This is a genomic window from Paraburkholderia sp. SIMBA_053 (assembly GCF_046534895.1).
GTDB lineage: Bacteria > Pseudomonadota > Gammaproteobacteria > Burkholderiales > Burkholderiaceae > Paraburkholderia > Paraburkholderia caledonica.
This window is the reverse complement of the sequence record NZ_JAWRXU010000005.1, coordinates 344,463-394,454: the sequence shown is the minus strand read 5'-3', so window position 1 is coordinate 394,454 and position 49,992 is coordinate 344,463. Positions and strand designations below refer to the sequence as shown.

The following is a 49,992-nucleotide window of genomic DNA, read 5'->3' as shown; positions in this document are numbered from 1 at the left end:
TGTGGGTGGTGTGGGTGGTGTGGGTGGTGTGGGTGGTGTGGGTGGTGTGGGTGGTGTGGGTGGTGTGGGTGGTGTGGGTGGTGTGGACAGTGTGGGCGGCGTGGGCGGCGTGGTCGGTGCGGGTGGTGCGAGCGGCACAAGCGGCACAAGCGGCACAAGCGGCACAAGCGGCACAAGCGGCACAAGCGGCACAAGCGGCACAAGCGGCGCAAGCGGCGCAAGCGGCGCAAGCGGCGCAAGCGGCATTAGCAGTGCAAACGACATTAACGGCGCACATGCCCGGAGCCGCTCGCCGCTGCGTGACGCCCGCATCTGGCGCGTAGCGCTCGGCGCGGGCGCGCTTTGCGTGCCGCAACTCGCCGTGATCACTTTCGGAACTGTGTTCCTCCACGACTTTGGGCGCGCCGGCGTGCTGACCATCAGCGTCGCGATGGCCACGGTCCAGGCAGGCGCCGCCATCGCTCGTGTCTGGAGCGGCCGGTGGACGGATCAGCGCGGCAATCGCCGGGCATACATGCGCGGCTGCAGTCTGCTGACTTCCGCGCTATTCGCGGCGCTCACTCTCATGAGCGGTGTGGCCGCCGTGCAGCACACCCCAACAACAGTCATGACGATGTTTCTCGTGCCGATGATCGTGCTCGGCGGGGTGAGCGCGTCTGCCTGGCACGGCGTCGCCTTCACCGAACTCGCGACGCTCGCCGGAACGAGCCGCGCCGGCACTGCGCTGGCGCTCGGCAATACCTGCGTTTTCCTCTCGCTTTTTCTGACGCCGCTCGCGATTCCGCCGCTGCTATCGCTCGGGTCATGGCCGATGGTGTGGGCTGTGACAAGTCTCTGTGCGTTGATTGCGCTGCCGGTTTTTCCGCGCGCATTGCGCGAAGTCAGCACGAGCGCGCCGCGCGCCTGTGACACGGCTTGACGATTGCCGGCGTGCGCGAGGCAGTTTTGCGCGACGTTTATCGAAATGCCGTGCGGGCCAAGGTTAATTCAGACGTGATTTTCCCGCGAACCTGAGCTCGCCGATTTTCTCAATTTATTCATTTTGAATAATTGGGGGCTTTTGTTGTCCGTGCACCGTAATTGCCGGTGAATTCAACACTTGATTCGGAACACTCCGATTTTCGTTACGCGCACCACGGTGATTTTATGGTCCCGTCGACGCGCGATGGTTAGAAACGATTGCGCGTCGACGCAGGTGCGGAGCGTGTCGATTTGTCCTGCGTATCTGACGACTATTCCTACAACAAACGAGATCAATCTAGTGAACCTCCGAATCATTCTCGCGGATGATCATCCATTCGTTCTGCTTGGCGTTAGAGCTATGCTCGAAACCAGATCCGGTGTCGCCATCGTCGGCCAGGCCGTCAGTCCGACATCGTTAATCAAACTGCTGCGGCGCACGCCATGTGACGTGCTGGTCACCGACCTGTCGATGCCTGACCCCGGCGCCGCTGTGGAAGACGAACTGAACCTGATCCGGCAGATCCATGCCGAGTGGCCGCGACTGCGCATCGTCGTCATGTCGACGACGACCAATTCTGCGTTGCTCCGGGTCCTCGCATCGGAGCGCGCCGTGAGCTTGCTCAGCAAAACCGAATCCATGCACGAGTTGTGGCGTGCGATCGAGCAGCATGTAAGCAACGAGCCCTACATCGGTAACTCAATCGCCGCACTTCTCGCAACGCCGCCCGAAGCCGGGTGCGAGCGGCCGCTCGCGCTCCCTCTGTCGGTAATGCAGAAGACGGTCGTCAGGATGTTCGTCGACGGACACTCTATTGCTGAAATTGCGGCCACTCTCGGATGTCATCGCCGCACCGTTAGTCGGCAAAAGCGTGAAGCAATGGTAAAACTTGGCGTTACTAATGATCCTGGTTTATTCTCGTGCGTTCGAGCTGGTGACATTCTTAAATTTGAATCGCATATCTAAGTAAATTAATTGGCCGAGTTATTGAAGTTATTTCGGAGCGATCTTATGTTTAACACCGCCACGATGTCTGATGATGGGGCAGGGCCGGTCGGGAGTGAGATGGTGATAGGGAGTCAGGATATGGAGGAGAGATAGACGATGGGCGACACCGCTGAAATAAGCACGCCGGTCCGGGCGATCATCGCGGACGATCATCCGCTCGTCCTGTTTGCAATCGAGAACTTGATGGGCGGTTACCAGAATATGGAGGTGGTCGGCCGCGCGACCGATGCAACCGATCTCTTTGCGGAGGTCGACCGGACCGGTTGTGACCTGGTGCTCATGGACCTCTACATGCCAGGCGGCGCAGATGGCAGTGGGATCGACGCGGTGCGGCAGTTCAGGAGCCGTTACCCCGACGTGGCCCTCGTCGTGCTCACCATGGAAACCGAGGCAGCAGCGCTGCAAAGCGTGATCTCGCTCGGCGTTCACGCGCTTATCAGCAAGCGTGACCGCATCGACCTGATTCACGTGGCGATCATCACCGCGCTCGCGGGCGAATGCTATCTCGGGCCCGCCGTGCGCGCGGTCATTGCGGACGCCACGGCGATGCAACGGCTCGACTTTGTTCGTTCGGTGTTGTCGCGGCGCGAGCTTGAAGTGTTCACGCAGTACGCGTCGGGCTTCGGTGTTACCGAAATTGCGGGGCGGCTGGGGCGCAGCGTGAAGACAATTAGCGCGCAAAAGTGCACCGCCATGCGCAAGCTGGCGTTGCATAGCGACGCTGAGCTATTTCGCTTTGCGGTTGAGCACGGCGTGGTAACAGAGGCCCGCGTCGAAGGGCGCTGAAGAACACACGAGGTCGCGCCGGGCCGGCGTGACAAACATAAGATGTGTTGGCGTTGTCCGGGGAAAGTACATCTTGTACTGGACATGCCAATCGATAAGACAACAAAAAAATATGACAGACAAGATACGCGTCATCGTGGCGGACGACCACGACTGCGTTCGCGCCGGCGTGAGGAGGTTGTTGTACGCCACGCCGCATATCGAAGTTGTTGGCGAGGCCTGCAACACGCATGACCTTGCCGAACTGCTTGACGTCTGCGAATGCGACATCGTCATCTCCGACATTGGCATGCCGGGTCTGGACGGAGCGAGCAACGCTGTTCCTTTCCTGCGTCGGGTATTGAGAGGGCATGCGCATCCCGCCGTCGTTGTGCTCACCATGATTTGTCATGCACATATGCTGTCGGGCCTGCTGCATCTTGGCGTCAGCGCAATAGTCGATAAGCGCGACACGACGGCTGCATTGATCGACGCAATCCAGGCAGCGTTGACTGGAGACGTGTATCTGTCGGAGCAGGTGCGCGTTGCGATGGAAACGACTGACACTCCGCCGCAACTGCGCGCCAGCGTTTTGAGTGCGCGCGAATGGGAGATCTTCCAGCTCTATGTGCAGGGTGTCGCGGTACACGAAATCGCGAAACGATTGCAGCGCAGCGGTAAGACGATCAGCACTCAGAAGCGTACCGCAATGCGCAAGCTAGGCCTCGAAACGGAGTCCGATCTTATTGTCTACGCACGGCAGATTGGCTTGATTTAACACTCGGTAACGCTGCGCCTATATACCGGCAACTCACGGTCCCGAAATTAGGACTCTTCCGATTGGTTGGGAGACCTTGCCACTCCATAGTTCTGAATTAGCTTCGGCTTTTGCTGACGTGGGCCTCATTAGAGCAGTTATGTCTTGAGACCACGCCGCGCAAAGCTGGGGAAGTTCAAGCAGATGTTCGCGGAAATTGCGTAGCGCCGTGCGCTTCGCATAGCGACAGGGAGGCGGTATGGCCGTGCTAGGTAAGCGGTTGTTGGTCGAGAGCGTGGGTACGGCATGGCTGGTGTTCATCGGCTGCGGCAGCATCGTATTGAACACCGGCGCCGTTCAGCAAGGCTACGGCGTGCTCGAGGTATCACTCGCGTTCGGTCTCGCGCTTGCCACCGCGAGCTACTGGTTTGGCGAGACGTCGGGCGCTCACTTCAATCCCGCTGTCACGGTAGGTTTCACTGCCGCACAACGGTTCCCGGTCAAAGACCTGCTGCCCTATATTGCCGCGCAGATTGTCGGCGGGGTCGTTGCCGGAGCGCTGCTCGTTTATGTGGCGAGCGGCCGGCCGGGCTTCGAAATCGGCGCGAGCGAATTCGCGGCCAATGGCTTTGGCGATCACTCTCCTTCCGACTATCAGTTGCACTCGGCGTTGGCCATTGAGTTCGTGCTGTCGTTTGCTTTTGTCATGGCGAGCCTTCTCGTAGCCGCACGCTACGAGACAAAGCCGGGCGGACCGATGGTCGTCGGCGGATGTCTCGCGCTCGTCTACCTCGTGTCGATTCCGGTCACCAACGGTTCGGTCAATCCCGCCCGCTCCACGGCGCAAGCGCTGTTCGTGGGTGACTGGGCGCTCGACCAACTGTGGCTCTTCTGGGCGGCGCCAATGTCTGGCGGCGTCGTCGCCGGCTTCGTGTTCTCGTTCCTCAGTGGCAGGTCCGACCAGGCAGCAGCAACGCTTGCCGATGGCCACAGCGAAGCCGCGTGAGTTGTGCCGTGACGTTTTTCTCATTCTTTGCCACACGGTTCCAACGCGCTGCGATAGCGCGCGTGCGGCGGCGCGTGTCGGTGTGCGTGCTGGCAGGGCTCTCCTTATTGGCCGCGGCTCAAGTGGCGGCTGCCGGCCACGCTTTCGTGGAGTCCGGTGCCAACCGGGTCGGTAGTGCCTTCCCAGAGAAGCTGACCGTCGGCGTACTTGCGAATAGCTGGTTGCCGTTCGACGCGCTGCGAAACGGGCAACTCACAGGACTGAGCATCGACTATCTGCGCGCACTGGTCGGGCCGGGCGTTGCGATCGAGGCGAAGCCATATCCCGACATGCTGCAGCTACTTGCCGCCGCCTGCGCGGGCAACGTCGATCTGTTGATGAGTCTCGCGCGCACGCCGGAACGTGAGCGCTGTGTCAGTTTCACCACGCCGTATTTTCGCGCGTCCACCTCAACGGTTGTACGCAGGGACGGCGACATATACGAAGGACCGGCGCGTCTTGCAGGCGCGTCCATTGCAATAGAGAAGGGCTTTGCGCTTGAGCGCTCGTTGCGCGAGCGCTTCCCGCGCGCCCGCATTAGCGTGTTCACATCGACGCACGCGGCGCTCGCTGCCGTCGCCGATGGCGACGCGGACGCATATATGGGTTTCACACCAGTCGTCGAATATGCGCTCGCAACAGAAGAGTTCCACAATCTGCGCGTTGCATTTGAGGAAGGCACTCGCTCCGCTGAACTGCGCTTTGGCGTGCCGCGTAGTCAGGTGGCGTTGCGTGACCGGCTGGACCGCGCGTTAGCATCAATGAACCAGACCGACGACACGGCGATTCGAGTCCGCTGGCTTTCAGGCAGTTTCGATTCGAAGCCGGAGCCCGCCACATCCCGTCTTGAATTGACGCAGCAGGAGCAGGCGTGGCTTCGTTCGCTTCCGCCGTTGCAGGTGGGCTTCGACAACAACTGGCCGCCATTCAGCTATCTCGACACGTCGGGGCGTCCTGCCGGCGTGACCGCCGACTACCTCGCATACCTGAGTCGCACGCTTGGCGTCGTGTTCAACCGCGCGCGGCAGCCCGACTGGCCATCCGCGATCGACGCGTTCCAGCGCGGTGAACTGGCGATTCTCACCACGGGCTCGAGTAACGACCCGCGCCTCCAGAAGGCACGTCATACCCGTGCGTACGAAAGCTATCCACTGGTAATGGTGGGGCGCGACGACGAGCCGGCCGCCCGTTCACTCAACGATTTCGCCCCGCGGCGGGTCGTGGTGTCGTCACACATTGCCGGGGTCGACCCGCTCGCATTCCAGCGCATTCCGAAAGATCACCTGGTCATCGCGCCAAGCCTTGACGACGCGCTGCGCATGGTTGCTTCCGGGGAAGCAGATGTCGTCGTGGAAAACGTGGCAGCCGTCGACATTGTGCTCAAGCGGCAATACGCCGGTGTGCTGAAGGTAATCGGCACAGTGGGTAAATCCGATGCCCTCGACTTCGCTGTGCGTCCGGACCTGGGTGTGCTCGCCGATCTGATCGACCGCGCGTTGCAAGCGATGCCGCCAGCGGAAAAGCAGCACATCCGGCAGAAATGGGTGACCGGCGACACGCCGGCAGGCGGTACTTGGAGCGTTTCCGCGGTGCGCCTGCTACCTGTGCTGATCGGCATCGCCTCGGTCCTGCTCGTTACATTGCGCGCCTATCTGCTTTTGCAACGCGAAGTCAGGCGCCGCAAGGAGACCGAGCGCGAGCTCGCGCTGCAGCTGAATTTCCAGGAAACGATGATGAAGATGGTGCCCTATCCGCTCGTCGCCCAGGATCTGCAAGGCCGCTATATCGCAGTCAATGGCGCGTATGAGCGGGCGTGCGGGTTAAGCCGCGAGGCAGTTATCGGACGCAGCACGATGGAGGTTCACACATGGGGGGAGGCCAACAGCCGTGTACTCGCCGATATGACCCGCGACCTGCTGCGAGGCGGCGACATGGCCCAGGTCGAGCTGCAGTTCGAGTCCCGTGCCGGCGATGTGCGTCACGGGCTTTTCTGGACGAGTATCTGCCGCGGCAACGACGGAGAGCCAGTTTGCGTGCTCGGCACCATGGTCGACATCACCAACATACGGCGTGCGGAGATGCGCGCGCGCGACACCGAGCGGAGGCTCTTCGACGTCACGCGCTCGTTGCCGGCCGTGGTGTTCCAACTGCGCCGCACGTCAGACGGTGCTTATTCGTTTCCTTACATCGGTGGAGACGCGAAGCTTTTGCTCGGACACGGCAACGGGGTGGCGGGAAGCCGCGATCATGTCGACTTCGACCGTATCCACGAGCAAGACCGTCCGTTCGTCATTGCGGAACTCGAGCGCTCGGCTCGTCTTGAAACGCCGGTACTGATCGAATTCCGCATGCGCTGCCATTCGAACGTGAAGTGGGCGCGAGCGGAACTCGTGCCGCGTCGCGAGGCGGACGCAAGTGTCGTTTGGAGCGGCTACTGGGTCGACGCGAGCATCGAGCATGCGCGCGCCGAAGAACTTGCCCGCGCGCGTGATGCGGCTGAAGCGGCGTCGCGTGCGAAAGACGACTTCTTCGCAATGATGAGCCACGAAATCCGCACCCCTATGAACGGTGTACTCGGGCTTGTGGAAGTGCTCGAGCGCACGCCGCTCAACGCGGATCAGGGCGAAATGCTCGGCATGATCCACGAGTCGGCGGGCGCGCTGCTGCAAATTCTCGACGACCTGCTCGATTACTCGAAAATCGACGCGGGACGGTTGACCATCGAAGCAGAGCCTATCGACCTGCGCGAACTGGTCGACAATGCGGTCGGCTTGCTAGCGGGCCGCGCGCATGAGAAGGGCCTGAAAGTGAGGGTGAATATTGCGTCGGACGTGGCGGCCACGCTGCGAGGGGACAGCGTGAGATTGCGTCAGGTCCTGTTCAATCTGCTCGGCAATGCGATCAAATTCACTCCCGAAGGTCAGGTAGACGTGAGCGTGGCGTTGCTCGCGCAAACGGGCGACGTTCAGACAATCGAGATGGTCGTCGAGGACACCGGCATCGGCATAGCGGCGGACGTGCAGGCGAAACTGTTCGAGCCGTTCGTGCAGGCGGAGTCGTCCACCACGCGCCGCTTCGGCGGCACGGGCCTTGGCCTCACCATCTGCCGCAAAGTGATCGAACTGATGAACGGCTCGCTCACGCTCGACAGCGAGCTGAACCGCGGCACGCGCATGACGGTGCGGCTCAGCATGCCCGTCGAGACGCAGCGTTATTCAGTGAGTGGTTTGCGCGGCAAGCGCTGTCTCGTGGCGACTAACGACGCGCGAGTCGGTCAGGCTCTCGTCGACTTCGGAAAAGCGCTGGGATTGGAGCTGCGCCGGGTTCCGTCCGACTTTGCGCAGTTACGTTGCCGCGCCGCGCTAAGCGGCGTGGATCTGCTGTTCGTGAGCGAGGACGTGGTGCTGCCCGCCAACGTCACAGGCAAGGTCCGTGTGATATCCCTCACCGAAAAGCCGAAGCCTACGGGCTACCGCATTCTCGAAGACAATGTTCGCCTGAGCATCAATCCGATATCGTGGCGCGGACTCGGTGCGGCGTGTGCTGCGGCCATGACGGGCCTTCAGTCCGCGCCGTCGCCGTCGGTCAGCGTGCCGCGCACGCATGAAAGCATCACCGCGCCGCCGGACCGGGAACGGGCGATCGCGAGTGGCCGCCTGATTCTCGTCGCCGAAGATCATCCGGTGAATCAGGAACTCATTCGCCATCAACTGGCGCTGCTCGGTTTCGCGTGCGACGTCGCGAACGACGGCGCCGAAGCGCTATCCGCGCTCGAACACACCAGTTACGGATGTCTGATCACGGACTGCCATATGCCCAACGTATCTGGCTATGAACTGACGCGGCGTATCCGTGAGCGCGAGCGCGAGCAAGGCCGCTCAGACCGTCTGCCGATTCTGGGCATCACCGCCAATACGGCGCCTGAAGATCTGAGCCTCTGCCGCGAGGCAGGCATGGACGACAACCTCGTCAAGCCGACGCGCCTCGCAACGTTGCGCGAGTATCTGAGCCGCTGGTTCGGCACTGACAGCGCCTGGCAGGCGGCACCCGCAGATAACGCTGATATCCAGGAGCCGACAGACTCGTCGGCCGCGGGCGCCTCGGCCTTCGTTCCGGTCGACCTGAATCAGATGACCCAATTGTGGGGTAGTGAATCGACGGTCAAGGCGTTGCTCGATTCGTTCGTTTCTTCAGTGCGCGAAGACATTCAGGCACTGTCGTTGTTACTGGAAGACGCGGACACATTGCGCGTGCGCGAGTGGCTTCACCGGGTAGCAGGCGCGGCGAGCGTACTGCAATACCCTCCGCTCATCAGCGTACTCGACGAATATCGCCGCGATATCTCGGGCGCGCCCGAGCGCGTGCGCCATAACGGACTCGCGGTGATCGACAAATGCAACGCGATGCTCGACGGCATCGAACACCAGGCGGCATTGCTCGCCTAAGCGCGGTCATTAGCCGGATCAACGCCCACGGCAGCGTTGGTCCCGACCGCACCGCAATCGACGGACGAAAAAAAACGCGGCCGAAGCCGCGTTAAAGATTTGGAGACATCCCTCGATGAAGGAGTCACTTCTCGCGAGCCCAAAGCATACTCGGGAAAACGCGGATGATTCAGTGCAGAATCTGCAAATAATTGTTTGGAAAATCGTTACAAGCGAAATCGACGGCGCGATTTAGACGCGCAGACCGGCGCGTCGTCCGCCATGAACGTCTTTCGAAGATTTGCACTAGTATGTGATGGCTTCGCTCGTGACCGAGGTGTCAGCGCGGCGGCGCATCTAGTCGGAGAAGACCATGATTACGCTAAAAAAACTCAACCTGGCTGTGGTGTTGTGGGCCGTAACGGCGGGTGTCGCGTTCGCGGACACGGTCGCGCTAAAAGCGGCTCTCGAGCCCTCAAGCGAAGTGCCGCCGCGTGTAAGTCACGGACATGGCACGCTGAACGCAACGTTCGATACGTCGACGAAATCCCTGCAATGGACTGTCAGCTACGAGGGCCTCAGCGGCCCAGTAACTGCCGCGCATTTTCACGGCCCGGCGCCGGTCGGACAAAATGCAAAGGTCCAGGTGCCGATCGACAAAGGCGCGCTCGCAAGTCCGATGAAAGGGTCTGCCGCCCTCACCGAGCAGCAGGTAACCGATCTGATGGCGGGCCAGTGGTACTTCAACATTCATACCGCGCAAAATCCGACGGGTGAAATCCGCGGTCAAGTGATGCCCGCCAACTAGGTCAGAGAATCCCTGAAGCGGCGCGTCGCCAACGCGTCGCCGCAGTCTTCAGCAAAATTAGAAGCCGTCGTCCACCGGCATGGCGGCCACGCACGTACCATGGTGGGACATTTCCCAGGGAGGATGTCCCAATGAGTTGGCAAAGCGTAGTCGCGTGCTGGTTTTTGCGCAGGCAGTTTCGCCCTCAAACCCTGAAGCCGCATATCGATGTCGAGAAAGCGCGCGCATTGACCGCGAAGCGAGCCTGGTCGCCGGACGTGCCGCGTGGCTGGCGTCTTCGGGAACTGGACGGTGCGGACGGCAAACCGCTGCGTGGCGAATGGATCGAGCGCTCGGGTGAGCCGTCGATCGGCGCGCGACCCACGGTGCTCTACCTCCACGGCGGCGGCTATTACTTCTGCTCGCCGCGCACCCATCGCTCGATTGTCTTCGGCCTCGCAACCCGCGCAAACGCGCCGGTCTTTTCGCTCGACTACCGCCTCGCGCCTGAACATCGCTTTCCGGCCGCACTCGACGATGCCACTGCCGCCTATCGTTACCTGATTGCCGAAGGCACGGCACCCGAATCGATTGTGATTGCCGGCGATTCAGCAGGCGGCGGTCTTGCGCTCGCTACGCTGGTCGCACTGCGCGACGCGGGCGATCCGCTGCCCGCAGGCGCCGTGCTGTTCTCACCGTGGACCGACCTTGCGGCAACAGGCGCCAGCATTGTCGACAACGACGGCGCCGATCCCATGTTCAGCGGACCGGCAATTGCGAAAGCAGCGAAAGTCTATCTGGGCGATATGCCTGCCACGCATCCGTATGCGTCGCCGGTTTATGCGGACCTGCGCGGCTTGCCGCCGCTCTTCATGATGGCGGGCAGCACCGAGGTGCTGCTCGACGATTCGGGGCGCGTGGCCGCTAACGCGCGCGCGGCCGGCGTCGATTGTGAGCTCGAGGTGTGGAAGAAGATGCCGCATGTGTGGCCGATCTTCGCGCCGTTCATCCCCGAGGCGAACCGGGCGCTCGATCGCGCAGCGGCCTTCATTGGGCGCGTGACGAGCCGCGCGGCCAATGCGGCTCAGGTATCCAGGGCGACGTCGATAGTCTGATAGGCGGCCTTCACCGTCTGCTCGCCGTACTGCCGTTCGAGCCGCCGCACGGTGAAATGGCCATGCGCGACCTGCTGGAAGTGGTCGATAAACACAGTGTTGACCATCGCGCCGAGCACCGCGCCGATCGCCGGAATGGATTTCGCGGCGATCTGTTCGCTCACCTGCACCGAGAAGCGCGCGGCGATCGAGTGCAGCAGGCGCAGCAAGGCGGCCGAGCCGTGTGCGGTGAACCCTTTCGTTGCCATTTCCGACGACGCTTTCGACACCGCCTGCGCCAGCGCGCCGCGCATGATGAAGTAGCCGAAGTCGGCGTCGTCGTCCGAGGCGGATGTGCCGCCCATACCCAACACGGTCAGGCACTGCAGTTGGGTGTCGACAGCCGTCAGATCCTCGCCCTCGCTGCGCGCAATATCGCAGATCGAGCGGAACATCAGCGTGGTCGTCACGGGCAACTCGACGGGCAGCGCAAAGAGGCCGAACGCGCCGCCGGCTGCGCCGGTCGTGGCCACCGCGAACTTGTGCAGCAAGTTGCTCGGTTTGTCCGGCACAACCAGAGGCGACGCGCTGTCACGCCGGCCGAGCGTGCGCATCGCAATCGACAGACATTTGCGCAACGCCAGTTCGGTCGCGTCCGTGACCTTTTCGTTCGCAAACGCCGGCATGCGCGAAATCAGCTTCTCCAGCGGCGCCCCGACGATGCTTGCCAGTTTCATTGCCAGCGCTGGACTTTCCAGTTCGTGTTTCGCGCGCCGCAGCGCGCGGAGGTCCTCGTCGGACAACGATTGTGTTGCGAGCGAACTCGGCTGCATGTGCCTCCCTGGCGTCGTTTAATGTGCGTTCTTCAGTCGATTCGGGGCGCCGCCTGGCGAGCCGGATCGTCCTGCTTAGAGCGCGAACGCATGGTATGATTCCCAATCGTTTGACGAGTCAACTGTTGCTTCATCAAAAATGGCCGTTCACACCGCAGCCCACCATTCGAGTGGGCAAGTCTTACCGTTCCGCGAATCGCTTCTGGCGATGCTCGGCATCTCGTTCGTCACCATGCTGGTCGCGCTCGACCAGACCGTGGTCGGCACCGCGCTGCCTACAATCGTCGCCGAACTCAAGGGTTTCGAGCTTTACGCGTGGGTCGCGACGTCGTATCTGCTCACGTCGGTGATCACCGTGCCGATTTTCGGGCGCCTCGGCGACTATTACGGACGCAAGCCGTTTGTGATCGCGTCGATCATCGTGTTCACCGGCGCGTCCGTGTTGTGCGGCGTCGCGAACAACATGCTGTTTCTCGTGCTCGCTCGCGGCTTGCAGGGCATCGGCGGCGGCATGCTGGTCGGCACCGCCTTCGCGTGTATCGCCGACCTCTTTCCGGACTCCGTCGTGCGTCTGCGCTGGCAGGTGCTGATGAGTTCGGCATTCGGCATTGCCAATGCAATCGGTCCATCGCTTGGCGGCTTCCTGACGCAGTACTACGGTTGGCGCTCCGTCTTCTACGTAAATCTGCCGGTCGGCCTGCTGTCGCTGTTCTTCGTGTGGCGCTTCCTGCCGCATCTGCGACATGTGGAGCATGAAGGCAAGATGCGGCTCGACTGGCCCGGCGCCGTGCTGATCGCGGTGGCGCTCGGCTCGCTGCAACTGTTCGTCGAATTGCTGCCGAAGCATGGGCTCACATTGAGCGCGTGTGCGTTGCTCGTGCTGAGCATCGCCTCGGCGTATGTACTGTGGCAATGGGAGAAACGCTGCCCGACAGCAATCCTTCCCGTCGACATGTTCCGCAATCCGAGTCTCGCCGCGCTATTTACACTGGCGGTGCTCGGCGGCTTCACGATGTTCTCGCTGCTCTTCTACGCGCCGCTGCTGTTCCAGGGCGGCTTTGGCATGTCGCCCAAGGAAGCTGGCCTCGTCATCACGCCACTCGTCGTGTTCATTACGATCGGCAGCATTACCAACGGGCGCGTCATTTCGCGCGTGCGCAATCCGAACCTGATGCTGTATGTCGGCTTCGCGCTGCTCGCGCTCGCGTGTCTGGGCGTGGTCGTCGCAACCCGTTCCATGCCGCAGTGGCTACTTATGTCGTTCATGGTGCTCGGCGGGCTCGGCCTCGGTTTCGTTATGCCGAACCTGACGATCTTCGCGCAGCAGACGGCCGGTCGCGAGCATCTCGGCATTGCAACGGCGCTACTGCAATCGCTGCGGATGATCGGCGGCATGATCGGTACGGCGCTCACTGGCACGCTGGTCAGCCATATGTACGCGAGCGGCGTGCGCAGCGCACTCGACAGCGAGCGCGCATCGCAATGGTTCACGGACCTGGGCGATCCACAGATTCTGATCAATCACGAAGCACAGGCGCGCTTGCTGAGCGAACTCGCACAAGCCGGGCATAACGGCGCCATGCTTCTGGAAAGCGCGCGCGAAACGCTCGTCGCCGCAATTCATTTAGGTTTGGCGATGGCGGCAATCATCGCCGTGGCGTCGGTATGGCAAAGTCGCCGTGTTCCGCCGATCAAGCTTCAGCGCAAGCTGGAGCCGGTGATTCACGCCGACTGATTTCAGCTTTTGAGTTTCACTGAACCATCATGGAAGAACAGGACCGCATAGCCGTCATGCAGCAATTTGGACGCACGTACCGTACGTTCATGTCTGCGTTCGAGGCGCAAGTCGGCCACCCGCTGCCGCGCTGGCGCATCATGCTCGCGCTGCATGAGCAGGCGGGCGAGTCGTCGCAGAAGAGGCTTGTGGAGCGATTGCGGGTCGATCCTGGCGCATTGACCCGCCAGTTAAAAGCGCTCGAAGGATTGGGCTGGATTGCGCGCAGCATGGACTCGCGCGATAACCGCGTGACCAACGTACGCCTGACTGAAGCGGGCTTGTCCGCAACCGAAGCGAGCCTGCCGCGCCGCAACGCTTTTTTGCACGACACAATGGCCGCGTTGCCGGACGATGCGCTGAACGCGCTGTCCGGCGCGCTGAAAATGCTGGAGGCGAGGATTGGCGAAGTGGTGTCCGCGACGAACGCCGGAGAAACAGCCGGCGACGTCACTGCTGACGACAGCCAACCGCCCGTGAAGCAACGTGCGTGACGGTTGTCGATTGGCGCAGCGAGCAGGGCGCCAAGAGCACAAGCGGCGCGTCCCATCCCAACGCCGCTCGCCGCCCGCGAAACACCAGAACAATCAGAAGAACGTTTCGACCACCTCGGTGACGCGATAAGCCGAGTCGAGCACCAGCACCTGGCGCCACTTATCAAAAGTCAGGCACGGGTGCGAGATGTCGAACGCGATCATGTCACCGACTTTCACATCGGCGCCCGCGGGAATCCGCAAGTACGCGTGCTGATCCATCAGGCCGAAAACCTCCCAGCCTTCGCTCGCCGCTATGTCGCGCGGCGCCGGATTGCCCGGCCGATAATGGCGGGCCGGTTCGGGCAGGCCCGCGTCGAACGCGGAGTCACGCTTGCCTAGACCGATGATTGCGCGATCCGGTTCGGGAATCGACTGCACGTAGGCCCACAATTGCAAAGCAGGCAGCAAGCCTTCGCCCATTTTTTTCGCGACCGGATTGCGCGCGAAGATATCCGTCTGCGCCTTGCGGTAAATGCCGACGTCATGTGTCAGATAGCAGCCGGGACGCAGCACGACCTCGACCTTGCCGGTTTCCGACGCCTTCACGAATTCCTCGGCGACCACGTCGTACCATGCGGAACCCGCGCCCGACAGGATAGCCGGCGTGCGATCGAAACGTCCTTCGTCGAGGAGCGCGCGTGTGACCGCGACCGCGCTTTGCAGAAACTCGCGGACTTCGTGTTCTTCCTTCAGCACGCCTTCGTATAGCTCAACGCCGGCGAGCTTGAGCACGTCGGGATAACGCGCGATTGCTTCGAGCACCGCGTTGCGCTGCGCTTCGTCGCGCACGCCAGTGCGGCCGCCCACGACGCCGAGTTCGAGCAGCACTTGCAATGGCTTTTTCACCGACGTGAAGAACTGCCCCAACTGCTCGACGCCATCAACTGAATCGACAAGGCAAAAGAACTCGAAGTCCGGGTCGCTCAGCAGCTCGGCGACCATCATCATGTTGCGGCGGCCCACCAGCTGATTTGCCATCAGCACGCGCGAGACGCCGCCGTGATAAGCCGCGCGAACCTGATGCGCGGTGGCGAGCGTGATGCCCCACGCGCCGGTTTCCAGCTGACGACGAAACAGTTGCGGCGCCATGGTCGTCTTGCCGTGCGGCGCGAGCTTGACGCCGTATTCGGCAACGAACGCCTGCATCCAGTTCAAATTGTGCTCGACGCGATCGGCGTAGAGCACAGCGGCGGGCAGGCTCACGTCTTCGTTCAGCAGGTTCCACTCGAGACGCGCAGCATCTGTGAGCTGGATGCTGGCGCCCGGAACCATGCCCAAGCCCTTGCTATAAGGATCAATCGTAGCGCCCTGATAGTTTGTAACTTTCATGTCTCCTGCTCCATCGTCCGGTTAAATTGCATCGAAGTTGACTTTAACATGTTACCGAAAGTACGATGGGCGAAGAAATGTTATTTAGTACCAAGCCAGGCCCGCACTCGCGCTGTGATTTACCTGCAGCCATTGCGAGCCTTGGCGCGGTGATCCCCGGGCTGCAATGAACTCAACCGCCGAACCGCTGGCATTCGACATCGTCGCGCGCATCGCCGAATGCGCGCCGGGGTTGCGCTCGGCTGAACGCAAGGTCGCCTCGCTGATCCTCGACGATCTGATGAGCGCATCGCGCGCCAGCATCGGCGCGCTCGCGCAGCAGGCGCAGGTGAGCGTCGCGACAGTCACGCGGTTTGCCAAGGCGGTGGGCTGCCGCGACGTCCGCGAGTTGAAGCTGCGGCTCGCACAGGCGGCCGCGGTGGGTCAGCGCTTCTTGCAGCCGGGCACCGCGAACGACGCGCCCGAGCACATCGCAACCCGCGTGTTCGACGAACTGCAGACTGCGCTCGCGCACAATCATCAACTGTTGCGCCAGGCGCCGCTTGGGGATGCCGCAGCAGCGCTGCGGGCCGCGCGCATGATCTATGTGTTCGGCATGGGCGGCGGCTCGACCGCGCTCGCCGACGAAATGCGTTTTAGACTGGTGCGGTTGGGCCGGCCCGCGGCCACTTATCAGGACGGCTTGTTGCAGCGCATGGTCGCGAGCACTGTGTCGCGCGACAGCGTCGTGATCGCGCTGTCCACCACGGGCCGCGTGCCGGAGATGGTGGAGAACTGCAAAATCGCGCGCAGCTATGGCGCAACGGTGATCGCACTGACCGCCCCGGCATCGCCGTTGGCGAAGCTGGCCGACTGGGTCATCCCGATCGTCGCGTTTGAGACAGACTTCATTTACAAGCCGTCGTCGTCGCGTTACGCAATGATGATGGCACTCGATGTGCTCGTCACCGAACTTGCCGTCAGCCAGGGTGACGAGAGCCGCGAATTGCTACGCCGCATGAAGCACGCGCTCGACACGCACCGCGGCGGCGGCGATCGACAACCGTTAGGAGACTGATTCATGCACTCGCATCCCGAAGCCGCCGACACGCTGATCGTCGGCGCGCAACTGTATGACGGCACAGGCGCGCCGCCTGTCGAGCGCGACGTCGCGGTCCGCGACGGGCGCATCGTCGCGATCGGCAATCTGTCGAACTGGCTCGCCGAAGAAGTGATCGAGGCCGAAGGCCGGGCGCTGGCGCCGGGTTTCATCGACGTTCATACGCACGACGACACGCACGTGATCCGCTCGCCGCAAATGCTGCCGAAGATCACGCAAGGCGTGACGACGGTGATCGTCGGCAATTGCGGTATTAGCGCGTCGCCGGTCGCGCTGAAGGGCGATCCACCCGACCCGATGAATCTGCTCGGCGAGCGCGACGCTTTCCAGTACCCGAGCTTCGCGGACTACGTGAAAGCCGTGAACGCGGCGCGTCCGGCCGTGAATGTCGGCGCGCTGATCGGGCACACCGCGTTGCGCAACAACCAGATGGACCGGCTCGACCGCGCGGCCACGCCGGAAGAGATCGAAGGCATGCGCGCGCAACTCGAAGAAGCGCTGGCCAACGGCGCGCTCGGGCTGAGTTCGGGACTCGCCTACGGCTCCGCGTTCGCCGCGCCGACCGAAGAAGTCATGGCGCTTGCCGAACCGCTCGCCGCCGCCGGCGCGCTGTACACCACGCATATGCGCACGGAGTTCGACGCGATTCTCGACGCGATGGACGAGGCGTATCGCGTGGGCCGTCACGCGCACGTGCCGGTGATCATCTCGCATCTGAAATGCGCGGGGCCGTCGAACTGGGGACGCAGCACCGAAGTGCTGAACTCGCTCGAAGGCGCGCGGCGCATGCAGCCTATCGGTTGCGATTGCTATCCGTACAACCGCAGTTCGTCGACGCTCGACCTGAAGCAGGTCACCGGCGACATCGACATCACGATTACGTGGTCGGAACCGCATCCGGAAATGGCCGGCAAGCTCGTCAAAGAGATTGCGGCCGAGTGGGGCGTCACGCAGCAGGAAGCGGGCAAGCGCCTGCAACCCGCGGGCGCGGTCTATCACAACATGTCCGAGGAAGACGTGCGGCGCATCCTGTCGCATCCCGCGACAATGGTCGGCTCAGACGGCTTGCCGAACGATCCGCTGCCGCATCCGCGCTTGTGGGGCGCGTTTCCGCGCGTGCTCGGCCATTACGCGCGCGACGCTGGTCTGCTGCCGCTCGAAGAAGCGGTGCGCAAGATGACGAGCCTGTCGGCGCGGCGCTTCGGTCTTGCGCAACGTGGCGAGGTGCACATTGGCTATCACGCCGACCTCGTGCTGTTCGACCCGGCGAAAGTGCGCGACGCGGCGACGTTCGAAAAGCCGCAACAGGCGGCCGACGGCATCGACGCAGTATGGGTGAACGGCGTGCTGACTTACCGCAACGGCGAAGTGACGGGCGAGCGCGCCGGACACTTCGTCGCGCGCGGCGCGGCGTCGAAAGGCGATGCGCAGGGCGCATTCTGATTATCCGATCGAACGATCTACCATGGCGCGCGCCGCAACGAGCACGCGCGCCCGACTTTTAAGGAGCATGACGATGAAGCGATATGGCGTTGAAGGCGGGAAGGGAACTGGCGGTCAGCATATGCCGTTTGCGCGTGCAGTGGAGGCGGACGGCTGGCTGTTCGTTTCCGGGCAAACGCCGATGGAAAACGGCGAAGTGATCAACGGCGGAATTGTCGAGCAATCGCACAAGGCGATCCAGAACGTATTCGCGATTCTGAAGGAAGCGGGCTACGGCGCCGAGCATGTGGTCCGCTGTGGCGTGTGGCTCGACGATCCGCGCGACTTCGCGTCGTTCAACAAGGTGTTCCGCGAATACTTCGGCGACAATCCGCCGGCGCGCGCATGTGTCGTTTCGTCGATGGTGATCGACTGCAAGGTCGAAGTGGATTGCGTCGCATACAAGAAGCCGACGGCTTGAAGCATCAGGTTTGCCGCGGGCGCGTGACTGTACGAACCCGCGTGCACGAACCCGCGGCGAAAAGCTACTTGCTTACTGACGCGCGAGCCGCATGTTGTCCGGCATCGGCAGGTTGTAGTTGGTGCGGAACGGGTTGATATCCAGCCCGCCGCGCCGCGTATAACGCGCATAGACCGCGAGCTTGACCGGCTTGCACGCTTTCAGCACATCGATAAAGATTTTCTCGACGCACTGCTCGTGAAAACCCGTGTGATTACGGTACGAGATGATGTAGCGCAGCAAGCCCGCGTGATCGATCTGCGGGCCGACGTAGTGAATCTGCACGCTGCCCCAATCGGGTTGGCCGGTCACCGGACAATTCGACTTCAACAAATTCGAAAACAGCGTCTCCTCGACAGGCGCTTCGTCTAACGCCGCTTTCAGCAGCGAGGCGTCAGGGTGGTAGACGTCCGTGTCGAGGTCCAGCCGGTCGAGCGACATGCCCTCGAACTCTTCCATCTGCAATTTGCCGAAATCGTGCGGCGCAGTCAGATGAACCGAAACGGTCGCGCCGCAAGACGCCGATACGTCGCGCTTGATCGTGTCGCGCACCACGTCGATCGACTCAAACGCAGTCTGCGCGAACGAGCCGAGATAAAGCTTGAACGACTTCGACTCGACGATGTTCGGCGACTCGGCGGGCACGAAGAAGGTCGCCACCGCGATTTGCGGTTTGCCGCGCTGATTCAGCCACGACAACTCATACGCGTTCCAGATGTCCGTGCCGAAGAATGGCAGTTGCGCGCCAATGCCGATCGCGTCGCGTGCGTTGCTGCGCGCAATCGGAAAGAGCAGCGAGGCGTCGTACTGTTCGGTGTAAGTGGAAGCCTTACCCAGCGGTGATTGTTCGGGTGTCATGATGCATTCACGATGCCACTCAGCACGTGCCCGGTCGCCGTCACGACGCGGGCCGATTCGCAATGGCCAATTTGGTCGTCGAAGAAAAAGTCCGGCTCGAACTCGCGCAAAAATGCGCTCTTGTCGAGGCCGCCGAGGAACATCGCTTCGTCGATTTCGATGTTCCAGGCCATCAGGGTTCGGATCGCGCGCTCGTGCGCGGGCGCCGAGCGGGCCGTCACCAATGCCGTACGAATATGCATGGGCGCGGCTTGATCCGCGAGTTTTTGCAGCCGGTGAAGCGCTTCGAGCAAGGGTTTGAGCGGCCCGTCGGCGAGCGGCAAATCCTTGTTGTGCGTCTCATGGCCGACGAACGCCCGCAGGCCGTCCTTCTGAAAGACGCGCTCGGCTTCGTCGGAAAACAGAACCGCGTCGCCGTCGAAAGCAATGCGGATTTCGTCCGGATACTTACTCGCCATTTTCGCCGATTCCGGCAGGACGCGTGCAGCGGGGAAACCGGCGGCCAGCGCGTCGCGCACGTCGTCCTGATTAGCTGAGAGAAACAGCGACGCGTTCAACGGCTTCAGATATCCGAACGGCGCACGGCCGCGCGTGAAGACGCCGCGCTCGATAGCGAGCCCATGTTCGCGGCACGAATGAAATGCGCGCAGTCCGCTGATTGGATCGCTGCGCGACAGGATCACCACTTCCACATGATGACCGCCCGTGTTCAACGCCAGCAATTTGCGGATCAGCGGAAACGCGACGCCAGGTTTGGCGGGCACGGTCAGCCGGTCGCGCTGCAGCGCTTCATACGTCTGTAGGTCGCCTTCTTCGTACACGCGGTTCTCTTCTTCGAAATCGAAGAGTGCGCGCGACGATATCGCCACCACCAGTTTGTCGACAAGCGAGAGAGCCATGTGCGCGTTCTAGTCCAGAACTTCAGGCAAGAAACAGCCGATACACCGGATTGTGCGTCTCTTCCCAATGCGGATAGCCGAGCGTGGCGAGGAAGCGCTCGAACTCCGCGTTGTCCGTCTGCGGCACCTGGATGCCGACGAGAATCGAGCTATAGTCCGCGCCCTGATTACGATAGTGGAAAAGGCTGATGTTCCAGTCCGGCGCCATCGACGAAAGAAACTTCATCAGCGCGCCCGGCCGCTCGGGAAACTCGAAGCGGAATAGCCGTTCGTCGTGCGCGAGCGGCGAGCGGCCGCCGACCATGTAACGGATATGCTGCTTCGAGAGTTCATCGAACGTCAGATCGACGGTGGCAAAGTTGTGCGCCTCGAACGCGCCCGCGATCTGCGCCGATTCGCTGCGGTTCCGGATCTGCACGCCCACGAAAATGTGCGCGGACTCGGCCTGCGCGATCCGGTAATTGAATTCCGTGACGCTGCGCGTGCCCACCAGTTCGCAAAAGCGCCTGAAGCTGCCGCGCTCTTCGGGAATCGTCACCGCGAACACCGCCTCGCGCGCCTCGCCCACTTCCGCGCGCTCGGCCACGAAACGCATGCGGTCGAAGTTCATGTTCGCGCCCGACGTAATCGCGATCAGCGTCTGGTTCTCGATCCCTTCGCGCTCCGCATACTGTTTGGCGCCCGCCACAGCGAGCGAGCCCGCCGGTTCGAGCACGCTGCGGGTGTCCTGAAAGACGTCCTTGATCGCGGCACACAGCGCGTCAGTGTTCACGAGCAGCACGTCGTCGAGATATTCACTGCACAGGCGGAAGGTTTCTTCGCCGACGAGCTTCACCGCGGTGCCGTCGGAGAACAGGCCGACTTCGTTTAGCGTGACGCGCTCGCCGGCTTTCAGCGATGCGGCCATCGCGCACGAGTCGTCGGTCTGCACGCCGATCACCTTGATCTCGGGACGCACCGATTTCACATACGCCGCGACACCCGCCGCGAGCCCGCCGCCGCCGATCGGCACGAAGATCGCGTGAATCGGGCCCTGATGCTGGCTCAGGATTTCCATCGCAACCGTGCCTTGCCCGGCAATCACATACGGGTCGTCGAACGGATGCACGAAGGTCAGCCCGCGCTCTTCCTGCAGTTGCACCGCGTGGCCGTAGGCGTCGCTATACGACTCGCCGAACTGCACGACTTCGACGGTCGGGCCGCCATGCGCGCGCACCGCGTCGACCTTGACCTGCGGCGTGGTGACCGGGACCACGATGATCGCCTTCACGCCCATGCGCGCCGCAGACAGCGCCACGCCCTGCGCATGATTGCCCGCTGACGCGGTGATCACGCCGCGCGTGAGCGCCTCGGCCGGGATATGGGCCATCTTGTTGTACGCGCCGCGCACCTTGAACGAGAACACGGGCTGGTTGTCCTCGCGCTTCAGATAGACCGGATTGCGCAGGCGCGCCGACAGTTGCGGCGCACGTTCGAGTTCGGTCTCGCGCGCTACGTCGTAGACGCGTGCGGTGAGGGTTTTCTTCAGATAGTCGTGGGAGGCCATGCGGGTGGCGCGATGCGCTTTGGAAGGCGGAAAAGCATCAATGATAGCGCCAACGCCGCATGCACTGCCCTCACGGGTCATCGGGCCGCGCCCCGCCGCGCGCGGTCTAGAAGATATGCGGCGGCCTGCCGTCGGTGAGTTCGCGCGGCAGCGGTTCGTCGAGTTGCCATTCGACGTGCGGCAGCGCGAACAGGTCGCCGTGAAATTCGACCGGGCCCTCGCTCGTGAAAAGGCCATCGAGATAATCGAAGTTCAGCTGCGATGAGACGGCGCGCAACGCCGCGTCGACCGAATGCGACGGTTGCAGATCGAGCGGATCGACGTCGAGCCGCACGGTGTAGCGGTCACCTTTCGTTTCCATGGCGCCGACGTCAATCAGCTTGCCGTCGGGATTTTGCGCAATGACGCGCTCGCCGTTGGCAAACAGCCTGAACGTGGCCCGAAGCGCCGCGGACGCGGCGGGTTGCTTGGTTGCCATCGCGATTCTCCTTGTGATTTCGTGTCGCAGATGTGATTCAGCCGGCTTCCCCGACTTCCTTCGGGTCGGGCAGGTTCGCGCCGCCACCGGGCTTAGGCGGCGCGGGTTCGTTCCTGGCCGATTGCTTCTGTTCGTCGGACAGACGCCGGTCGCCGGCAGTCGGGTCGTTCGGCGTTTGGCGCGGCGGCGTCGGGCGGGCGGATTCGCTGGTCATCATGGGCTCCTGGTTGTGTCGATCGGTGAAAGTCGTGCTCAGTCCGGCGAGCGCGTGCGGTCGGCGTCGCTTTGCGTGCCGGGCGGCGTGCCGGGTTTCGTGTCGGGGCCCGCGTCCGGTGCGACGTCTTCCAGGCGTTGAGTCCCGGATTCCCCGTCGCGCCGGTCGTCCGAGCCGTCGCTGGGAATGTTCTCGGTATGGCCGGGCACCGGTTGTTGCTCGATATGCTCGGCGTTCTTCGTGTCGGGGTCGGACATCATGAGCCTCCGTGGATCGCTGGTTTCCTGTAGCCGACCAGCATCCGGCATGCCGCGTTCTTTGCGTTCGTTGGCATCTTCTGGCTGATGGTGACAAAAGTCGCCTGATCGATAGAGGACCGTCGACCCCGCGCGGCCCGCGCCGCAGCGCGGCTTGGGCGCCGTCGAACCCGCCGCGCTCGCATTTCCACCTGCAACGCGTGTCGGGCCGATGCGGTAGAATTCCATTTTGGAATAAGGATCGGAAGATGCACTGGCAGCCTCGGATCGCTCACTTGATGCCCGCCCCGCGTGAGTCTTGTCCCGCGGCGGAGCGTCATGTCCGCCACGCACGATCGTGTAGCAGTATCTGAGCGCCGCGAAGCGACCGACGTGGGCAAGCCGTCGGTGGCGCTTCGCTCCCCAAGAAGATTTCCAAGCATTGCGCCCCACGCGCACCGTCAGCCGGCGCCTCGCCATGAGCGCGCAGGACTGACCCACCGAGTCGTCCAAACATGAACGCACCTCAAGTTTTCGATCCGCACGGAGCCGCCGCTGCGGTGGTCGCCGATCCCGAAGCGCGCCTGCGCGAAATTCCCTACAACTACACGTCGTTCTCCGACCGCGAAATCGTTATCCGCCTGCTAGGCGACGACGCATGGGCGGCGCTCGCGGAACTGCGTGCGGAGCGCCGCACCGGCCGCTCGGCGCGCATGCTGTACGAAGTGCTCGGCGACATCTGGGTGGTGCGCCGCAATCCGTATTTGCAGGACGATCTGCTCGACAACCCGAAACGGCGCGCAATGCTGATCGAGGCGTTGCATCACCGTCTGTCGGAGATCGAGAAGCGCCGCCGCGCCGATCTGACGGAACATGGCGATGAAGCGGGCGTCGACCGTGCCGCGCGTGTCGAAACGCTGGTGCAGGCCGCGCGCCGCGCCGTCGACGAATTCGAAAGCGAGTTTCAGAAGACTTACGATCTGCGCCGCCGCGCAACGAAGGTGCTGGGCCGCGTCACCGAAAAAGACAACATCAAGTTCGACGGTTTGTCCCGCGTTTCGCACGTGACCGACGCGACAGACTGGCGCGTCGAGTATCCGTTCGTCGTTCTCACGCCGGATACCGAAGCCGAGATTGCCGGCATGATCAAGGCGTGTTTCGAGCTTGGGCTGACGGTGATTCCGCGTGGAGGCGGCACCGGTTACACGGGCGGCGCAGTTCCGCTCACGCCGTTCTCCGCCGTCATCAACACCGAAAAGCTCGAACAGCTCGGTGCGGTGGAAATGACCGAACTGCCGGGCGTCGACCGCAAAGTACCGACCATTTTCTCGGGCGCAGGCGTGGTCACGCGGCGCGTGACCGAGGCGGCCGAGCAGGCCGGGTTCGTGTTCGCCGTCGATCCGACCTCGCTCGACGCGTCCTGCGTCGGCGGCAACGTCGCAATGAACGCGGGCGGCAAGAAAGCGGTGTTATGGGGTACGGCGCTCGACAACCTCGCCTGGTGGCGCATGGTCGACCCGGAAGGCAACTGGCTCGAAGTCACGCGTCTGGATCACAACCTGGGCAAGATTCACGATATCGAGGTCGCGCGTTTCGAACTGAAATGGTTCGACGGCAACCATGCGCCGGGCGAGAAGCTGCTGCGTACCGAGTCGCTCGACATCAAAGGCCGGGTGTTCCGTAAGGAAGGGCTCGGCAAGGACGTCACCGACAAGTTCCTCGCCGGCTTGCCCGGCGTGCAGAAAGAAGGCTGCGACGGTCTCATCACGTCCGCACGCTGGGTGCTGCACAAGATGCCCGCGCATACGCGCACCGTCTGCCTTGAATTCTTCGGCCAGGCGCGCGAGGCGATTCCGAGCATCGTCGAAATCAAGGACTACCTGTTCGAAACGTCGAAGCGGGGCGGCGCGATTCTCGCCGGTCTCGAACACCTCGACGAGCGTTATCTGCGCGCGGTCGGCTATGCGACCAAGAGCAAGCGCAACGCGTTTCCGAAGATGGTGCTGATAGGCGACATCGTCGGCAACGACGCGGACGCGGTCGCGCAAGCCACGTCCGAAGTGGTGCGCATGGCCAACGGCAAGAGCGGCGAAGGTTTTGTCGCGGTGAGCGCCGAGGCGCGCAAGCGCTTCTGGCTCGACCGCAGCCGTACTGCCGCAATCGCAAAGCACACGAACGCGTTCAAGATCAACGAAGACGTGGTGATTCCGCTCGACCGCATGGGCGAGTACACGGACGGCATCGAGCGTATCAACATCGAGTTGTCGATCAAGAACAAACTGCAACTGGTCGACGCGCTGGAAGCGTTCTTCCAGGCAGGCAAGCTGCCGCTCGGCAAGAGCGACGACGCCAATGAAATTCCAAGCGCGGAACTGCTGGAAGACCGCGTTCAGCAGGCGCTGGATCTGCTGAAGCGCGTCCGCACGCGTTGGGAATTCCTGCGCGACAAACTCGATCTGTCGTTGCGTGAAGCGCAGCACTATCTGGTCGGTCTGGGCTACGAAGCGCTCGCGGAGAAATTCGCCGACCGTGTCGACGCGCAAACCGGCGCCACGGTGTTCGACGTCACGCAGGACCGCACCATCCGCGTGTCCTGGAAGCAGGAGATTCGCGCCGAGTTGCGGCAAATCTTCAACGGCGGCGAGTTCAAGCCGATCCTCGACGAAGCGCAGGCGATCCACAAGCAGGTGCTGCGCGGTCGCGTGTTCGTCGCGCTGCACATGCACGCGGGCGACGGCAACGTGCACACGAACCTGCCGGTGAACTCGGATAACTACGAGATGCTGCAGGACGCCCACACTGCGGTCGCGCGCATCATGAAGCTCGCCCGCTCGCTCGACGGCGTGATTTCCGGCGAGCACGGCATCGGCATTACCAAGCTCGAATTCCTGACCGACGACGAAATCGGTGAATTCCGCGCGTATAAACAGCGCGTCGATCCGCATGGCCGCTTCAACGCGGGCAAGCTGCTCGAAGGCGCCGATCTGCGCAATGCCTACACGCCGAGCTTCGGCCTGATGGGCTATGAATCGCTGATCATGCAGCAGTCCGACATCGGGGCGATTTCCGAGTCCATCAAGGACTGCCTGCGCTGCGGCAAGTGCAAGCCGGTGTGCGCGACGCACGTGCCGCGCGCGAACCTGCTGTACAGCCCGCGCAACAAGATTCTCGCGACTTCGCTGCTGGTCGAGGCGTTCCTGTACGAGGAGCAGACGCGCCGCGGCGTGTCGATCAAGCACTGGGACGAGTTCAACGACGTCGCCGATCACTGCACCGTGTGTCACAAATGCGTGACGCCGTGTCCGGTGAAGATCGACTTCGGCGACGTGACCATGAACATGCGCAACCTGCTGCGCAAGATGGGCAAGAAGAAGTTCAATCCGGGCAATGCGGCCGGCATGTTCTTCCTCAACGCAACGAATCCGCAGACCATCAACCTCGCACGTACGGCGATGATGGGTATCGGCTACAAGGCGCAGCGCCTCGGCAACGACGTGCTGAAAAAGTTTGCGAAGAAGCAGACGGCGCACCCGCCTGCAACCGTCGGCAAGCCGCCGGTCACGCAGCAGGTGATCCACTTCATGAACAAGAAGATGCCGGGCAATCTGCCGAAGAAAACCGCGCGCGCGTTGCTCGATATCGAGGACAACAAGATTGTCCCGATCATCCGCAATCCGAAGACGACCACGGCCGATACAGAAGCGGTGTTCTACTTCCCCGGCTGCGGTTCCGAGCGGCTCTTCTCGCAAGTCGGCCTCGCGACGCAGGCCATGTTGTGGGAAGCGGGCGTGCAAACGGTGTTGCCGCCGGGCTACCTGTGCTGCGGCTATCCGCAGCGCGGCTCCGGGCAGTACGACAAGGCCGAACAGATCGTCACCGATAACCGCGTGCTGTTTCACCGTGTAGCCAATACGCTGAACTATCTCGACATCAAGACGGTGGTGGTGTCGTGCGGCACGTGTTACGACCAGCTCGCCGGTTATGAATTCGACAAGATTTTCCCGGGCTGCCGGATCATCGACATTCATGAGTTCCTGCTGGAAAAAGGCATGAAGCTCGACGGCGTGAACGGCGTGCGTTACATGTACCACGACCCTTGCCACACGCCGATCAAGACGATGGATCCGGTCAAACTCGTCAACTCGCTGATGGGTTCGGAGAAAGACGGCTACAAGATCGAGAAGAACGATCGCTGCTGTGGTGAGTCGGGCACGCTCGCGGTTACGCGTCCTGACATTTCGACGCAGGTGCGTTTCCGCAAGGAAGAGGAAATCCGCAAGGGCGCTGCGAAGTTGCGCGGCATTCCTCTGCTCGCCGAAGCCGGCGCGAACGCGATCAACCCGGCTAATGCATCGGCCGGCACGGCGGGCGCGGCGAACGGCTCGGTGCTGAAGGCCGGCGACGGTCCGCAGCCCAAGGGCGCCACCGACGTGAAGATCCTGACGAGCTGCCCGTCCTGCCTGCAAGGCTTGTCGCGTTACAACGAAGACGCGGGCATCGAGGCGGATTACATCGTCGTCGAAATGGCGCGTCACGTGCTCGGAGAAGACTGGATGGTCGACTACGTGCAGCGGGCGAACAATGGCGGAATCGAGCGCGTGCTGGTTTAATGGCACGACTGACGATTTTTGCCTGAGGACGACGATGGACTGCGTTTTTTGCCGTGAAGATGGCGGCGATGTGCTGTGGCAGGACGACACCTTGCGCGTCGTCCTTGCCGACGAACACGATTACCCGGGTTTTTGCCGCGTGATCTGGAATGAGCATGTGGCGGAGTTCTCGGACCTCGACGCCGCCGGCCGCGATCGCGTAATGAAGGCTGTGTACGCCGTGGAACGCGCCATGCGGCGCATCCTGCAGCCGGCCAAGGTGAATCTCGCGAGCCTCGGCAACCAGGTGCCGCATGTGCACTGGCACGTCATTCCGCGTTTCTCGAACGACGCGCATTTCCCGCTGCCCATCTGGGCGCCGCGTCAGCGCACGGTGTCCGAGGCAATGCTGTCGTCACGCCGCGCACAAGCCACCCTGTTGCGCGAAGCGGTGCGGCAGGAAATCGAACAGGCTCTTGGCTGAGCGCCACTAACCATTCCTTCGCGCCGCGCCGTTTCAAAGGCGACTTGTGGTGCGGCGGCGCTTTCTAAAGAGGCCATGATGAGCGGATTGACTCCCGATACCCCGGTGCCGACCGGCGTCGTCGTGCATTCCAAGTCGCGCGTGCTGGAACTGCAGTACGCAAGCGGCGATTCGTATCGGCTGCCGTTCGAACTGCTGCGCGTGTATTCGCCGTCGGCGGAAGTGCAGGGCCACGGCCCCGGCCAGGAAACGCTGCAAACCGGCAAGCGCGACGTCACGATCACGATGATCGAGGGCGTGGGCAACTACGCGATCCAGCCGACATTCTCCGACGGGCACTCCACCGGCATCTATTCGTGGGACCTGCTCTACGACATGGCGCGGCGCCAGGACGAACTCTGGCGCGCGTATCTCGACCGACTGGCGGCGGCGGGCGTCGACCGCGACGCGCCAATGCCTTCACCTGGCGCTGCGCACGGCCACCGTCACTGATACGATTCGCCTGACCCGCTGCACTGATGCGGCGCAACATTTCAGAATACGCGAAAGGACAAGCGCGATGAGCAAAACCCACTTCGGCTTTCAATCGGTCGACGAACAGGAAAAGGCGCAGAAGGTGGCGGGCGTGTTCCACTCGGTTGCCGCCAACTACGACTTGATGAACGACCTGATGTCGGGCGGATTGCACCGGGCGTGGAAGATGTTCACGATCGCCCAGGCCAACGTGCGGCCGGGCTACAAGGTGCTCGACATCGCGGGCGGCACGGGCGATCTGTCCAAAGCGTTTGCAAAGCAGGCCGGCGAAACCGGCGAGGTCTGGCACACGGACATCAACGAATCCATGCTGCGCGTCGGTCGCGACCGTTTGCTCGACAAAGGCGTGATCACACCGGCGCTGCTCTGCGACGCCGAGAAGATCCCTTTCCCGGACAATTACTTCGACGTCGTGACCGTGGCATTCGGCTTGCGCAATATGACGCATAAGGACGTTGCGCTGGCGGAAATGCGCCGCGTCCTGAAGCCGGCAGGCCGTCTGCTCGTTCTCGAGTTCTCGAAGGTATGGGATCCGTTGAAAAAAGCCTACGATGTCTATTCGTTCAAGGTTTTGCCGTGGCTCGGCGAGCGCTTTGCGAAGGACGCGGAAAGCTACCGTTACCTCGCGGAATCGATCCGGATGCATCCGGATCAGGAAACCTTAAAAACAATGATGGAACAAGCCGGCCTTGATGGCGTCAAATATTACAATTTGTCAGCTGGCGTGGTAGCTTTACATGTGGGGACCAAATACTAGGGTTCCTAACCCATCGTTTTTAAAGGAAAGTGCCAAAATGTCCGATTCAGCCGTGTTATCTCCCCGTAAGGTGAAGCGGTCGCTGGCGAGACGAATCGGACTGATCGCGATGGTCGGCCTGATCGTGGCCGGCTCCGTCGCCTCGCTCGATGCGGAAGCTCGTCGCATGGGCGGTGGCCGTAGTTTTGGCCGTCAGTCAAACACCGTTCAGCAACAGGCTGCGCCGTCGCAGCCTTCCCCGTCCAATCAGGGCATGCAGCGCGCGCAACCGGCGCCCGCGCCTGCGCCGGCTCCTGCCCCGCAACCTAACCGCTCGCGCTGGCTCGGTCCGATCGCGGGTCTGGCAGCCGGTCTCGGTATCGCGGCACTGCTGTCGCACTTCGGTCTGGGTGGTGCGTTTGCTGGCGCAATGGCCAATATCATCGTCATTGCGTTGCTCGCCATGGTCGGCATCTGGCTGATCCGCCGCTTTATGGGCCGCAAGCGCGATACGTCGCAGCCGGCTTACGCGGGTCAGTCGCCGTCGCTGAATTCGGGCGCCACGGGTTACACGCAGGAGCCGCGCTACAGCGCACCGCCTACCGGCTCGTATCTCGAACCGCAGGGCAATCCGCTGACCACGCCGTCCATCAATACAACGCCGAGCGTGCCGGCGGGCTTCGATTCCGAAGCGTTCCTGCGTAACGCGAAGGTGTACTTCGTGCGTCTGCAGGCCGCGTGGGACGTCGGCAATATCGACGATATCCGCGAATTCACCACGCCGGAAATGTTCGCGGAGATCCGCGTCGACCTCGCTTCACGCGGTGCCGAAACGAATCAGACGGACGTCGTTCAGCTCAACGCCGATCTGTTGGGCGTGGAAGAACGTGCGAACGAATACTTCGCGAGCGTGCGCTTCTCCGGCCTGATTCGCGAAACGCCAGGTGCGGCGGCGCAGCCGTTCGTCGAAGTGTGGAACCTGTCGAAAGCGAACCGTCCGGGCGAAGGCTGGCTGCTGGCGGGCATTCAGCAGCTCGCGCAGCATTGAGATGGCGCGGGCTCGCGGCGCTGCTTGCCCCGCGTCCGCGTGCAACGTTGGCCTGCGGCCGGCCCGCAGTTAGCCGTTCAGCCGAGCAAGCCGCGAAGCGAACGGACGTTACAATAGGAACCCGCGCGAGCACTCGCTTGCGCGGGTTTTTTCTTGCCACTTTCAATGACCCTCGCCGCCAAGCCTTTCGCTGCTGCTGTCAATCATCTGCTCGCCCGCGAATCGTGGGCCCGTGAGCGCCTCGCCCCTTATGCGGGCAGGACCGCCAGACTGTCGTCGCCACCTGTCGTGCTGATGCTGCTGGTGCAGCCGGACGGCTATCTGACTACGCTCGGCGCAAGCGACGCCCAACAGTTCGACGTGACCATCTCGGTCCCGTCCGACGCGTTGCCCGCGTTCGTGCAGGGTGGCCAGGCGGCTGTCATGAAACACGTGAAGATCGAAGGGGACGCGGAGTTCGCCACGGTCATTGCCCACCTCGCCGAGCATTTGCGCTGGGAGCCGGAGGAGGATCTCGCAAAGCTGATCGGCGACGGCCCCGCGTGGCGGGTTGCGTCGATCGTGCGCACGGTCGGCGAACATGTCCAGCGCACCGGTCGCAATCTGCTCGATACGGCCACCGAATATCTGCTCGACGAGAATCCTCAGCTCGTGCGCCGCGCCGCGCTGCAAGATTTCAACGCCGAGCTGGCGCAGGCCCGCGACGCGTTGGCGCGAGTGGAAAAACGTATCCAGCGTCTTGAACAGAAGGTCGAAGCCCACGGCGCAGTTGTGCCGGGCGGCGCCGCCACGTTGCGCGGCACGCGCTAGTCACCGGGCACAACCATGCGTTTTCTGCGTTTCCTCAAGATATTTTTCACGGTTATCCGCTTCGGTCTCGACGAGATGATGCTCGGCCGCGTCAACGACCGGCGCGTGCGCATGCTGCTGCGTATCACCACGATCGGCCGCAAGTTCGACGCGCCGCCCGGCGTGCGTTTGCGGCTCGCGCTTGAAAGCCTCGGGCCGATCTTCGTCAAGTTCGGGCAGGTATTGTCGACGCGGCGCGACCTGTTGCCGGTCGATATCGCGAACGAACTCGCGAAGCTTCAGGACCAGGTGCCGCCGTTCGATTCGGCGGTGGCGATAGGGCTGGTCGAAAAGTCGTTGGGCGCGCCGGTCGACGTGCTGTTCGACGATTTCGAGCGGGTGCCTGTGGCGAGCGCGTCCATCGCGCAGGTGCACTTCGCGACGGTGAAGGCCGGACAGCATGCGGGCAAGGCCGTCGCTGTGAAGGTGCTGCGTCCGAACATGCTGCCCGTTATCGATTCGGACCTCGCGTTGCTGCGCGACATCGCCGTGTGGGCCGAGCGTTTGTGGGCGGACGGCAAGCGCCTGAAGCCGCGCGAGGTGGTCGCTGAGTTCGACAAGTACCTGCACGACGAACTCGATCTCATGCGCGAGGCGGCCAACGGCAGCCAGTTGCGCCGTAATTTCGCCGGGCTCGATCTGCTGCTCGTGCCGGAAATGTACTGGGAGTTCTGCACGCCAACCGTGCTCGTCATGGAGCGCATGGTCGGCGTGCCGATCAGCCAGGTGGATACATTGCGGGCGGCGGGCGTGGATATCCCGAAGCTGGCGCGCGAAGGCGTCGAAATTTTCTTCACTCAGGTGTTCCGCGACGGCTTTTTCCACGCGGACATGCATCCCGGCAACATTCAGGTGAGCCTCGATCCGGCGCATTTCGGCCGTTATATCGCGCTGGATTTCGGGATCATCGGGGCGCTGTCGGACTTCGACAAGAACTACCTCGCGCAGAACTTCCTGGCGTTTTTCAAGCGCGACTACCACCGCGTCGCAACGCTGCATCTGGAATCGGGCTGGGTGCCGCCCACCACACGCGTGGAAGAACTCGAAAGCGCCATTCGTGCTGTGTGCGAGCCGTATTTCGACCGCGCGCTGAAGGACATCTCGCTCGGTCAGGTGCTGATGCGTCTGTTTTCTACGTCGCGCCGCTTCAACGTGGAAATCCAGCCGCAACTGGTGCTGTTGCAAAAGACCATGCTTAACGTGGAAGGTCTCGGCCGATCGCTCGACCCCGAGCTGGATTTGTGGAAGACGGCAAAGCCCTATCTCGAGCGCTGGATGAATGAGCAGATCGGCCTGCGCGGCTGGTACGAGCGGCTCAAGATCGAGGCGCCGCAGTGGAGCAAGACGCTGCCACAGTTGCCGCGCCTGATCCATCATGTGCTGGCCGAGCGCCACGATCACGGGCGGGTCGGCAACGACGACATGATCCGGCAGATCCTGCTCGAACAGAAGCGTACTAACCGGCTGCTGCAGGGCTTGCTGCTGTTTGGCGTAGCGGTCGGCGTCGGCGCGGCGCTTGCGCGAGTGGTCCTCGCGCTGGCCTACGGCAGCTAATGAGTTTGCGAGGCACGTGATGAGCGACACGACCCAATCCCCGGTCCCCGATTTCGAAAACCGTGATCCGAATTCGCCGGCGTTCTGGAACGAGCGGTTCGAGCAGCATTTCATGCCGTGGGATCAGGCGGGTGTGCCGTCGGCGTTTCAGTCGTTTGCGAGCCGGCACACCGGAAAAGCGGTGCTGATTCCGGGTTGCGGCAGCGCATATGAAGCCGTCTGGCTGGCAGAGCACGGCAGCCCGGTTCGGGCGATCGATTTCTCGCAGGCAGCGGTTGCGGCGGCGCGCGCGCAATTGGGCGAGCAACATGCCGAACTCGTGGAAGAAGCCGATTTCTTCACCTACGAGCCGCCGTTCAGGCCGGCGTGGATCTACGAGCGGGCGTTTCTCTGCGCGTTGCCGTTGGCGCGGCGCGTCGACTATGCGCGTCGAATGGCGGATCTGTTGCCGGCGGGCGCGCTGCTCGCCGGATTCTTCTTTTTCGGCACGACGCCGAAGGGGCCGCCGTTCGGCATCGAGCGTGGCGAACTGGAAGGGCTGCTGACGCCGTTTTTCGAACTGCTCGAAGACGAACCCGTGACCGATTCGATCGCCGTATTCGCCGGGCGAGAGCGCTGGCTGACCTGGCGCCGCCGCGCGTGAGCGTGGCGCGACGGGAATTGGCGGGCGACTATAGCGGCAACTGGAAGCGGCAACGTGCGAGACGTGTAACGCGCTTCCGGCGCCAGCGCGGCCCTTGATTTTCCCGGTAGCCGCCCTCATCTGGCGCATCGGCGGTCGCGTCGGACGCTTATCCCCAAAATGCGGGGAGCGTTATCGTTTGCGGCTATAATTCAAGGCTTTGCAAGCGTTTACAAGATTTCAGTAGGGAACAGGTCATGCCGATCTACGCTTATCGTTGCGAGTCATGCGGCTTCGGGAAAGACGTGCTTCAGAAGATGAGCGACGCCCAGTTGACGCAATGTCCCGAATGCGGGAAAGACACTTTTCGGAAACAGGTCACGGCCGCAGGCTTCCAGTTGAAGGGCTCCGGCTGGTACGTGACCGATTTCCGCGGCGGCAATACCGGCACGAGCGCGCCGGCGAAGGCGGACGCGGACGGTGCGTCCAACGGCAGCCCGGCCGGGACTGCCGCACCTGCCGGCAATGGCGCCGCGAAATCCGACACGGCCACGGCCAGCAGCGCAGCCGCCACGCCGGCCGCGCCCGCTGCGGCGCCGGCGGCTAGCACAGGCGCTAGCAGTTCGGGCAGCGCCTAGTGGGACTGCCGCCCTCGCGGGCGGCGCACACGCCGCGCAGCGCTTTCGCGGCGCGGCTTTCTGGCGGTACACATGACGACGAAAAAAACGACACTCAAATCGGTGTTTCTGACTGGCCTGCTGGTGCTGGTGCCTTTGGCCATCACACTGTGGGTGCTCGGTCTGATCATCGGCACGATGGACCAGACGCTGTTGCTACTGCCGCGCGCATGGCAACCGGAGCGCGTGTTCGGCTTCCGTCTGCCCGGTCTCGGCGCGGTGCTGACACTGGCGTTCATCTTTGTCGTCGGGCTGCTGACGCAGAACTTCGTCGGGCAGAAGCTCGTGAAGTGGTGGGAAGTCGTCGTCGCGCACATTCCCGTGGTCGGACCGATCTACACGAGCGTCAAGCAGGTGTCCGACACGCTGCTGTCGAGCAGCGGCAACGCCTTTCGTAAGGCGCTTCTGATCGAATATCCGCGCCGTGGCTCCTATACGATCGCGTTTCTCACCGGTATTCCGGGCGGCGACGTGATCAATCACCTGAAGGAAGATCACGTCAGCGTCTACGTGCCGACTACGCCGAACCCAACGTCCGGCTTCTTTCTGATGGTGCCGAAGAGCGAAGTGATCGAACTCGACATGACCGTCGACGCCGCGCTCAAGTACATCGTCTCGATGGGCGTGGTGGCGCCGTCCGCGCCGCCGGCGCCGGTACGCCGCACGACAGTCGAGCCTCCGCTGTAATGCCGGCGCGCAACGTTTCACGCAGTGTTCAGCTGCGGCGCGCCGTTCAACTAATGCAAAACGAAAGTCAAACATCATGTCGATGAGATCTGAATACTGCGGTCTGGTGACCGAAGAACTGCTGGGCCAAACCGTCTCGCTGTGCGGCTGGGTAAGCCGCCGCCGCGACCATGGCGGCGTTATCTTCATCGACCTGCGCGACCGCGAAGGCCTCGTCCAGGTCGTCTGCGACCCGGACCGCGCGGAGATGTTCAAGGCCGCCGAAGGCGTGCGCAACGAATTCTGTCTGCAAATCAAGGGCGTGGTGCGCAGCCGTCCGGAAGGCACGACGAACGCCGCGCTGAAAAGCGGCAAGATCGAAGTGCTGTGCCACGAGCTGATCGTGTTGAACGCGTCGATCACGCCGCCGTTCCAGCTCGACGACGACAATCTGTCGGAAACCACGCGTCTTACGCATCGCGTGCTGGACCTGCGCCGTCCGCAGATGCAGCACAACCTGCGTCTGCGCTACCGTGTGGCGATCGAAGTGCGCAAGTATCTGGACGCGCAGGGCTTCGTCGACATTGAAACGCCGATGCTCACCAAGAGCACGCCGGAAGGCGCACGCGACTACCTGGTGCCGTCGCGCACCAACCCCGGCCAGTTCTTCGCGCTGCCGCAATCGCCGCAGCTTTTCAAGCAGCTGCTGATGGTGGCGAACTTCGATCGCTACTACCAGATCGTCAAGTGCTTCCGCGACGAAGACCTGCGCGCCGACCGTCAGCCGGAATTCACGCAGATCGACTGCGAAACCTCGTTCCTGTCGGAACAGGAAATCCGCGATCTGTTCGAAGCGATGATCCGTCACGTGTTCCAGGAAACGATCGGCGTCGAACTGGACGAGAAATTCCCGGTTATGCAGTATTCGGAAGCCATGCGCCGCTTTGGTTCGGACAAGCCGGACCTGCGCGTAAAGCTCGAGTTCACCGACCTGACCGATGCGGTCAAAGACGTCGACTTCAAGGTGTTCAGCACGCCGGCTAACACCAAAGACGGCCGAGTCGCGGCGATCCGCGTGCCGAAGGGCGGCGAGCTTTCACGTGGCGACATCGACAGCTACACGGAATTCGTGCGCATTTACGGTGCCAAGGGTCTCGCGTGGATCAAGGTCAACGAAGTGGCGAAGGGCCGTGACGGCCTGCAAAGCCCGATCGTCAAGAACCTGCACGACGAAGCGGTCAAGGCGATCATCGAGCGCACCGGGGCGCAAGACGGCGACATCATTTTCTTCGCGGCGGACCGCGCGAAGGTGGTGAACGACAGCCTCGGCGCGCTGCGCCTGAAGATCGGCCACTCGGAATTCGGCAAGGCAAACGGCCTCGTCGAATCGGGCTGGAAGCCGCTGTGGGTGGTCGACTTCCCGATGTTCGAATACGACGAGGAAGACAACCGCTACGTCGCCGCGCATCACCCGTTCACGAGCCCGAAAGACGAGCACCTCGAGTATCTGGAAACGGACCCGGCGCGCTGCCTCGCAAAGGCTTACGACATGGTGCTGAACGGCTGGGAAATCGGCGGCGGCTCGGTGCGTATTCATCGTGAAGAAGTGCAGAGCAAGGTGTTCCGTGCGCTGAAGATCAACGCGGAAGAAGCGCAAGCCAAGTTCGGCTTCCTGCTCGACGCGCTGCAATACGGCGCGCCTCCGCACGGCGGCATTGCGTTCGGCCTGGACCGCATCGTCACGATGATGGCCGGCGCCGACTCGATCCGCGACGTGATCGCGTTCCCCAAGACGCAGCGCGCGCAAGACTTGCTCACGCAAGCGCCGAGCGAAGTGGACGAGCGCCAGTTGCGCGAGTTGCACATCCGCTTGCGTACGCCGGAACCGAAGGCGTAATCGAGGTGACCCGCGGCTGCCTGTGAACGGCAACGCGGGCTAGCACGCAAGCTGGCATAAGCAACATCGAGCAAGATACGCTTGATGAAATAGCAAAACGAGAAAGGCGCGTCATGCGCCTTTTTTGCTTTTTGCGTTACAGTCCATGCAACAGCTTCTGCTCGCTCATTGGACCACTCGCCGACATGTACCGCGCAAGCGTTGCGCCCAGTTTTCACGCCATGCCGAAACCGCCAAAGATCCCGCAGTCCGTACTTGTCGTCATTCATACGCCCTCGCTCGACGTGCTGTTGATCGAGCGCGCCGATATTCCGGGCTTCTGGCAATCGGTGACGGGTTCCAAAGACCGGCTCGATGAGCCGCTCGCCGAGACGGCGATCCGTGAAGTGGCCGAAGAAACGGGCATCGTGATTGGCAGCGCACTGGTGCCGGAGAGCGCCTTGTTCGACTGGCAATACTCGATCGAGTACGAGATCTATCCGCAGTTCCTGCATCGTTACGGCGAAGGCGTGATCCATAACACCGAGCATTGGTTCAGCGTACAAGTGCCCGAACAGCTCGAAGTGACATTGGCGCCGCGCGAACACACCGCATTTCTCTGGCTGCCATATGAAGAGGCGGCGTCGCGTTGTTTCTCTTCGTCGAATGCGGATGCGATTCTGCAATTGCCCAAGAGGCTGCGCGAGCGTTCGGAGTCTCGCGCATGAGCGTCGGCGGCGCACGCCGTTTCGCCCGCCTGCGGCAATCGCTGCTCGGCCGCCGCTATTGGCAGCGCTACCGCTTCACGAGCGGCAACGAGGTCAAGCTGCTGCGCTCGGGCGGCGAGTACTTCAGCGCGCTCATTGAGCGCATCGATGCCGCGGAGCGCGACGTCGTTCTCGAAACCTACATCTTCTGCAACGACGAGGCCGGCCAGTCGGTCGGCGCAGCGTTGCTGCGAGCGGCGGCGCGCGGCGTGCGCGTGCGAGTGATTACCGACGGCATCGGCACTGCGCGCCTGTCGATGTTCGACGAGTGGGCCAGCGCGGGCATCGAGCATCGAATCTACAACCCGCATATCTTCGGGCGCTTCGGCTTTTCGCGCACGCACCGCAAGCTCGCCGTGATCGACGATCAGTTCGGGTACTGCGGCGGCATCAACATCGTCGACGATTACGAGAACGACGGCGAAAGGCTGCCCTATCGACGCTGGGATTTCGCGGTGGAATTGCACGGGCCGGTGGTTAACGACATCCGCGAGGCCTTCGAAGTGCAGTGGCGCCGGATTCGGGTCGGGCATCGGCCGCTCGATTCGTTGGAGCCGGATCTGACTCCGAAGACGGCAGCGTCGCTCGGCAACCTGAGACGTCGCCGCCGGCGCCGCAACGAGGAGCTGTGGGCGGGCGGCGAACCCTGCGTCGCCTTCGTCGCACGCGACAACCTGATCAATCGCCGGGCGATCGAAAAAGCGTATCTGACGGCGATCGGCCAGGCTCGCGAGGAGGTGCTGCTGGCGAACCCGTACTTCATGCCGGGCCGCAAGCTGCGGCGCGCGCTGGTGTACGCGGCGCGGCGGGGCGTGGTGGTGAAGCTGATCATCGGGCGTAAGGAATTCAAGGCGCTCGATTACGCCGTGCCGTTTCTCTATCGCGCGTTGCTTCGAGCAGGCGTGCAGATCGCCGAGTACGAGAAAACCCTGCTGCACGGCAAGGTCGCGGTGGTCGACTCGAACTGGGCGACCGTGGGTTCGTCGAATCTCGACGCGCTGAGCCTGATGCTCAATAACGAGGCTAATGTCGTGCTGGTGAACGATCCGTCGATCGACGCGCTTCGCGAGGCGATTCTGGTCGCTTTCAAGGACTCACGGCGCATCGACGAAGCGCACTACGATGCGCGCCCGGCCGGCGAGCGCCTGCTCAACTGGCTCGCCTACACGACCTACCGGGCGGTGATGAAGCTGCTCACGGTGGGCGGCTACGATTGAAGGGGCGCCGACGCAACACAGACGCAATGCCAACTCGGCGTCCGCCCCTTCCTGATGGCGGCCTTTGTACGGCATCATGCCGGCCTTACGGCAAAAACGGCAACGGAAGCAGCAATCAAACGGGTGTCCTCCTGAGCAACAATTGCCTCAAGGCGAACCCCTCTAAAAAATCAGCTTCCTCCGATTGCCAGATGCCGCAGAATTGAAACCTGGTTAGAAACCGGTTTCTAATAAAGTCCTTGTTTCGCGGACGGCGCCACTCAATAATAGTACGGCCGTTCGATTTTCATTTCGGTCACATTAGAACGGTAAAAAGCTATGCGAAAAGGCGAACAGACGCGAGTCGCGATTCTCGATGCAGCACTTGATCTCGCAAGCCGCGACGGACTTGAAGGTCTGACGATTGGCCTCCTGGCCGAGCGCATGCAGATGAGCAAAAGCGGTGTGTTCGCGCATTTCGGATCGCGCGAAGACTTGCAGGTTGAAGTGGTGCGCGAATATCACCGTCGTTTCGAAGACGAGGTGTTCTTCCCGAGCCTGCGCGAACCTCGCGGACTGCCGCGCTTGCGAGCGATGATTTCCCGCTGGATCGAGAAGCGCATTCAGGAAGTCACGACCGGGTGCATCTACATTAGCGGCGCCGTCGAGTACGACGACCGCGCGGATAGCCAGGTGCGCGAGCAACTCGTGTCGAGCGTGACGATCTGGCGCGCCGCGCTGACTCGCGCGATTTCGCAGGCGGTAGAGGAAGGGCATTTGCGTGCCGATACGGACCCGCAGTTGATGCTCTTCGAACTGTACAGCTTCACGCTCGGCCTGCATCACGACGCGCGCTTCCTGCATCTGCCGGATGCGGTGCGTCTTACGTGGGCCGCGCTGGAAAAATTGATTGTTTCGTATCAGAGCGAAAGCCGTTAGTGCAAACCGCGGCAAACCGCGAAACCTGAACAAGGTTCAGCGGCGAGAACGCAAACAGCATCCGCGTGACGCACTTGCGCTAACGGCCTGGCTTCTTGTCAAACTTTGGAGAGAGTCATGGGACAGTACGCCGCGCCGCTGCGCGACATGCAATTCGTGTTGCACGAACTGCTCAACGTCGAAGCCGAGATCAAGCAGATGCCGAAGCACGCGGATCTCGACGCGGAGACGATCAACGCCGTGCTCGAAGAGGCCGGCAAGTTCTGCTCCGAAGTGTTGTTCCCGCTCAATCACAGCGGCGACCAGGAAGGCTGCACGTACGTCGGCGACGGCGTCGTCACCACGCCGAAGGGCTTCAAGGAAGCCTATCAGCAGTATGTGGAAGCTGGCTGGCCGGCGCTTGGCTGCGATCCGGAATACGGCGGCCAGGGGCTGCCCGCGTTCGTCAACAACGCGTTGTACGAAATGCTGAACTCGGCGAATCAGGCGTGGACCATGTATCCGGGTCTCTCGCACGGCGCCTACGAATGTCTGCACGCACACGGCACGCCCGAGCTGCAGCAGCGCTATCTGCCGAAGCTCGTTTCCGGCGTATGGACCGGCACGATGTGTCTGACCGAACCGCATTGCGGCACCGATCTCGGCATTCTGCGCACCAAGGCCGAGCCGAACAGCGACGGTTCGTACTCGATCAGCGGTACGAAGATTTTCATCTCCAGCGGTGAGCACGATCTCGCGGAGAACATCGTCCACCTCGTGCTCGCGCGTTTGCCGGATGCACCCAAGGGCACCAAAGGCATTTCGCTTTTCATCGTGCCGAAGTTCGTTCCGAACGAAGCCGGCGAGCCGGGCGAACGCAATGGCGTGAAGTGCGGCTCCATCGAACACAAGATGGGCATTCACGGCAACGCGACCTGCGTGATCAATCTCGACAACGCGAAGGGCTGGCTCGTCGGTGAGCCGAACAAAGGCCTGAACGCGATGTTCGTGATGATGAACGCGGCTCGCCTTGGCGTCGGCATGCAGAGTCTCGGCCTCACCGAAGTTGCGTATCAGAACTCGCTCACGTACGCGAAAGAGCGTCTGCAGATGCGTTCGCTGACCGGCCCGAAGGCGCCCGAGAAGGCCGCCGATCCGATCATCGTGCATCCCGACGTGCGTCGCATGCTGCTCACGCAGAAGGCCTATGCGGAAGGCGCGCGCGCGTTTTCATACTGGTCCGCGCTGCACATCGACAAGGAACTGTCGCACGCCGACGAAGCGGTGCGTAAGGAAGCCGCCGATCTCGTCGCGCTGCTCACGCCGATCCTGAAAGCGTTCCTGTCGGACAACGCGTTCGAAGGCACCAATCACGCGATGCAGATTTACGGCGGCCACGGCTTCATCGCCGAGTGGGGCATGGAGCAGTACGTGCGCGACGCGCGTATCAACATGATCTACGAAGGCACTAACGCGATTCAGGCGCTCGACCTGCTCGGCCGCAAGATTCTCGGCGACATGGGCGCGAAGATGAAGAAGTTCGGCAAGCTCGTCACGGAGTTCGTCGAAGCGGAAGGCGTGAAGCCGGAAATGCAGGAATTCATCAACCCGCTCGCCGACATCGGCGAAAAGGTGCAGAAGCTGACAATGGAAATCGGCATGAAGGCCATGCAGAACCCGGACGAAGTCGGCGCCGCTGCCGTGCCGTACTTGCGCACTGTCGGCCATCTCGTGTTCTCGTACTTCTGGGCGCGCATGGCGCGCATCGCGCTGGACAAGGAAGCGTCGGGCGATCCGTTCTACAAGGCGAAGCTCGCCACCGCGCGCTTCTATTTCGCGAAGCTGCTGCCTGAAACCGCCATGACGATCCGTCAGGCGCGCGCCGGTTCGAAGCCGCTCATGGAAGTGGAAGAAGCGCTGTTCTAAGCCATCTCACGGAACGCGTCGCGCTCATTCGAACAGCGCGGCGCGTTCGCCAGCCACACATGTCGCGAACCAGCCGACACATTCGCGACACCGCATAACTCCCCGGAGGAACGACGTGAGCAATCTGATCATTCGCAAGGTAGCCGTGCTCGGCGCCGGCGTGATGGGCGCGCAGATCGCCGCGCACCTGATCAACGCCAAGGTGCCCGTGCTGCTGTTCGACCTGCCCGCCAAAGAAGGCCCGAAGAACGCAATCGCGCTGAAGGCGATCGAGAATCTGAAGAAGCTGTCGCCGGCGCCGTTCGGCGTGAAAGACGACGCGCAATACATTCAGCCGGCGAATTACGACGACGACATCGAGAAGCTCGCCGAATGCGACCTCGTGATCGAAGCGATCGCCGAGCGCATGGACTGGAAGCACGACCTGTACAAGAAGGTGTCGCCGCATATCGCGCCGAACGCGATTTTCGCGACCAACACGTCGGGCCTGTCGATCACCGAACTCTCGCAAGGTTTCGCGGACGAGCTGAAGGCGCGCTTTTGCGGCGTGCACTTTTTCAATCCGCCGCGCTACATGCATCTCGTTGAACTGATTCCAACCGCGACGACGCGCCCCGAAATTCTCGATCAACTGGAAACGTTCCTGACGAGCGTGGTCGGCAAGGGCGTTGTGCGCGCGAAGGACACGCCGAACTTCATCGCGAATCGCGTCGGCATTTTCTCGATTCTCGCCGTCATTACCGAAGCCGCGAAATTCGGCCTGCGTTTCGACGAAGTGGACGACCTGACCGGATCGCGTCTCGGCCGTGCGAAGTCGGCCACGTTCCGGACCGCCGACGTGGTCGGTCTGGACACAATGGCGCACGTCATCAAGACGATGCAGGACAACCTGAAGGACGATCCGTTCTTCCCCGTCTACGAAACGCCGGCCGTGCTCGCCGAACTCGTGAAGAAGGGCGCACTCGGTCAGAAGACCGGCGGCGGCTTCTATCGGAAAGAAGGCAAGGCGATCAAGGTGCTCGACCCGAAAACGGGCGACTACGTGGATGGCGGTGCGAAGGCGGACGAACTGGTCGGCCGCATCCTGAAGCGCCCGCCGGCCGAGCGCCTCAAACTGCTGCGCGAATCGCAGCATCCGCAGGCTCAGTTCCTGTGGTCGATTTTCCGCGACGTGTTCCACTACATCGGCGTGCATCTGGAATCGATCGCCGATAACGCGCGCGACGTCGACCTGGCAATCCGCTGGGGCTTTGGCTGGAACGAAGGCCCGTTCGAAGGCTGGCAGACCGCGGGCTGGAAGCAGGTCGCCGAATGGGTGCAGGAAGATATCGCAGCGGGCAAGGCGCTTTCGAACGTGCCGCTGCCGTCGTGGGTGCTCGACGGCCCGGTCGCCGAGAAGGGCGGCGTGCATACGAACGAAGGTTCATGGTCGCCCGCTTCGAAGACTTTCGTGCCGCGTTCGTCGCTCGGTGTGTACGACCGGCAGGTGTTTCGCGCACCGCTCGTCGGCGAAACGGTTGCTGACCCGAAGACCTACGGCAAGACGCTGTTCGAAACCGACGCCGTGCGCGCCTGGGTGGACGACCGCGCCGGCGAAAACGACGTGCTGATCGTGTCGTTCAAGAGCAAGATGAACACGATCGGACCGTCGGTGATAGACGGTCTCACGCAGGCAATCGAACTCGCTGAGAAAGAGTACAAAGGTCTCGTCGTATGGCAGCCGACATCGCTGAAGCTCGGCACGCCGGGCGGCCCGTTCTCCGCGGGCGCCAACCTGGAAGAAGCGATGCCCGCGTTCATGATGGGCGGCGCGAAGGGCATCGAGCCGTTCGTAAAGAAATTCCAGCAAGGCATGCTGCGCGTGAAGTACGCGAGCGTGCCGGTCGTTTCCGCGGTATCGGGTATCGCGCTTGGCGGCGGCTGCGAGCTGCTGCTGCATAGCGCGAAGCGGGTCGCGCACATCGAAAGCTATATCGGTCTGGTGGAAGTCGGCGTGGGTCTGGTGCCCGCGGGCGGCGGCCTGAAGGAAGCGGCGCTGCGCGCAGCGGAAGCCGCGACGCAAGTCGGCGCGACCAACGACCTGTTGAAGTTCGTGCAGAAGTCGTTCGAAAACGCGGCGATGGCGAAGGTCTCCGCCTCCGCGCTCGATGCTCGCGCAATGGGTTATCTGAAGCCGTCCGACACGATCGTCTTCAACGTGTTCGAGCTGCTCGACGTCGCGAAGAAAGAAGCGCGCGCGCTGGCCGGCGCGGGTTATCGTCCGCCGCTGCGCGTCACGCAAGTGCCGGTCGCCGGACGTTCGGCGATCTCGACGATCAAGGCTTCGCTCGTGAACATGCGCGACGGGCGCTTCATCAGCGAGCACGACTTCCTGATCGCAAGCCGTATCGCGGAAGCCGTGTGCGGCGGCGACGTGGAAGCAGGCAGTCTCGTCGACGAAGAATGGCTGCTGCAACTGGAGCGTCGCGCGTTCGTGGATCTGCTGGGCACGCAAAAGACCCAGGAACGGATCATGGGCATGCTGCAGACCGGCAAGCCGGTGCGGAATTGAGCGACTAGCGCAAATACATTTGCATGGGGCGGGAGTAAGCGCGAAAGCGTCACCGCCGCCTACATCGGAGCTTCAAATGACAAAGCAATTGCAAGACGCATACATCGTCGCCGCGAGCCGTACGCCGATCGGCAAGGCGCCGCGCGGCATGTTCAGGAATACGCGCCCCGACGAACTGCTGGTTCACGCTATCAGATCGGCCGTTGCGCAGGTGCCCGGGCTCGACACCAAGGTGATCGAAGACGCCATCGTCGGCTGCGCGATTCCCGAAGCGGAACAGGGCTTGAACGTCGCGCGGATGGGCGCATTGCTGGCCGGTTTGCCCAGTTCGGTCGGCGGCGTCACGGTGAACCGCTTCTGCGCGTCGGGCTTGACCGCGCTGGCTATGGCTGCGGATCGCATCCGCGTGGGTGAATCGGACGCGATGATCGCAGGCGGCTGCGAATCCATGAGCATGGTGCCGATGATGGGCAACAAGCCGTCGCTGTCGCCGCATATCTTCGATCGCAACGAAGACGTCGGCATTGCGTACGGCATGGGCCTGACCGCGGAAAAAGTCGCCGAGCGCTGGAAGATCAGCCGCGAAGCGCAAGATGCGTTCTCGGTCGAATCGCATCGCCGTGCAATCGCCGCGCAGCAAGCCGGCGAGTTCAACGACGAAATCGCCGCTTACACGATCACCGAACGCTTCCCCGATCTGGCCACCGGCGAAGTGCGCGTCAAAACGCGTGAAGTCGCGCTCGACGAGGGCCCGCGCGCGGATACCTCGCTCGAAGGTCTCGCGAAGCTGCGCACGGTGTTCGCGAACAAGGGCTCAGTGACGGCGGGCAACAGCTCGCAGACGTCGGACGGCGCGGGTGCGCTGATTGTCGTGTCGGAAAAGATCCTGAAGCAATTCAATCTGACGCCGCTCGCACGCTTTGTGAGCTTTGCGGTGCGAGGCGTGCCGCCGGAAATCATGGGCATTGGGCCGAAGGAAGCGATTCCCGCCGCGTTGAAGGCTGCGGGGCTCAAGCAGGACGACATCGACTGGATCGAGCTGAATGAAGCGTTCGCCGCGCAGTCGCTCGCGGTGATTCAGGACCTCGGTCTCGATCCGTCGAAGATCAACCCGCTCGGCGGCGCGATCGCGCTGGGTCATCCGCTTGGCGCGACGGGCGCGATTCGTGCGTCCACGGTCGTGCACGGCCTGCGCCGTCGCAACTACAAGTACGGCATGGTGACGATGTGCGTGGGCACGGGCATGGGAGCAGCCGGCATTATCGAGCGGCTGTGACACAGTTCCCGCCGGTGTTAGCGGCAAGCCGTTGAGGCGCGCAGAACGGTTCGCAGGCTTGCCGCTTGCGAACCGTTTTCGCATTCGCAGCAGCAGTTTTCCAGCAGTTTCCGCAGCAGTCGAGGAGACAAAATGACGACGGATATTCTGGTCGAGCGCGCAAATGGCGTGCTGACAATTGCCTTCAACCGGCCGGACAAGAAGAACGCAATCACGGCCGCGATGTACCAAACGATGGCCGACACGCTGGTGCAGGCGCAAGGCGACGCGTCGGTGCGCGCGATCCTGATTCGCGGCAGCGCAAACATCTTCAGCGCCGGCAACGACCTCGAAGACTTCATGAAGTCGCCGCCAATGGGCGAAAACGCGCCGGTGTTCCAGTTCCTGCGTGCAATCAGTTCGGCCGAGAAGCCGGTGGTCGCGTCAGTGGCGGGGCCGGCGGTGGGCATCGGCACGACGCTGCTGCTGCATTGCGATCTTGTCTATGCCGCCGACTCCGCGAGCTTCTCGCTGCCGTTCGCGCAACTCGGATTGTGTCCGGAAGCGGCGTCGAGCCTGCTGCTGCCGCGCGTCGCCGGCTATCAGGCGGCAGCCGAGAAACTGCTTCTTGGCGAGGCGTTCGACGTCGCCGAGGCACAGCGCATGGGCTTCGTGAACCGCGTACTCCCGGCTGCGGAAGTCGATGCGTTCGCGGCATCGCAAGCAGCGAAGCTGGCCGCGCTGCCGGCGTCGTCATTGCGGGTGACGAAGAGCCTGATGAAGCGCGCGAGCCACCAGGAACTGCAAACGCAGATGTCGGAAGAAGCCGTGCATTTCGGCAAGATGCTGATCGCGCCCGAAGCGCGCGAGGCGTTCAAGGCGTTCTTCGAAAAGCGCAAGCCCGACTTCCGGCAATTCGACTGAGCGGCTGCTCAGCTTTGTGACGGCTGCGCTGTGTCGTAATCGACGTAGCTGGTTTCACGGCAGAAGCTGACGAGCCGCACGCCCGCCTTGCGGGCAATCGCAATTGCGAGCGACGAGGGCGCCGAGATCGTCGCGACCATCGGCACGTCGACGCGAGCAGCTTTGCGCACGAGCTCGTAACTCGCGCGGCTCGACAGGAACACGAAGCCCTCTTTCGTATCCACGCGATCGAGCACGAGTTGGCCGATCAGTTTGTCGAGCGCATTGTGGCGGCCCACGTCTTCGAACGCGTAGCGTATTGCGCCCGCCGCGTCGCACCATGCGGCGGCGTGCAAGCCGCCCGTGAGGCGCGTGAGCGCCTGATGCTGCGGCAGTTCGCGGGCGGCGCGCGCAATCGCGTCCGGTGCGAGCCGCTGCAGAAACCCAGTGTCGGGCACGCGTTCGGGTTTCAGATCGAGCAGGTCGATGCTTTCGATGCCGCACACGCCGCAGCCGGTGCGGCCGGCGAGCGCACGGCGCTTTTCCTTCAGCGCGACGAACGCCTGCTGCACGACCTGCAACTGCACTTCGGCGTGCGGCAATTCGCCGTCGTCATGCAATTCGACCTCGATGTCCTGAATGTCGCTGCCGCGCGCGACGATTCCTTCCGAGATCGCGAAGCCCACCGCGAACGCTTCGAGGTCGCGCGGGGTGCACATCATCACCGCATGCGAAATGCCGTTGAAGACGAGCGCGACCGGCCACTCCTGACCGACGTGGTCGGTGACCGTTTCGACCGCCGCACCGCGATGGCGGTGCACCTGACGCTCCACCGCGCCTGGCTGGCCGGCTGTTTCCAGTTCGTTCAAGCTGATTCACTCCATTTATGCTGCGTGCGCACCGTACCGGACTGCGCCGCCGGTGTGCGAATAAGGTTCTAAAATACCTCAAGCCGGGCTTGTGCGTTGCCCGTCAACAATGAGGAACACTGTCATGGGACTCAACGAGGCACCGCTGCTGTTCAACTTCGAGGTGAAGTCGTCGGAGAATTTCACTTACATCCCGATGTCGGTTCGCTTCAATCTCGATCGTTTCGGCCTGCGCATTTCGCTCGCGCAGTGGCAAATGCTGCCGCTCGAAGACCGCAAGCTGCTCGCACGTTTTCCCGTCGAGGAGGACGCGGAGATCGAGCCGAACTTCGATCACGCGCTGTTCGAAATGCTGCGCACTCACGCGAACGTCGAACCGGAGTGGTTCACGCCTGACGAGGCGCCAGCCTGGCGCAACACGGACGGCGTGCCCGAGAGCGTACTGCGTCAGGCGAAACAGGCCGGCCTGGCGGCGCCGAGCGCCGCGCTGTGGGCGCAGCTCGATCCGTTCAAGCGCTACGTGCTGGCCAAGCTTTCGCGCAAGCAGGAGATCAACCACGACTTCATCCCGGCGATGAAGGAATTTGGAGCGGCCGGCTAGGTGCGGCCGGCTAGGCGCCACCGAAATTTTTTTCACTCCAACCCTCAACCTGTTCCGAACGCTGCCGTTATCCATGGGTTGGCGCGTAAAAGACTCGCATCGATGCGGCCGGACGCATCGGAAGCGGCCTCGCGCTCCCGCCTGAAGAACGATCGACGTTCGGAACCCATGACCCATTTCATCTCGAAGCGGCTGCTGATCAATATCGCGGTCGTAGCCGCCGCGCTCGGCGCAAACGTGTTCGTCGCGTATTTGCAGATCGGCGGGCAGCGCGATGCCGACGCCCGCATGCTGCATTCGACGCATGTTCGCCAGAGTCTCGACGCCTACCAGACGGCGCTCGACGCCGGTCTCGCCGCGCTCGCCCGATTCGAAGCGTCCGCTGAACCGTCGCCGGGAAACGCCGCCGCGACGATGAGCGCTACGCTCGCCAGTCTCCAGCGCGAGTTGCGCGACGAGCTCGCCGATGAGCCGGCCATGCTCGCCACGCTGGCGCAGGTCGACGCCGACAGCCGCGCGCTGCAACGCGACATCGACGATGCGCTGCTGGGCCGCGATGCCGCCGAGCCGGCAGCGTCACGCGCATGGGCGGCGGCGTCGTATATGCATGTCGGGCTCGGGCTGCAACGTGTCGAAGCGGGCCTCGCCGCGCTGCGTGACGCCGAAAACCGCGCGTTCAAAGAGTCGCTCGCGGCTTCGGCGAAGCGGGCGAAGCACGCCATGTTCATGTTGGTCGTGACCATGATCGCGGGCAGTGCGCTCCTCATTTTTACTTTCGGTATGCGCGAAAGCAGTGCGCGCAAGAAACTGCACAGCGCGCGGGCGCTTGGCCGCAACGACGAGCGTTTTCGCAGTCTGTTCGACGATCATCCGGTGCCCATGTATATCTTCGACCGCGAGACGCTGCGCTTTCTCGCTGTCAATTCTGCGGCGATTCAGCAGTACGGCTATTCGGAGGCCGAGTTTCTCGACATGACGATTCGCGCGATCCGGCCGAATGTGGAGATCGCGCGCCTCGAGTCGCATCTGCAGCGCGCCGACAGCGTGCAGCACGGCCGCACGATGGCGGGCATCTGGCATCACCGGCGCAAGGACGGCTCGACTATCAGCGCGGACATCTCGTATCACGCGCTGAATTTCATGGGACGCGCCGCGTTTTTCGTTCTCGCCGACGACGTCACCGAACAGATCAACGCCGAAGCCGAGGCGCAGCGTTCCAATCAGATGCTCGAAGCGGTGATCGACAACATTCCGCAGCGCATTTTCTGGAAAGATCTGGAGTCACGCTATCTGGGCTGCAACATGGCGTTCGCGCGCGACGGCGGGCTCTCGTATCCAGAGCAGGTGGTAGGCAAGAGCGACGCCGACATGCCGTGGCGCGCCTTCGCCGAACTGCTGAGCGCGCACGACAAGGAAGTGATCGACACCGGCGTGCCGAAGATGAACTTCGAGGTCGACATGGTGATCGACGGCGTGCATCGTACGACGGTGACGAGCAAGCTGCCGTTCACCGACGGCGAAGGCCGCGTGATCGGCGTGCTCGGCTCATACACCGACATCACGGAGCGCAAGCGCGCCGATCTCGCGCTGCGTCTGCAAAGCCGCGCGCTCGACGCGAGCGTCAACGCAATTCTGATTACGGCGCCCTCGCCGTCGGGCAATCTGATCGAATACGTGAATCCTGCGTTCATGCGGATCACAGGCTACGATCCCGCCGAGGTGATCGGCCACGATTGCCGGGTCTTGCAACGCGACGATCGCGAGCAGGAGGGCGTTGCGTCGATCCGCAAGGCGCTCGCCGCGAATCGCGAAGTGAGCGCGGTGGTGCGCAACTATCGCAAGGACGGCGCGCTGTTCTGGAATCAGTTGTTCATTGCGCCCGTGCCGAACGCGGAAGGCGTGATTACGCATCACATCGGCGTGATCAACGACGTCACCGACCTGATGCGCTATCAGGAACAGCTCGAATATCAGGCCAACTACGACAGCCTCACGCGCCTGCCCAACCGCAATCTGCTGCGCGACCGTCTGCAGCATGCGCTGATCGTCGCGCAGCGTCAGCACAAGGGCGTGGCCGTGGTGTTCATGGACCTCGACGGTTTCAAGAACGTCAACGACAGCCTGGGCCACAGCGTCGGCGATCGGCTGCTCGGCGTCGTGGCGGAGCGGCTCGCGCGCTGCACTCGCACGAGCGATACCGTCGCGCGTCACGGCGGCGACGAGTTCGTGATCGTGATGACGGACACTGTGGACGAACAATCGCTGATTGCGTGGATGGAGCGCGTGCGTGCTTCGATTTCGGAACCGGTCTGGCTCGACGGCACGGAACTGTACGTCGGGTGCAGCATGGGCGCGAGTCTTTTCCCGCAAGACGGCGACGACGCCGAAACGCTGATGAAAAAGGCGGACCTCGCGATGTATCGCGCGAAGGACATGGGCCGCAACACGTTCCAGTTCTATCAGCCGGAGATGAACGCGAGCGCGGGCGCGCGTCTGAATCTCGAAAGGCGCTTGCGCCGCGCGCTGCGCGACAACGAATTCCTGCTGCACTATCAGCCGCAGGTCGATATCGACAGCGGACAGATCGTCGGTACCGAGGCGCTGGTGCGTTGGAGCGATCCTGAAGTGGGGCTCGTGCCGCCGTCGTCGTTCATTCCGGTTGCCGAGGAAAGCGGTCTCATCGGCCCGCTGTCCGAGTGGGTGCTGCGCGAGGCGTGCCGTCAAAACAAGGCCTGGCAAGACCTCGGCTTGCCGCCGGCGCGTGTGTCGGTCAACCTGTCGGCGCG

The 49,992-nt window shown here is 62.6% G+C and carries 41 protein-coding genes and 1 pseudogene (1 of these 42 cut by a window edge); 33 read left to right on the top strand and 9 right to left on the bottom strand.

The genetic code is table 11. From position 1 onward, the window contains the following. The 8 genes and pseudogenes from SB753_RS19435 to SB753_RS19400 form a co-directional block, all read left to right on the top strand. Positions 1-919 (top strand): annotated as a pseudogene (locus tag SB753_RS19435) (MFS transporter); the annotation flags it as partial. Positions 920-1,321: 402 nt separating this feature from the next. Beyond that, entirely contained in the window at positions 1,322-1,927 is a 606-nt protein-coding gene (locus SB753_RS19430) for a response regulator (protein ID WP_410801359.1), read from the top strand. Between the two features lie 138 nt (positions 1,928-2,065). Further along, positions 2,066-2,755 (top strand): response regulator transcription factor, encoded by a 690-nt coding sequence (locus tag SB753_RS19425; protein WP_087754749.1) that lies wholly within the window; start codon positions 2,066-2,068, stop codon positions 2,753-2,755. A 112-nt stretch (positions 2,756-2,867) separates the two neighbouring features. After that, on the top strand, positions 2,868-3,512 hold the full coding sequence (locus SB753_RS19420; protein ID WP_204522759.1) for a response regulator transcription factor: 645 nt from the start codon (positions 2,868-2,870) through the stop codon (positions 3,510-3,512). A 238-nt stretch (positions 3,513-3,750) separates the two neighbouring features. Further along, positions 3,751-4,497 carry an aquaporin Z gene (gene aqpZ, locus SB753_RS19415; protein WP_288824572.1) on the top strand — a complete coding sequence of 249 codons (747 nt, stop codon included), beginning with the start codon at positions 3,751-3,753 and terminating at the stop codon, positions 4,495-4,497. A 53-nt stretch (positions 4,498-4,550) separates the two neighbouring features. Next, complete coding sequence (locus SB753_RS19410; protein ID WP_410801380.1) at positions 4,551-8,981, top strand: transporter substrate-binding domain-containing protein; 4,431 nt, start codon at positions 4,551-4,553, stop codon at positions 8,979-8,981. A gap of 352 nt (positions 8,982-9,333) precedes the next feature. Then, entirely contained in the window at positions 9,334-9,768 is a 435-nt protein-coding gene (locus SB753_RS19405; protein WP_020066936.1) for a CHRD domain-containing protein, read from the top strand. A 131-nt stretch (positions 9,769-9,899) separates the two neighbouring features. After that, a complete protein-coding gene (locus SB753_RS19400) occupies positions 9,900-10,862 on the top strand; it encodes an alpha/beta hydrolase (protein WP_410801357.1) in 963 nt (320 codons plus the stop codon). Here SB753_RS19400 and SB753_RS19395 read toward each other — a convergent pair. Next, positions 10,832-11,674, bottom strand: coding sequence for an EcsC family protein (locus SB753_RS19395; RefSeq protein ID WP_408170480.1), 843 nt, complete (start codon positions 11,672-11,674; stop codon positions 10,832-10,834). The two genes, SB753_RS19400 and SB753_RS19395, sit on opposite strands and share 31 nt — an antisense overlap. A gap of 139 nt (positions 11,675-11,813) precedes the next feature. On the opposite strand from SB753_RS19395, the gene SB753_RS19390 reads away from it, so the two are divergent. Both SB753_RS19390 and SB753_RS19385 read left to right on the top strand, forming a co-directional pair. After that, the gene (locus SB753_RS19390; RefSeq protein ID WP_410801355.1) at positions 11,814-13,409 is read left to right on the top strand and encodes an MDR family MFS transporter; all 1,596 of its coding nucleotides are present in this window, start codon (positions 11,814-11,816) and stop codon (positions 13,407-13,409) included. 29 nt (positions 13,410-13,438) lie between these two features. Then, on the top strand, positions 13,439-13,942 hold the full coding sequence (locus SB753_RS19385) for a MarR family winged helix-turn-helix transcriptional regulator (RefSeq protein WP_131321106.1): 504 nt from the start codon (positions 13,439-13,441) through the stop codon (positions 13,940-13,942). Between the two features lie 93 nt (positions 13,943-14,035). Here the strand turns inward: SB753_RS19385 and SB753_RS19380 are convergent, their stop codons facing one another. Beyond that, on the bottom strand, positions 14,036-15,313 hold the full coding sequence (locus SB753_RS19380; protein ID WP_410801353.1) for an amino acid deaminase: 1,278 nt from the start codon (positions 15,311-15,313) through the stop codon (positions 14,036-14,038). A 166-nt stretch (positions 15,314-15,479) separates the two neighbouring features. On the opposite strand from SB753_RS19380, the gene SB753_RS19375 reads away from it, so the two are divergent. The 3 genes from SB753_RS19375 to SB753_RS19365 all read left to right on the top strand — a co-directional run bounded on the left by SB753_RS19375 (position 15,480) and on the right by SB753_RS19365 (position 18,315). Then, positions 15,480-16,370: a MurR/RpiR family transcriptional regulator gene (locus SB753_RS19375; protein WP_204522763.1), complete on the top strand. Its 891-nt coding sequence runs from the start codon at positions 15,480-15,482 to the stop codon at positions 16,368-16,370. A 3-nt stretch (positions 16,371-16,373) separates the two neighbouring features. Then, positions 16,374-17,855, top strand: coding sequence for an N-acyl-D-amino-acid deacylase family protein (locus SB753_RS19370; protein ID WP_214880991.1), 1,482 nt, complete (start codon positions 16,374-16,376; stop codon positions 17,853-17,855). A 73-nt stretch (positions 17,856-17,928) separates the two neighbouring features. Further along, positions 17,929-18,315: a RidA family protein gene (locus SB753_RS19365; RefSeq protein ID WP_020066927.1), complete on the top strand. Its 387-nt coding sequence runs from the start codon at positions 17,929-17,931 to the stop codon at positions 18,313-18,315. Positions 18,316-18,387: 72 nt separating this feature from the next. On the opposite strand, the gene queF is transcribed toward SB753_RS19365, so the two are convergent. Genes queF through SB753_RS19335 form a run of 6 tightly spaced genes read right to left on the bottom strand, consistent with a single transcriptional unit; the run spans position 18,388 to position 22,609 of the window. Continuing rightward, the gene (gene queF, locus SB753_RS19360) at positions 18,388-19,212 is read right to left on the bottom strand and encodes an NADPH-dependent 7-cyano-7-deazaguanine reductase QueF (protein ID WP_020066926.1); all 825 of its coding nucleotides are present in this window, start codon (positions 19,210-19,212) and stop codon (positions 18,388-18,390) included. After that, positions 19,209-20,111 (bottom strand): 5'-nucleotidase, encoded by a 903-nt coding sequence (locus tag SB753_RS19355; protein WP_020066925.1) that lies wholly within the window; start codon positions 20,109-20,111, stop codon positions 19,209-19,211. Before SB753_RS19355 ends, queF begins: the two co-directional genes overlap by 4 nt. Before the next feature lie 22 nt (positions 20,112-20,133). Next, on the bottom strand, positions 20,134-21,738 hold the full coding sequence (ilvA, locus tag SB753_RS19350; RefSeq protein ID WP_410801350.1) for a threonine ammonia-lyase, biosynthetic: 1,605 nt from the start codon (positions 21,736-21,738) through the stop codon (positions 20,134-20,136). A gap of 25 nt (positions 21,739-21,763) precedes the next feature. After that, the gene (locus SB753_RS19345) at positions 21,764-22,135 is read right to left on the bottom strand and encodes a hypothetical protein (protein ID WP_020069618.1); all 372 of its coding nucleotides are present in this window, start codon (positions 22,133-22,135) and stop codon (positions 21,764-21,766) included. 37 nt (positions 22,136-22,172) lie between these two features. After that, positions 22,173-22,349, bottom strand: coding sequence for a hypothetical protein (locus SB753_RS19340; protein WP_020069619.1), 177 nt, complete (start codon positions 22,347-22,349; stop codon positions 22,173-22,175). 38 nt (positions 22,350-22,387) lie between these two features. Continuing rightward, the gene (locus SB753_RS19335) at positions 22,388-22,609 is read right to left on the bottom strand and encodes an MARCKS-like protein (protein ID WP_288824551.1); all 222 of its coding nucleotides are present in this window, start codon (positions 22,607-22,609) and stop codon (positions 22,388-22,390) included. Between the two features lie 491 nt (positions 22,610-23,100). Here SB753_RS19335 and SB753_RS19330 point away from each other — a divergent pair, with 491 nt between their 5' ends. The 18 genes from SB753_RS19330 to SB753_RS19245 all read left to right on the top strand — a co-directional run bounded on the left by SB753_RS19330 (position 23,101) and on the right by SB753_RS19245 (position 45,757). Further along, complete coding sequence (locus SB753_RS19330; protein WP_410801348.1) at positions 23,101-27,195, top strand: DUF3683 domain-containing protein; 4,095 nt, start codon at positions 23,101-23,103, stop codon at positions 27,193-27,195. Positions 27,196-27,229: 34 nt separating this feature from the next. Beyond that, positions 27,230-27,658, top strand: coding sequence for an HIT family protein (locus SB753_RS19325; protein WP_020069622.1), 429 nt, complete (start codon positions 27,230-27,232; stop codon positions 27,656-27,658). A gap of 78 nt (positions 27,659-27,736) precedes the next feature. Continuing rightward, positions 27,737-28,150, top strand: a complete 414-nt coding sequence (locus tag SB753_RS19320; RefSeq protein ID WP_410801346.1) for a gamma-butyrobetaine hydroxylase-like domain-containing protein — start codon at positions 27,737-27,739, stop codon at positions 28,148-28,150. 67 nt (positions 28,151-28,217) lie between these two features. Further along, a complete protein-coding gene (gene ubiE, locus SB753_RS19315) occupies positions 28,218-28,949 on the top strand; it encodes a bifunctional demethylmenaquinone methyltransferase/2-methoxy-6-polyprenyl-1,4-benzoquinol methylase UbiE (protein ID WP_020069624.1) in 732 nt (243 codons plus the stop codon). A gap of 37 nt (positions 28,950-28,986) precedes the next feature. Continuing rightward, the gene (locus SB753_RS19310; RefSeq protein WP_087750880.1) at positions 28,987-29,976 is read left to right on the top strand and encodes a Tim44 domain-containing protein; all 990 of its coding nucleotides are present in this window, start codon (positions 28,987-28,989) and stop codon (positions 29,974-29,976) included. 165 nt (positions 29,977-30,141) lie between these two features. Next, entirely contained in the window at positions 30,142-30,786 is a 645-nt protein-coding gene (locus SB753_RS19305) for an SCP2 domain-containing protein (RefSeq protein WP_020069626.1), read from the top strand. A 15-nt stretch (positions 30,787-30,801) separates the two neighbouring features. Next, a complete protein-coding gene (ubiB, locus tag SB753_RS19300) occupies positions 30,802-32,379 on the top strand; it encodes a ubiquinone biosynthesis regulatory protein kinase UbiB (protein ID WP_020069627.1) in 1,578 nt (525 codons plus the stop codon). A 19-nt stretch (positions 32,380-32,398) separates the two neighbouring features. Next, positions 32,399-33,022 carry a methyltransferase domain-containing protein gene (locus SB753_RS19295; protein ID WP_204522769.1) on the top strand — a complete coding sequence of 208 codons (624 nt, stop codon included), beginning with the start codon at positions 32,399-32,401 and terminating at the stop codon, positions 33,020-33,022. 236 nt (positions 33,023-33,258) lie between these two features. Next, positions 33,259-33,639, top strand: coding sequence for an FmdB family zinc ribbon protein (locus tag SB753_RS19290; RefSeq protein WP_020069629.1), 381 nt, complete (start codon positions 33,259-33,261; stop codon positions 33,637-33,639). Positions 33,640-33,711: 72 nt separating this feature from the next. Continuing rightward, the gene (locus SB753_RS19285) at positions 33,712-34,365 is read left to right on the top strand and encodes a DUF502 domain-containing protein (RefSeq protein WP_020069630.1); all 654 of its coding nucleotides are present in this window, start codon (positions 33,712-33,714) and stop codon (positions 34,363-34,365) included. A 76-nt stretch (positions 34,366-34,441) separates the two neighbouring features. Further along, complete coding sequence (gene aspS, locus SB753_RS19280) at positions 34,442-36,241, top strand: aspartate--tRNA ligase (protein WP_087750877.1); 1,800 nt, start codon at positions 34,442-34,444, stop codon at positions 36,239-36,241. 221 nt (positions 36,242-36,462) lie between these two features. Next, on the top strand, positions 36,463-36,948 hold the full coding sequence (gene nudB / locus SB753_RS19275) for a dihydroneopterin triphosphate diphosphatase (protein WP_027804890.1): 486 nt from the start codon (positions 36,463-36,465) through the stop codon (positions 36,946-36,948). Next, on the top strand, positions 36,945-38,204 hold the full coding sequence (clsB, locus tag SB753_RS19270; protein WP_410801343.1) for a cardiolipin synthase ClsB: 1,260 nt from the start codon (positions 36,945-36,947) through the stop codon (positions 38,202-38,204). The genes nudB and clsB overlap by 4 nt, the downstream gene beginning before the upstream one ends. A 318-nt stretch (positions 38,205-38,522) precedes the next feature. Beyond that, entirely contained in the window at positions 38,523-39,122 is a 600-nt protein-coding gene (locus tag SB753_RS19265) for a TetR/AcrR family transcriptional regulator (RefSeq protein WP_020069634.1), read from the top strand. Positions 39,123-39,239: 117 nt separating this feature from the next. Continuing rightward, on the top strand, positions 39,240-41,027 hold the full coding sequence (locus SB753_RS19260; RefSeq protein WP_087750875.1) for an acyl-CoA dehydrogenase C-terminal domain-containing protein: 1,788 nt from the start codon (positions 39,240-39,242) through the stop codon (positions 41,025-41,027). A gap of 115 nt (positions 41,028-41,142) precedes the next feature. Beyond that, complete coding sequence (locus tag SB753_RS19255) at positions 41,143-43,578, top strand: 3-hydroxyacyl-CoA dehydrogenase/enoyl-CoA hydratase family protein (protein WP_410801341.1); 2,436 nt, start codon at positions 41,143-41,145, stop codon at positions 43,576-43,578. A gap of 76 nt (positions 43,579-43,654) precedes the next feature. Beyond that, positions 43,655-44,854, top strand: coding sequence for an acetyl-CoA C-acyltransferase (locus SB753_RS19250; RefSeq protein ID WP_087750873.1), 1,200 nt, complete (start codon positions 43,655-43,657; stop codon positions 44,852-44,854). 132 nt (positions 44,855-44,986) lie between these two features. Continuing rightward, entirely contained in the window at positions 44,987-45,757 is a 771-nt protein-coding gene (locus SB753_RS19245; RefSeq protein WP_020069638.1) for an enoyl-CoA hydratase, read from the top strand. A gap of 8 nt (positions 45,758-45,765) precedes the next feature. Here SB753_RS19245 and fdhD read toward each other — a convergent pair whose 3' ends face one another. Further along, positions 45,766-46,605 (bottom strand): formate dehydrogenase accessory sulfurtransferase FdhD, encoded by an 840-nt coding sequence (fdhD, locus tag SB753_RS19240; protein WP_088173141.1) that lies wholly within the window; start codon positions 46,603-46,605, stop codon positions 45,766-45,768. A gap of 124 nt (positions 46,606-46,729) precedes the next feature. On the opposite strand from fdhD, the gene SB753_RS19235 reads away from it, so the two are divergent. Both SB753_RS19235 and SB753_RS19230 read left to right on the top strand, forming a co-directional pair. Further along, positions 46,730-47,206: a nitrate reductase associated protein gene (locus SB753_RS19235; RefSeq protein WP_020069640.1), complete on the top strand. Its 477-nt coding sequence runs from the start codon at positions 46,730-46,732 to the stop codon at positions 47,204-47,206. Between the two features lie 168 nt (positions 47,207-47,374). Next, positions 47,375-49,992, top strand: partial view of an EAL domain-containing protein gene (locus SB753_RS19230; RefSeq protein WP_410801338.1) — the 5' portion only. It continues 493 nt past the right edge of the window; only the first 2,618 of its 3,111 coding nucleotides appear in the window; its start codon is at positions 47,375-47,377; its stop codon lies off the right edge, out of view.

Bases quoted from the DNA above. Each gene is read 5' to 3' on its own strand.
- SB753_RS19305 (WP_020069626.1), top strand. From the start codon at position 30,142: ATGACCCTCGCCGCCAAGCCTTTCGCTGCTGCTGTCAATCATCTGCTC.
- clsB (WP_410801343.1), top strand. From the start codon at position 36,945: ATGAGCGTCGGCGGCGCACGCCGTTTCGCCCGCCTGCGGCAATCGCTG.
- SB753_RS19380 (WP_410801353.1), bottom strand. From the start codon at position 15,313: ATGAAAGTTACAAACTATCAGGGCGCTACGATTGATCCTTATAGCAAG.
- SB753_RS19425 (WP_087754749.1), top strand. From the start codon at position 2,066: ATGGGCGACACCGCTGAAATAAGCACGCCGGTCCGGGCGATCATCGCG.
- ubiB (WP_020069627.1), top strand. From the start codon at position 30,802: ATGCGTTTTCTGCGTTTCCTCAAGATATTTTTCACGGTTATCCGCTTC.
- SB753_RS19285 (WP_020069630.1), top strand. From the start codon at position 33,712: ATGACGACGAAAAAAACGACACTCAAATCGGTGTTTCTGACTGGCCTG.
- SB753_RS19370 (WP_214880991.1), top strand. From the start codon at position 16,374: ATGCACTCGCATCCCGAAGCCGCCGACACGCTGATCGTCGGCGCGCAA.
- SB753_RS19340 (WP_020069619.1), bottom strand. From the start codon at position 22,349: ATGACCAGCGAATCCGCCCGCCCGACGCCGCCGCGCCAAACGCCGAAC.
- SB753_RS19310 (WP_087750880.1), top strand. From the start codon at position 28,987: ATGTCCGATTCAGCCGTGTTATCTCCCCGTAAGGTGAAGCGGTCGCTG.
- SB753_RS19390 (WP_410801355.1), top strand. From the start codon at position 11,814: ATGGCCGTTCACACCGCAGCCCACCATTCGAGTGGGCAAGTCTTACCG.
- SB753_RS19405 (WP_020066936.1), top strand. From the start codon at position 9,334: ATGATTACGCTAAAAAAACTCAACCTGGCTGTGGTGTTGTGGGCCGTA.
- queF (WP_020066926.1), bottom strand. From the start codon at position 19,212: ATGACACCCGAACAATCACCGCTGGGTAAGGCTTCCACTTACACCGAA.
- SB753_RS19330 (WP_410801348.1), top strand. From the start codon at position 23,101: ATGAACGCACCTCAAGTTTTCGATCCGCACGGAGCCGCCGCTGCGGTG.
- SB753_RS19400 (WP_410801357.1), top strand. From the start codon at position 9,900: ATGAGTTGGCAAAGCGTAGTCGCGTGCTGGTTTTTGCGCAGGCAGTTT.
- SB753_RS19295 (WP_204522769.1), top strand. From the start codon at position 32,399: ATGAGCGACACGACCCAATCCCCGGTCCCCGATTTCGAAAACCGTGAT.
- SB753_RS19260 (WP_087750875.1), top strand. From the start codon at position 39,240: ATGGGACAGTACGCCGCGCCGCTGCGCGACATGCAATTCGTGTTGCAC.
- nudB (WP_027804890.1), top strand. From the start codon at position 36,463: ATGCCGAAACCGCCAAAGATCCCGCAGTCCGTACTTGTCGTCATTCAT.
- SB753_RS19385 (WP_131321106.1), top strand. From the start codon at position 13,439: ATGGAAGAACAGGACCGCATAGCCGTCATGCAGCAATTTGGACGCACG.
- SB753_RS19265 (WP_020069634.1), top strand. From the start codon at position 38,523: ATGCGAAAAGGCGAACAGACGCGAGTCGCGATTCTCGATGCAGCACTT.
- SB753_RS19355 (WP_020066925.1), bottom strand. From the start codon at position 20,111: ATGGCTCTCTCGCTTGTCGACAAACTGGTGGTGGCGATATCGTCGCGC.
- ilvA (WP_410801350.1), bottom strand. From the start codon at position 21,738: ATGACCCGTGAGGGCAGTGCATGCGGCGTTGGCGCTATCATTGATGCT.
- SB753_RS19395 (WP_408170480.1), bottom strand. From the start codon at position 11,674: ATGCAGCCGAGTTCGCTCGCAACACAATCGTTGTCCGACGAGGACCTC.
- SB753_RS19420 (WP_204522759.1), top strand. From the start codon at position 2,868: ATGACAGACAAGATACGCGTCATCGTGGCGGACGACCACGACTGCGTT.
- SB753_RS19325 (WP_020069622.1), top strand. From the start codon at position 27,230: ATGGACTGCGTTTTTTGCCGTGAAGATGGCGGCGATGTGCTGTGGCAG.
- SB753_RS19320 (WP_410801346.1), top strand. From the start codon at position 27,737: ATGAGCGGATTGACTCCCGATACCCCGGTGCCGACCGGCGTCGTCGTG.
- SB753_RS19335 (WP_288824551.1), bottom strand. From the start codon at position 22,609: ATGATGTCCGACCCCGACACGAAGAACGCCGAGCATATCGAGCAACAA.
- SB753_RS19245 (WP_020069638.1), top strand. From the start codon at position 44,987: ATGACGACGGATATTCTGGTCGAGCGCGCAAATGGCGTGCTGACAATT.
- SB753_RS19365 (WP_020066927.1), top strand. From the start codon at position 17,929: ATGAAGCGATATGGCGTTGAAGGCGGGAAGGGAACTGGCGGTCAGCAT.
- aqpZ (WP_288824572.1), top strand. From the start codon at position 3,751: ATGGCCGTGCTAGGTAAGCGGTTGTTGGTCGAGAGCGTGGGTACGGCA.
- SB753_RS19235 (WP_020069640.1), top strand. From the start codon at position 46,730: ATGGGACTCAACGAGGCACCGCTGCTGTTCAACTTCGAGGTGAAGTCG.
- SB753_RS19375 (WP_204522763.1), top strand. From the start codon at position 15,480: ATGAACTCAACCGCCGAACCGCTGGCATTCGACATCGTCGCGCGCATC.
- SB753_RS19290 (WP_020069629.1), top strand. From the start codon at position 33,259: ATGCCGATCTACGCTTATCGTTGCGAGTCATGCGGCTTCGGGAAAGAC.
- SB753_RS19345 (WP_020069618.1), bottom strand. From the start codon at position 22,135: ATGGCAACCAAGCAACCCGCCGCGTCCGCGGCGCTTCGGGCCACGTTC.
- SB753_RS19250 (WP_087750873.1), top strand. From the start codon at position 43,655: ATGACAAAGCAATTGCAAGACGCATACATCGTCGCCGCGAGCCGTACG.
- ubiE (WP_020069624.1), top strand. From the start codon at position 28,218: ATGAGCAAAACCCACTTCGGCTTTCAATCGGTCGACGAACAGGAAAAG.
- aspS (WP_087750877.1), top strand. From the start codon at position 34,442: ATGTCGATGAGATCTGAATACTGCGGTCTGGTGACCGAAGAACTGCTG.
- SB753_RS19430 (WP_410801359.1), top strand. From the start codon at position 1,322: ATGCTCGAAACCAGATCCGGTGTCGCCATCGTCGGCCAGGCCGTCAGT.